The following is a 55,543-nucleotide window of genomic DNA, read 5'->3' on the forward strand; positions in this document are numbered from 1 at the left end:
AAGTACGCCGTTTTCATCTGATGAATCAGGGGCGTTCCGAATGGCCCTCGCCCGACGCTTGAGGTCGATGTGGCCAAAGCGCTTCGACGCCGACGAGTTACGGCAGATTCGCCAGGCCAGTAGAGCCTCCGTTCGGTCCGGCTGCCGCGACACGCGCCGACGAACGCGCGTTTCGCGGTGGATCTACACTCCTACGGGCGTGCGATTCAACGAATTGCGGCACCTGCAGACCGTCGACTTCTCCCGCAACCCGCACGCACCGGAGTTCGGCCGCTACGGCGTCGCGAAGGTCTGCTACGGCAAGGCCAAGAAGGCTCCCCACCCAAACGCCGCACCGTGCTCACGGTCTTCGACTGCACACCGGACATCATCAGCGACTGGCTCACCCACGGTCAGCCCTACTTCGGCAACGGCATCGACCGATTCCCCAGCGAGCGCGGCGCCCTGGTCGCCGAACGAACCCTGCTGCGCAGATTCCGGCGGTACTGCAACGACCTCGAACTCTCCGCGGGACTGGATCTGCACTCCTTCCGACGCTCCTACATCACCCCCCTCATCGAAGACGGTTGGGACGCCAAGTTCGTCCAAGACCAGGCCGGCCACGAATACGCCAGCACCACATCGCTCTACACCGGCGTCTCGAGCGACTTCCGCACCCGCACCCTGCGCCGCGTCCTGGACCGGACCATCAAAGACGCCCTCTCCTTCGACGAAGAGACCTCATGAAACGCGACGTCGACTACACCTGGCGCCTCGCCGAGCTGATGGCCGCCCACGGCATGCACAACAGCACCGATCTCATCCCCCGCCTCGCTGAACGCGGAATACAACTATCCCGGCCCCAGGTGTACCGCATCGTGCACCAACGCCCCGAACGCGTCGCCCTGCAGTTGATGGCAGCACTGTGCGACATCCTCGGCTGCGGCGTCGAAGACCTCGTCACAGTCACCGCCACTGACGTCCGCAAGAAGAAGACTGCTTCCGGCACCACTGCACCACCCAACGTGGTCGAACTCAACGAGTCCATCCGGCCCCGACGAGCACGCATCATCACCGATGGCAACGATTAACCCCACGCCGCGCTCCTCCACACGCGGGCGACCGCGAGTCACCAGCGGCGCCTTCGAATCAGCCGATGCCATCGCATGGCCAACACGCTGCGGGCCTACTGGCCGCAAGATCAGCTGTGCCACAGCTGCTTCTACACCGCGATGCGCACCCGCGGCATCTGCCCAGCCTGCGGACACGAGGGCGTCCTCCCCGGCCGAACTGACGACACCGACCCACGGGCGGTCTGTCTCACCTGCGCCGACATCCCCGGCAACTTCACCTGCAAGACCTGCGGACGAGAGGGCGAACTCCACCGCCACGGCGAATGCGCCCGCTGCGCCCTGCGCCATGACCTCTGCGCAATTCTGTTGCACCACCCCGCCGACCCGGCTGCCATGCAAGCACTCATCGAAGTGCTCTGCGCCGCCGATCGGTCCGAGAGCATCCTGACCTGAAAACGCAACCAGCAAGTGCTGGAGCTGCTCGGCGGAATCGCCTCAGGCGCAATACCACTGACCCACGACGGCATCACCGCGGCAGGATCCGGCCGCCACGTCGATCACCTGCGCAGCCTGCTGCAGCACCACGGACTGCTCCCCCAACGCGATGAACACTTGGCGCGCTTCGAAGTCTGGCTGGCCGCCAAACTCGACGCCATCGACTCGCCGACTGTCCGCACACCCGTCGAGCAATTCGCGACCTGGCACCACCTGAACGCCTGCGCAGTGAATCTAAACCCGGTCAATTCTCCGACGGGCCAAAGCGTTCGGCCAAACAGGGGACGATCGCCGTAGAGGGTGTCAGCGGCGGATCTCGGCCCGGATTCGATCCCAGGTACCGGTGGCGATCTTGTCGCGCACGTCATCGGTCAGCTCGGCCTGAGTCAGGAAATTTCGTGCCGCCCCGCTACTGGTTGGCACGTAGGGGAAGTCGGCGGCGAACATGACACGGTCATCGCCGACGACCTCCAACGCCCACTTCAGGTATCGATGGCTAAAGATGCCGCCGGGGGTCAGGAACGCGTTATGGCAGACATAGTCGGTGATAGTGCGTTCCAGACGAGCCACCGCGGCGATGCCATCGATCCGGTCCAGGTAGAACGGCAACATCTCTCCCCAATGACCCAAGATGATTTGCAAATCGGGGAAGCGATCGAACACTCCGGCCAGCACCAGACGAAGGAACTGCAACCCGGCGTCGTAATGCCAACCCATCCCGTAAGTGGCTAGTCCGGTACCGACATGGTCGCTCAAGCCCCCGTAGTAGGCCTGCCGAACCGGTGGCGGCGGGGTCTGCGGATGCAGGTATAGCGGCGCCCGCAACGCCTCAGCAGCCTCGAACAGAGGCCAGAATTGCTGATGATCAATGGATTGCCCCTGGATACGGCCAAAGATCAGGGCGCCCTCGAAACCTAGTTCCCGCACCGCACGGTCCAATTCGGCCGCAGCTTGTTCGGGACGTTGTGGCGCCAAGGTCGCAAACGCTTGAAATCGCTGCGGGTGGCGAGACACGGTGTCGGCAATCTCATCGTTAACCGCGGTTTGCAATGCGACGGCATCGACCGCCGGTAGGTCGAAGAGCCCCGGCGTGGTCAACGACAACACCTGCACGTCGATGCCGGCGTCATCCATGAGCGCCAGCCGCTGTTCGCCCAGGGATGCGAGATTGCGACCCAGGCCCGATGCAGGGTCGAACGATGCCATCGGATCGCGGCCTCGATCGGGCAGGCGCTGCCACGCCGAGGCGACTGACGGCAGGACGTAGTGCTCCTCGAGCGCGCTGATCTTCACGATCTGGTCGCCACTACCGTCGGACCGCTTGTTGCGAGGCTCCCCTGAACGGTACGGCGGTCTCGCGCCGCCGAATCGATACTCATGACGGGTAGGCTATGACTTCAAGTCCAGTTGAAGTCAAGGAAGGGAAGTCTTTGTCGTACAAACCAACCGACATGCTCACGGTCGGTGAGGTAGCCCAACGCGCCGGAATCGCCACTAGCGCAGTGCGTTTCTACGAAGACCAAGGCCTCATCACTTCAGTGCGCACACTCGGGAACCAACGCCGCTATCCCCGTCACGTATTGCGCCGCATCAGCATCATCCAAGCCGCCCGCCGGTTCGGCGTCACCTTGGCCGAGGTATCCGCCGTCTTCACCGACCTGCCCGACAACCGAATGCCAAGCAAGGCCGACTGGAACCGAATCTCGCGTCACTGGCACGCTCAACTCCAAGCGCGACGCCTCGAGATCGAACACCTCGAAGCAGAACTCACCGGATGCATCGGATGCGGCTGCCTGTCACTGGCAACCTGCCGCATCGTCAATCACGACGACGAACTCGCCCGACAAGGCCCCGGCCCACGACGACTCATCAGCGCCGCCGACTGACTCGCGCCAAGCTGCCAAAGGGCACGCGTCAACAACGTGTCGTGCCGCAACAGTTGTTGCGGGTCATGACGTTGTGGACGGCGGCGGGGCACGCTGGGTGAGCCTTGTTCTATGGCGTTCGCGTCGTGGCTCGGTGTCGGCGAACGGCGTCGCGGTTGGCGCAGTGGTAGGTGCAGTATCTCTGCGTTCCCGGTCGACTGCAGTCAACAAAAGCGTGTGCACAGTCTTCGGCTGCGCAGCGGTGGATGCGGTGCATTCCGCGTTCGGTGAGGTATTGGGCCGCAGCGGCGCTGGTCCACCGGCCAGGGTGGCGGCGAAGCCCGCGTGGGGATCGCGGTAGTGGAGGTGCCAGCCACTTCCGTCGTGATTGGTAATCGACGGACTGACCGTGAAGCGTGCCAGCATCTCGTTGAGAGCGTCGACTCGGTTGGTTTCGGTGGTGGCATCGATGACCCGCGCCCACTCCTGGAGGAAGGCCTGCACGTCACGCAGGTCGGCGCCGGTGGCGCGACGCTGGGCTGGCATCCCTAGCTGAGTCCACCGGTCCTCCAATTCCGCGGGTGTCGACGCGCAGTAGTTCCCTGGTCAGAGAAGTTGGTCCACACTCAAGATTATCTATCAAATGGAGCGCGGCGGCCCGACTGCTCGGGGTACGCCACCTGGGTGGACACTATGACGTGGCCCTTTCTGCAACAGTATTCAAAGTCGAACTCGGCGTCTCCGACGTCGATCACGGTTACTACGCCGATCACGCGCTGACCGTGGCCCGTCATCCCAGTGAGACCGATGAGCGGATGGTGGTGCGGTTGTTGGCGTTTGGGCTGCGCGCACACCGACTCAGCGCGGTCGACGGTGAGTTGGCGTTCGGGGCGGGCCTGTCCACCCCTGGCGTACCGGACTTGCGGCTCGCCGACTACACCGGCCGGATCCTGGAGTGGATCAACGTCGGCCAGCCCGACGAACGTGCCTTGGGCAAGGCGGCCAGCCAGGCCGACCAGGTGCTGCTGTTCCCGTTTGCCGCCGGCGTGCCCACCTGGTGGCGCACCGTCGGCCCTAAAGTGGCGGGGCTGCCGAATTTGTCGGTGGTGCAGATACCGCACGCAGCGGTGCAGCGACTGGCCCAGACTGTTGATCGGCGGGTCACGGCGCAGGTGATGGTGATCGAAGGTCAGGTGACGATGACCGTAGGCGGAGTCGACGTTACCTTCACGCCCGAGCCATTGAAGTGAACGTCTGAGCCCGAGACGCTAGTCGATGGCGTTAGCGCGTTTTGGCTTGAGTCGTCCGGTGGGGGCACGTCCCGGACGGTTCCCTTACGCTACGGCAACTCCGCCGGCAACCCGACGTCCGATCATCGGCAACCGGCAACAACTTGTTGCGATCTCGCACATCACAGGTGGCTCATACAACACTCGTTATCACGTTGTTCCCCAACGTATTTCGCCGCCGTCACCGGTCGCTCGTAGTTCGACCCAGCAGGTCGTGTTCCAGGAAATCTCGGAAGATTCGCGCGAGATTCTTCGCGGTTGCGTCGGAGTAATCACCGAGTCGGTTTCCGAGTTGAAAGGCCTCATTGATGACGGCCCGCCGTGGCAGTTCAGCACGGACGTCGTCGCCGAATTCCGTCTCTACCCGTTCCCTGATCGACTGGTCGATACCGTTTCTACGGTCGAAACCGGATAGAACTACACCACACCACTTGAGTGGATGTGTTCGTTGGATACGCTCAACTCTGTCACGCGCCTCGCGGGCTTTGCGTACCGCATCAAGGGTCGGAGTGATCGGCGCGTACGCAACATCACCTAGATGCATTGCCAGGGCTTCCAGCGAGCCAGTGCGGCCGCCGGTGTCGATCAAGACAACCTCATAACGGCCAAAGATGCCGGCAACGTCAAAGATGGCCCGCAGCAATCCGGAGTCCGGCACGCCGAAGCCCGCAACACGGCCTAAGGAAGCACCTGCAGGCAGCAAATCGATGCCGGGCCATCGAGTTTCAATGATCTCCTCATCGATTCGCTTCGCGCCCTTGTCGGGATTCCCCCAAAAACTGATATCGGCATCCTCAAGCACTGAACCCAAGCCGGTCGAATGCTGCGACACTCCGAAGTGGTTAGACAGATTTCGCTCTGGGTCTGCGTCGACTAACAACGCGGAGATCCCGGCCCGCGAGGCCTCCCCCGCCAGCATCATCTGCCATAGCGTTTTCGCTGTTCCGCCCTTACCCGAAAGCACCAGCGCCGAAACAGCTACCATTGCGAGCCTCTATGCAATGCCGGACTCACCTCGCTGTATTCCTCCATCGTGTTCGCGTGTTTGTCAGACACCGCGCGTTCTCAGCGTATATGTCGAATAGCGGATATCCCTTCGCCACCCGATGTGGACGGGCATCACGGCGGGCTGATCGGGGCCGTGATCCTATGTGGTGGACACGGGAGGAGCGCTTCCTCCCCCGTTGTCGTCAGATGAATCATCTTGAGCCCGAGCTCGTTACGAGTCATCTCCAAAACCAGCGCCCGCCGTGTCCGGTGTAGCGGAAGTTGGCCATTGCACGCGAGGAAGGCCTCCCCAGGCAGCAAATGTAAGGGTACCCTAACTAAGCATGACCACCACCAAAGCCGACGACCTGCTGCGGGTGCTGCGCGGGATTGTGGGCAACTTTCCGTATCCGCATCAAGCCGCCTTCTTCCTCGACAATCCGGTCCGCCGAATGCTCGAGAACCCGGCCGACGCCATCGAAGCGATCGGGTTGACCGGCAACGAGCGGGTCCTCGAGCTCGGTCCGGGCCCCGGATTTTTCAGCGTGGAGATCGCCCGGCGACTCACCGGCGGACATCTCGACTTGTTCGATCTGCAACCGGAGATGCTCGCTAAGGCGCGGCGGAAGCTGGAGCGGGCCGGCTACTCCGACATCGGTACCCACACCGGGGATGCCGGTGCACCACTACCCTTCGACGACGCCAGCTTCGACGTCGCATTTCTCGCCGAGGTGATCGGCGAGGTCCCCGATAAGGCAGCGTGCCTCGGCTCGCTCAAACGCATCATCAAACCCGGTGGGCTGCTGGTGTTCCACGAGGAATTTCCCGACCCAGACCGGCTCAGCGTCGCCGAGCTCCGCGACTTGGCCGAACCCGCCGGGTTCACCTTGGTCGACGTCACCGGCAACCGATGGCGAGACACTGTGCGCTTCCGCTCCTAGACTGCGCCCTGCACTAAACGCCGCCGCGGCGCAGCATCCGACCCTGTGCGATCTTGAAGTCAATCTTCTTGCCGCGCAACCAGGTACTCGTCACGACACCGGCGAGTGCACGTCCGTCGTACGGGCTGATCGGGTTCTTGTGGTGAAGCTTGTGCACGTCGACCACTTGCGCAGACTCGGGCTCGAAGATCGCGAAGTCGGCGTCGTAGCCGAGCGCGATCTTGCCCTTGTTGTTCAGGCCAGCGAGTGCTGCGGGTTTGGCCGCCATCCACTCGAGCACCTGGGTGAGTTCTATCCCGCGACGCTTGGCCTCGGTCCAGATCAACGACAGGCCGAGCTGAAGCGACGCGACGCCGCCCCATGCAACGCCGAAGTCACCGTTCTCGACGTCCTTCAGGTCGACCGTCGACGGTGAGTGGTCAGAGACGATGCAGTCGATCGTGCCATCGAGCAGGCCTTGCCACAGAAGTTCCCGATTCGACGCCTCACGGATCGGCGGACAGCACTTGAATGCGGTTGCGCCGTTCGGGATCTCCTCGGCCAGCAGAGTCAGATAGTGCGGGCACGTCTCGACAGAGATCCTGACGCCATCACGTTTGGCCGTCGCGAGCATCGGCAGGGCGTCCGAGGACGACAGGTGCAGGATGTGCGCGCGGGCTCCGGTCCACCGAGCGCGTTCGATGACCTCGGCGATCGCTACGTTCTCGGCACCGCGCGGCCGTGACGCCAGGAAGCGTTCATACCGGTCCCCCTCGGCTGAGGGTGCATGGTCGATGGCGCGAGAATCCTCGGCGTGCACGATCATCATGGAGTCGAAGCCGGCCAGTACGGCCATGTCCTTCTCCATCTCATCCGCGTCGAGATGCGGGAATTCGTCGACACCAGAATGCAGTAGGAAGCATTTGAAGCCGAACACGCCATCGTCGTGCAGACCGCGCAGATCGTCGGTGTTGCCAGGGATCGCGCCGCCCCAGAAACCGACGTCGATGTGTGTCTTGCCCGATGCCGCCGCGCGCTTGGCATTCAGTGCTTCGACGTTGACCGTCGGCGGAATCGAGTTGAGCGGCATGTCGATCAGCGTGGTCACACCGCCCGCTGCCGCTGCACGGGTAGCGGAGTCGAACCCCTCCCACTCGGTGCGGCCCGGCTCGTTGACATGCACGTGCGTATCGACCAACCCGGGGATCATGACCTGCTCGTCGGTGAGTTCGACGATCTCCACGCCGACGAGGGCGCTGCCCAGTGGCTCGATCGCGACGACGCGACCGTCGCGGATACCGATCTCGCGGGCGACGATTCCCGCGGTCGTCAGCGTGCGCTCGCCACGGACCACCAGGTCGAATTCGGGTTGGTTGGACCGCTCCCCTGCGTCGGCGGTCATCGGCAGCTCTCCATAGCTACGAGCATAATTCCTCATTGTGGAAATGAAACTCCATACTGTGGCCGACTCTAGATGTGAGCGCTGACACAGTCAATCGCGCCAAAAGCTTGACAGCCGGTATACGGATACGACTTACTTACTGAAACTGTGGAATATTACTTCCGCAGAGTGGAATGTTTGCGGCGGCGTTGAGCGTCGTCGCTCCGACCGTGACAGGCGTATCCATGACCACAGAGTCCACCGGGCTGATCGGCGACTCCGCCCGTACCGATGCAACCCCGTTCGCCCAGGTGAGTCCGCATCTGTACAACGCCGATCTCGCGCCCACCAAGCGCGAAGGTCGACGGTGGGGCGCGTACAACATCTTCACGCTGTGGGCCAACGACGTGCACAGCCTGGGCAACTATTCGTTCGCCATCGGACTGTTCGCCCTCGGCCTCGGTGGCTGGCAGATCCTGGTGGCGCTCGGACTCGGCGGCGCCTTCCTCTTCTTACTGCTCAGCCTGTCCGGGTTCATGGGAGAAAAGACCGGAGTCCCGTTCCCGGTGATGAGCCGCATCGCATTCGGCATCCGCGGCGCGCAGATCCCCGCCATCGTCCGCGGCGCGGTCGCGATCGCATGGTTCGGCATCCAGACCTACCTCGCGTCCGTCGTGCTGCGCATCTTGATCATCGCGCTCGCACCATCGGCGGCGACCCTCGACTCCAACAGCTTCCTGGGGTTGTCGACGCTCGGCTGGATCTCGTTCGTCGCGCTGTGGGTGATCCAGGTGGTCATCGTCAGCTACGGCATGGAAATGATCCGCAAGTACGAGGCGTTCGCCGGTCCGGTCATTCTGATCACGATGGTCGCGCTCGCGATCTGGATGCTCAACAGCGCCGACTGGGCCATCGCGTGGACTACGCCCGACTCGCTGACCGGCGCCGACATGTGGCTGAAGATCGTCGGCGGCGCCAGCTTGTGGGTGGCGATCTACGGCACGTTCGTCCTCAACTTCTGTGACTTCACCCGTAACGCGACGTCGAAGCGGGCGATCGTGAAAGGCAACTTCTGGGGCATCCCGCTCAACATGCTGGTGTTCGGCGGCATCGTCGTCACCCTGGCCGGCGCTCAGTTCCGCATCGACGGACGCATCATCGAGGCGCCCGCCGACATCGTCAAGGAAATCCCGAACACCCTGCTGCTGGTGCTCGCGGGACTCGCGCTGCTGATCCTGACTGTCGCGGTGAACATGATGGCCAACTTCGTCGCACCGATCTACGCGCTCAACAACCTGTTCCCAAAGCACCTGAACTTCCGTCGCGCAGCATTCATCTCGGCCGTCATCGGTCTGGTGATCCTGCCGTGGAACCTGTACAACTCCCCTGCCGTCATCAACTACTTCCTCGGTGGCCTCGGTGCCATCCTCGGGCCGCTGTTCGGCATCATCATGGCCGACTACTGGCTGGTGCGTCGTGCCAACATCAACGTTCTAGCCCTGTTCACGACCGACGCCACGGGTGAATACCACTACGCAAAGGGCATCAACGTGCGTGCCGTGGTCGCCCTCGTCATCACGGCGGTCGTAGCGCTGGCGCTGGCGTTCGTTCCGGCGTTCCAGGTCGTCTCGGAGTTCTCCTGGTTCATCGGCGCAGGACTCGGTGCGATCGTGTACCTGGTGATCGCGGACCGTCGGGGACCGTTCAACGATGTCTCCGGCGAGCCGATCGCCGTGGCCAGCACGCACTAGTAGGGACCGTCATGAGAATCCTCGTAGCCAACGTCAACACAACGGTTTCGATGACCGATGCGATTGCTGAGTCGGCGCGCGGTGTCGCGTCGCCGGGTACCGAGATCGTCGGAATCACGCCGCGTTTCGGCGCGGACTCGTGTGAAGGAAATTTCGAGAGTTATCTTGCGGCCATCGCTGTCATGGATGCGGTCACGTCCTACCCCGAGCCGTTTGACGCGGTGATTCAGGCCGGCTACGGCGAGCATGGTCGGGAAGGTTTGCAGGAGCTGCTCGACGTCCCGGTGGTGGACATCACCGAGGCGGCCGCGTCGACAGCGATGTACCTCGGACACAAGTACTCGGTGGTCACCACGCTCGACCGCACCGTCCCGCTGATCGAAGACCGGCTCAAGCTCGCCGGCCTCGACGCACGATGCGCGTCGGTGCGGGCGTCCGGTCTCGGTGTGCTCGAACTCGAGTCGGATCCGGATCGCGCCGTCGAGGCGATCGTCCGCCAGGCGCGTGAGGCAGTCGAGAACGATCACGCCGAAGTGATCTGTCTCGGCTGCGGCGGCATGGCCGAACTCGAAGAGAAGGTGACGGCCGCGACGGGCGTCCCGATCGTCGACGGAGTCCGCTCGGCGGTGACCATCGCCGAAGGTCTTGTGCGGATGGGTCTGTCCACGTCGAAGGTGCGTACCTACGCGACCCCGCGCGAGAAGAAGGTCATCGGCTGGCCCTTTCAGCCGTAGGCCAACCCCATAGAAGAAATGGACGAGACCGGGCGGCTCACCGAGGCGCCCGGTCTCGTCGTGCGTCAGAGCATGATCTGTCGGTTGACGTCCTTGTACAGCAGGTATCGGAAGTTGGACGGCCCGCCGGCGTAGCACGCCTGCGGGCAGAAGGCGCGCAGCGAGAGGAAGTCGCCTTCCTGCACTTCCACCCAGTCGCCGTTGAGGTGATAGACGGCCTTGCCCTCGAGCATCAGCAGACCGTGTTCCATGACGTGGGTCTCGGCGAACGGAATGGTCGCGCCGGGTTCGAAGGTGACGATGTTGACGTGCATGTCGTACCCGAGGTCCTGCGGGTCGAGCATGCGTGTCGTGCGCCATTTGCCGTCGGTCCCCGGCATGGCTGAGGGTGCGATGTCCTGTTCGTTGCCGAACTTGACCGATACCGGGTGGCCCTCGATGGCCTCATAGCGTTTGCGGATCCAGACGAACGTCGCGTCGGCGCCGCCGTTGTTGTGGGCCGACCAGTCGGTGCCTGCCGGAAGGTAGGCGAAGCCGCCCTCGGTGAGTGTCTGCGACTGGCCTGCCGCGTCGACCGTGAGCGCACCGGAGGTGACGAACAGGAAGCTCTGCACCTCGGGCTGCGGCTCGGGTCGCTGCGCCCCGCCGCCCGGCTTGACCTCGACGATCGCCTGGTAATACGTCGTCGCACCACCGGCGACCGGTCGGTTGATGATCCATGCGCGCGTATCGGTCCACTCCGGAAACACCGAGGTGACGATGTCCGAGAGGACGCCGCGCGGGATCACCGTGTAGGCCTCGGTGACGATGGCACGGTCGGTCAGCAGATCGGTCTGCGGGGGCAGGCCGCCGCGGGGCGTGTAGTACGACGCAGTGGTCACTGATTGCTCCTGGTTGTGTGGCCGAGCGCGATGTCGCGCACGGTGGAGGTGGGAAGATCGGTGGCGGTCTCGATCTCGTCGGCGGTGAGCGCGCCGCACACGCTGCCGCGATGGATCACGTTCGCGAGTGCGCGGGCCGTGGCCGGCTCGTCCATGACGGTCGAATCGAGCCGGTGGACGTAGTTGCGCAGGCGCTTCGCGGCCGGCGCGAAGGCACCGCGGTAGAACGCGTAGGTCGCCAGGTATCGGGTGACGAGTTGGGCGGGGTGCATATCCCAGCCCTGGTAGATGCCGCGTTCCAGGTGGCGCCGGACGAGGCGCGCGTGCAGTTTCCAGGCCATGGCGACGTTGTCGGGGTCGCCGACCGGCAGGATGTTGGTCGAGCCATCGGACAGGTGAACACCGGTGCCTGCCACGGCGAGTTGCATGACGTTCTTGGCGTGGTCTGCCGCCGGATGCTCCATCGACTGGTAGGCGGCGGCGATACCGAGGGACGCCGAGTAGTCGTAGGTCCCGTAGTGCAGCGAGCTGACGCGGCCCTGGCCGGCGTGGACAAACTGGGCAACGGGTGCGCGGCCATCGGCGCCGAGGATCGCCTGGGGTGTTTCGACCTGCACTTCGAAGCGGATGCGGCCGGCCAGCAGTCCGTTCGCACGCTCGAGGGCGCCCGCGACGACGACCATCGCCTCAACCTGGTCGACGGACGTCACCTTGGGGAGGGTGAGGGTGAGGCCGTCGGGCAGGCCGCCGGAGTCGACGAGTCCGCTGACGAACATGTCGAGCGTGCGCAGTCCGCGCGCACGGGTGCCTGATTCGAAGCACTTGAAGCGGGTGCCGACGAACGGCGTCGAGGTGCGTGCGTCGAGCGCGATCCGCAGTGCTGCAACCGCCTGTGCGACATCGGCGTCCTCCGTCGCATCGTCGAAGGTGCCGTAGCCGTCTTCGAAGTCGATCCGGAGGTCTTCGATCGGCTCGGTGGCCAGCTTGTTCTCGACGAGGGCTGCCAGCGTCTCGGGCGCACAGTCGGTTTCGCTGCTCGCACCGACGAGTGCGGCCACCGCGTCGAGCCCGCCTGCGTCTTTCGCGGCTGCAACAGCGGTGGAGCCCCAGTCAGCGGGCATCGTCGCCGAGTACCGGTTGCCCGGGATGTAGACGGTGTGGATCGGCTGCCGACGGCCGTCATCACCGGGGTATTGGTTCACCAGTTGTGCGTCGGCGGCCGAGAGGCGGCGGTCGACGTCGGCCAGCACCGCATCGTCGAGGCGTCGTGTCACAGATGTGCCTCCCCTGTCTGGAAGTTCCCGTAAGGACAGAATTCCACATTGTGGAGTTTAACGCGAGTGTAATCGTTGCACGGTGTACGTTTCTTCATCGAAACACTTTTTCCATATTGCGGAAATGATCTTGCGCATGTTGGATGGAACGACAATCGTCGGCCGGGAGTGGACTGAATGGCGGAGAAGACAGGCGGCGTGCAGTCGGTGGAGCGCGCGTTCGAGTTGATGGAGTTGATCGGGCGTGCTGGAGGAGAGTGCTCGCTGACCGAGTTGTCGGCGGAGTCGCCCTTGCCACCGCCGACCATTCACCGTTTCCTGCGCACACTGGTCGGAATCGGCTACGTGCGCCAGCTGCCCAATCGCCGCTACGCCCTCGGGCCGAGACTGATTCGGCTTGGTGAAGTGGCGAACCGCCAGTTGGGTGCGGTCGCAGCTCCGGTACTGCAGTCGTTGGTCGATGAATTGTCGGAGACGGCAAGTCTCGCGGTGCTCGACGGTGACATGGTGATCTACACCGGGCAGGTGCTGCCTTCGAAGCTGATGCGGCCGAACAACGAAGTCGGCAAGCGCGTCGGCCTGCACACGTCCGGCGTGGGCAAGGCCGTTCTGGGTGAGTTGGACGATGCGCGCATTCTGAAACTGGTCACGCAGTCCGGACTTCCCGCACCGACCGAGAACAGTGCGTCCACCCTTTCTGCGGTCTTCGCGAACGTCGAGCGCGTGCGCATCGACGGCTATGCGATCGACAACGAGGAGTTGGAGATCGGTGTTCGCGCCGTCGCGATGGCGGTGCCCGGCGCTCCGACGCCGATGGCAATCGGCATCTCCGGGCCCTCGGCTCATATCACTGAGGAATTGATCGCTCGAGCCGTTCCCGCACTGAAGAAGGCGACCGGCGTGATCTCGGAAGCCCTCATCGGGGCGAAGGAGCGGTAGACCTTCAAGCCTGTGCAGATCCATGCTTGGTTCCACGCCCGACGGTCGGATCAAGATCGTCATCCGCGGCCGCGATGCCTACGCCCTCGCAGGCGAACTCGCCGGGCTCAACGAGTGGCTCGAAGTCACCGGCCCGCAAGGCACCGTCGGCGAGTCTTGGCGTTAGCCGCTAGAGTATTTGCTGAGAAACGCCGAACCAATCACACACGCCTGCGAGTGTCAAGCGCTAGGCCCCCGGCGCGCAGCGCAGCGCATTGCCATTGAACGCTGCTCATTAGCCCGGCACACAGCGGCATTTCACCGTTCATCTGCCCGGTCCAGTGCTTCCGCTCACCCCGCCATCCACGTGGCAGAAGTGCCACGAACAGTTTGTTGTCGCTATTGAAGATTATTAACTGTCCGCTATCGGGGTAACTTGATTGAACCGTGCCGGGCGCAGGCCCGCAGCACATCGCCCTCGGCAGAAAGGACCAAAGGTGGCCGAGCAACGGCGTGGGCTCGACGAATTGGACCTTGCCGAGTCGACCGTGTGGGCTCAGATTGAACAGTGGGCTCAGCAAGGAACCAACCGCGTCCTGCCCATCACCGCCACCGAGGGCCAGGCCCAACTACTCAACTTGCAGATGACCACCCTGTCCACACCAGGTGCTGTCAGTTTGAACTGCGGTGGGATCCTCGCCGACCACGGCTGGCTGAAACTCTTCGGCGGGGGCACCGCTGACATGCCGGCTTTGGCCGATCTCATCAGCGGCATCGAGGGCATCGGTGGCGCGGGCTTGTGCGGCATCGACGTCCTCGGCGGAGTGTTCGCAATCAACTGGGGCGCGTTTCCCGGTGAGCACCACATGCTTTGGTACTGGGCTCCAGATGCGCTCGACTGGGAACCCTGTGGCGAGTGGAAACACGTCGACCTGTTGTATGCCGCATTGACCGGGCAGATGGACAAGTTCTACGCCGATCTGCGCTGGCCGGGCTGGCAGGACGACGTCGCCGCTCTCGCTGTCGACGAGGGATACACCCTCACGCCCGACCCGTATACCGTTGAGGGGCGCGACAAGTCGCAGGTGCACAAGGGTGTGGTGCCGATGGCCGAGATCTGTCGCGTCATGCAGATGTTGACCCGCCCCGGCGGCCTGTTCGCCACGACCTCACCCCGCTATCCCATGTACTGGACCAAGGGTCGCCACTACCGTCCCGACATCGACCGATTCATCACCCTCGACGATCTCCTCAACGTCGACAATCCCCTGTGGCCGCAGCTGCAACCGTTGATCGAAGCCGGTGCCCACCAGGTCGTCCCTGCCGACGCGGAGATCGCGAAACGACGCCTGGAATATCTCGAATACGGCGTCGACACCGGCATCGGCGCCATCGTGTATCACTGCGCCACCCTGCTCGTCGACCACGGCTGGCTGCGGCTGTACGGCTGCGGCACCAGCGACGACAACGAATCCCGCGATCTGATCGGCGGACTGGCCCGCGGTTTCATGTGGCTGGTCGGCGAAGACGTCCTCGGCGGCCTCTACGCCATAAACCTCGGCCACTTCAGCAGCACCGAGGTCGAGACGATGCTGCACTGGAGCCCAGCCACCGCACAATGGCAGCCCCTGGGATTCACCTACGAACAGTTCCTCACCTGGGCACTGTCCGGAGGACTCGACACCTACTATCGCGAATCACGTTGGCCCGGCTGGGAAACCACCGTCGAGGCACTACCGCTCGACCACGGCATCATCGACCGCACACCCACGCCCATGAGTGTCATCGTCCAACGATGCACCGCCGCCGCCAACCCCGATCACCCGTACCCGATGACCTGGCCCAGCCCCGAGTAGCCCGTTGCCGGCGGACCCGACGGTCACACCGCGACGATTCGCGGGTAGTGTCCGGGATCCACACTCGGCCAACACTAGAACGTGTTCTAATTCGGTCTATGTCCAGTCCAGCAGCGGGGCACGTTGACCCCGCGTTTGCGGAAGTGAAAGCCGTCTTTGAAGCAGGTTTGGCCAACGGCGACGACCTCGGTGCCGCGGTGGCGGTATTCGTCGACGGTCGTGCAGTGGTGGATCTGTGGGGAGGCATCGCCGACAGACGGACCGGACGTCCATGGACGCGCGACACCACCTGTCCGACCTTTTCCTGTACCAAGGGTGTGACGGCGACCGCGGCCCTCATGGTCGCCCAGCAATGCGGCCACGGCGCCGAGGAACCGGTGAGCGCCTGGTGGCCGGAATTCGCACAGCACGACAAGCACGAGACCACGCTGAGCGACCTGATGGCCCACCGGGCCGGGTTGCCCGTCTTGGAGCGCCCGGTTTCGGTGGCCCAAGCCGCGGATCCCGCGGCTATGGCCGACCTGTTGGCGGGCCAATGCCCGCTCTGGCAGCCCGGGACCGAACATGGCTATCACGCTCTGACTTTCGGGTGGCTGGTCGGCGAATTCGTGCGCCGCCACACTGGTATGACAGTCGGCGAGTTCACCCGGCGCCACTTGGGCGATCGGTTACTCATCGGCGCTTCCGGCGCGGCGGTGCGCGAGGCTGCCCGGGTCAGTTCGCCACCGCCCGAGCAGCGGGTCTGGAGCGCCGAGAACGCGCCGCCGATATCGGAGGACGCAGTCGCCGAGATGGTGGCCGCGATCGCCGATTCAGATTCGCTGTTCATCCGGGCATCATCGAATCCCGTTGCATCCTATAACGATCCAGAAGTATTGGCGGCCGGCTGGCCCGCGGCCGGCCTCGTCACCACCGCTCGTGATCTGGCCCAGTTCTATGGCGACCTGATCAGCGGAACGCTGGTAGCCCCGGGTCCTCTGCGGGAAGCGATCACAGAACGCGTACGCGGCCGCGACCGGGTGCTGCGCTTGGAAAGTGCATTCGGGCTCGGCTACATGCTGCCGTCGCAGAACTTCGTGGTGCCCGAACCAGCGCAATCGACCGTCTTCGGGCACCCGGGGGCCGGTGGCTCGGTGGGACTGGCAGATCTCGAACACAAGGTCGCTTTCGCCTTCGTGCCCAATCTGCGCCGTGACTGGCTGGCCGGAGATCGCCGTGCCTATCGGCTGATCGCCGCGGTGTACGACGCGCTGTGACATCGCGACTCAACTGACACGAGCGGTGCTCATCACACGCCACCCACCAGAACGGAATAGGACTGCTCACGATTCGCCGTCGCGCGGACGATGAACCCCTAGGCTATTGCGGGCTCATCGTCGGACGCTGCACTCTCGATGAACCAGAGATCGCCTTCGAACTATTCAGACGCTTCCACAATCAGGGTCACGGGACCGAGGCTGCCCGCGCGGTCATGGACGCGGCCTTCGCCACGGGTCGCCGCCGGATCTGGTCGACGGTGGGCGGGTGGAACAAACCCTCGCTGCGCGTCTTGGCGAAGATCGGATTTGAACACCACCACGAAACGACGGACGATCGTGGCCGTGCGCTGATCTATCTCCTACGACAAGCCTAGGTTGGCCAACCTGTCCGGCAGTCAGCCTTATCGGGCTGGTCGGATCTCGGCGCTACAACCGCCTGACATCGAGGGCTGTCTCTCTCACCTCGGCAGTGCCACGTCGTTCGACGAAGTACGCTCCCGCTGTGTCGTTCTCGGCGACGGCTTCCACGCACTGAGTACCGCGGTAAACAAGGCCGGCGCCGTCATCGGAGGCAAACGCTGATGGTAGGACTCCGGTGCCAACCAGCTCATGCAGCAGCGGCCGACGCTGATCCTCGGAATCGTAGTGCACGCCATTGGCGTAAGGCAGGAACCGCAGCCCGTTGGTAACAGGCCTTAGTTGCGGGCCGAACGAATCGGTGGTGCCGCCGGCATGCCAGCAGATAGAGCCGGCGGAGACGCCCGTCAACACCACACCGGCCTGCCACGCAGCCCGCAGCGCTTCATCCACGCCATGCAACCGCCACATCGCCAGCAGTCCTGCGACGCTGCCGCCGAACACCCACACCACATCCTGCTCCAGTAGATGCGCGGTGACATCGTCCACCGTTGGCATCGGGAACAACGCCACATGCGACGGGACGAAGCCACGGACCTGTGCCGCCTCGGTGAGGTAATGCAGCACCGCTTTATCGTCACCCATCGCCGTCGCCAACAGGCAAACCCGCGGAGGCCGTCCGGTGACGCCGGAAAGCTCGACCGCATAGTCGGTCATGGCCGTGAACTCGAACCGCGTGCGCTGTCCCGGACCTATCCCGCCGCTGGTCGCCAGAATGGTCGGCGTGTCAGCAGGCATAGCGCCGACGGTAAGCGCACTGGCCGCCGGCGGGCAATCCACTTTTCCCAACCTCGAGTGAGCGACGCCGCTGGACGTCACGACTGTAGTGAGCCGGTGTTGAGGGGGTTCCGCCTCCATCGCGTGCCGATCCGGAATAAACCCCGCACCCGATGAACTTGGCTCAAGAGTCGCCCGTCCCCGTCTCAGGAGCATCCATGACTCGTCAGATCCGCGTCGCCGTGCAGATCCAGCCCGGCGGTACGCCCGACTACGCCACGTGGCGCGAGGCCGTCCTGGCCGCCGACGACCTCGGCGTCGACGTAATCTTCGGCTACGACCACTTCCACCGCCCGGCGATGGAGGCCATCGTCGACGGCAAGCCCGTCCTGAACGATGAGCAGCCCGACGTCGCCAACTTCGAGGGCTGGACCGCGCTCGCGTCGTGGGGCGAGATCACCTCCCACGCCGAGATCGGGCTTCTCGTCACCGGCGTCGGCTACCGCAACGCGGACCTCCTCGCTGACATGGCACGCACCGTCGACCACATCAGCGGTGGCCGGCTCATCCTTGGTCTTGGCGCGGGGTGGTACGAAAAGGACTACACCACCTACGGTTACGACTTCGGCACCTTCGGCTCCCGCTTCGACCTGTTCGACGAGAGCCTGATCCGCATCGAGAACCGGCTGGCCGCGCTGATTCCGCCGCCCGTGCGCAAACTGCCAATCCTCATCGGCGGCACAGGGCCCAAACGCTCGCTGCCCGCCGTTGCCCGGCACGCCGACATCTGGCACGCGTTCCAGGACCTCGACGCTTTCCGCAGGTCCAGCGACCGCGTCGACGAGCTGGCAGCAACCTTCGGCCGCAACGGCGCCGACATCGAACGCTCGACACTCTGGGAGAACGCGCACAGTGCCGATGCCTTCCGCGAGGCAGGCGTCACGCTGTTCCAAACCGAACTCACCTCCGACAACGGTTACGACCTCACGTCTCTCAAGGAGGTGCTCACATGGCGGGACAACGGATGACCACGACCGACGCTTGAGCGTTCGGCCTTGGTGGTTTCTGTTGGGACGGAACGGCTTGCGCTGTACTGCCGTCGTCACCGGAGGTCTTTGATCATTACCAGACCAAGTGGGCCGTTTCCCTGGCCGACTTCGCGAAATCCCTTGCGCTCGTAGAGGCGCTTAGCGGGATTGCGTACGTGAACGTTGGTGCAGATCATTTCGACTTGTGGTGAAAGGTCTGCGAACAGCTCGTCCAGAAGCAAGCCGCCAACCCCACCGTCACGCCGTCCGGGTGCGACACCAATGCAGAGTTCGGGCAGCGGCGCGCCATCCGCACCGGAGCGCAGTGGCGGACTGCTGTAGTACGTCCACACCGCACCAATGGGCAACTCGCTCCGATCCTCGGCGATGATCGGTATGACCCCCGGCGGCGGGAGCATCGCGAGCACTTCGTCGTCATCCGGGTCGGGAAGAGGCCGGTCTTCAATAATGCAGGCGTGGCGGGCCATCTCAACGACGAAGGCGTGGTCGTCAGCGGTTGCTGCCCGAAGCCGCACAGTGGACCGATGGGCCATCTGCAGATTGTGGCAGATGGCCCATCGCGGCAAGTGCATCGTTTGCGGCGGTTGCGGCAGGGGGCCAGCACGGGAATGTGCACTTATCGGGCGGCCATCGGACAAACTAGGACACGCATCCGACGCCATGGAGGAACGATCCCGGAAATGACCCCCGTCGCCGAATTCGACTTCATCATTGTGGGAGCAGGCAGTGCCGGCTGCCTACTCGCCAATCGGCTCAGTGCCAACCCTGCCCACCGTGTGCTCTTGATAGAAGCGGGCGGCAACGACAACTGGTTCTGGATCAAGGTGCCGGTGGGCTATCTGTACACAATCGCCAACCCCCGCACCGACTGGTGCTTCACGACCGAGGCCGATCCGGGTCTGGCCGGCCGCAGCATTCACTACGCGCGGGGCCGCGTGATCGGCGGGTGCTCATCGATCAACGCCATGATCCACATGCGAGGACAGGCAAGCGATTACGACCTGTGGGCACAGGCCACCGGTGACGACCGATGGCGTTGGGGTGGCCCGGACTCCCCCGGCGAGACACTGACGATCTACAAGGAGTTAGAGCACTACTTCGGCGGAGCCGACGATTGGCACGGCGCCGGCGGGGAGATCCGCGTCGAACGGCCGCGGGTGCGCTGGAAGATCTTGGACGCCTGGCAGGCGGCCGCTGGCCAGCTGGGCATCGCCGCGATCGAGGAATTCAACCGCGGCGACAACGCCGGCAGCGCGTACTTTCATGTCAACCAACGGCGCGGCCGGCGCTGGTCGATGGCCGATGCTTTCCTGCATCCCATCGCCCACCGACCCAATCTCACCGTCTACACCCAGACCCAAGCCCTGCAGCTGCTGATGGATGATCAGGTCCACGAAGATCAGCGTCGCGGCGCCTGGACCACGGCTCAGCACCGCGCGACCGGCCTGCGGCTGCTCAAAGACGGCCAAATCGTCGACGTCCGTGCCCGCCGCGAGGTGATCCTGAGCGCTGGATCGATTGGCTCGCCGCACCTCATGCAGGTCTCGGGTCTGGGCCCAGCCCAGCTGCTCACGCAGCATCACGTGCCGGTGGCAGTCGACCTGCCTGGGGTGGGTGAAAACCTCCAGGACCACCTGCAGCTGCGAACGGTCTACCGGATCAAGGGAGCTCCGACCGTCAACACGCTGTACCGGAATTGGATCACCCGTGGAGGCATGGGGCTTCAGTACCTGATGCTGCGATCGGGACCCATGACCATGCCGCCCTCTACCTTGGGGGCTTTCGCCAAAAGCGATGCCGCGCTGGCCAGTCCCGATCTGGAGTGGCATGTGCAGCCCTTGTCCTTGCCCAAGTTCGGCGATCCACTACACCCTTTCGCAGCGATCACTCCCTCGGTCTGCAATCTGCGCCCGAGCTCGCGTGGCCATGTGCGGATAGCCGATGCAGACCCGCTGACCTACCCGAAGATTCTCTGCAACTACCTGTCCACTGACGCCGATCGTCAGGCCGCCGTGACCGGACTCCGGATGACCCGGCAGATCATGGCGGCGCCGGCGTTGGCACGCTACCAACCGCAAGAATTGCTTCCCGGCCCGCAATTGGTGAGCGACGAAGACCTGCAGCAGGCGGCTGGCGAACTGGGTACGACCATTTTCCACCCGGTGGGCACCTGCACGATGGGATCCTTTGATGCACAAGGCATCCCGAAGTCAGCCGCCTCGGTGCTCGACACTGACTGCCGCGTGTACCGCGTAGCCGGCCTTCGAGTAGTCGATGCTTCTGCGATGCCCACCATCACTTCCGGCAACACCAACGCGCCGGTCATGCTGATCGCAGAGCGCGCGGCGCGGGCGATCCTGGGATAAGGCGGCGAATTCTGAGAACTCCTCCAACGTGGCCTTCGCTATGGGTATACGTTTTCCCTTGAAGGGTCTCCGGCTTTCCTGAAGTGTTGGAAAGCATGAATCGCAACGTGCTCATCCGCATCTTTGCCGCCCTACGGTTCACTACCGGTATCGCCGCGTGGTTGGCTCCGAACACCACCGGTCGGCTCATCGGACTCAATTCCGGCCGCGATCAGCCCCTCACCACTCAACTTTTCGGCTCGCGTGAGCTGACGTTGGCAGTCGCGATCACCGATACCGCCTCACCACGATTGCAGACGCGAGCGCTGCAGCTAGGACTGCTCACCGATCTCCTGGACGTCATCGCCGCCGTGCGCGGGGTCCGAGCCCGCACCTTGTCGGCTACTGGCGCCATCCTCGCCGGAGGCGGCGCTGCATTTTTCGCCGGATTAGGAGTCGCGGCACTCAAAGGGCGAGCACAGTCGGCACTGAGTTCGGCCTAGCACTTAGGGCACCGTGCATTAACGACACCTCTGGCCGCCGAGTTTGCATAGTCGCTCAACATGATGGGCATTCGACTTGGAGGTGGTCAGAACGGGAAGGACGTGGGTGATGGGCTCTCACGACAAGGTTCGGGTTCGCGGCGCGCGCGAGCACAATCTGAGGAACGTCGATGTGGATGTGCCGCGCGACGCCCTCGTTGCGTTCACCGGTGTGTCGGGATCGGGCAAGTCCTCCCTGGCCTTCGGGACACTGTTCGCCGAATCCCAGCGTCGGTATCTGGAATCCGTTGCGCCATATGCCCGTCGTCTGATTGACCAGGTGGGCGTTCCGGATGTCGATTCGATCGAAGGCATGCCTCCCGCCGTCGCACTTCGACAGCAGCGCGGTGCGACCAGCACACGGTCATCGGTCGGTAGCGTCACAACACTGTCCAGCCTCATCCGCATGCTGTACTCACGGGCGGGTAACTATCCGGCGAATCAGCCGATGCTCTTCGCAGAAGACTTCTCCCCCAACACGCCTCAAGGCGCCTGCCCCAAGTGTCATGGCATGGGCCGCGTATACGAAGTGACCGAAGCACTGATGGTGCCGGACCCGAAGCTGACGATCCGTGAGCGCGCCATTGCCTCGTGGCCACCCGCCTGGTACGGCCAGAACCTGCGGGACATCCTGGTCTCGCTCGGCTACGACGTCGACACCCCGTGGGAAAAGCTGCCGCGCAAAGATCGCGAGTGGATCCTGTTCACCGAAGATCGCCCAACGGTGCCGGTCTACGCCGGCCTCACCCCGAAGGAAACCCGCCGCGCCATCAAGGACGACTGGGAACCCAGTTACCAGGGCACCTTCATCGGTGCGCGCCGATACGTTCTCGACACGTTCGCCACCACCAAGAGCGCCGGCGTCAAGAAGCGCGTCTCGCAGTTCGTCGGGAGCGGCCCATGCCCGGCGTGCCACGGAAAGCGCCTGAAACCCGAGGCGCTTTCGGTGACCTTCGAAGGTCTCGACATCGCCGCACTGTCGAGGCTCACGCTGGATCAACTCGCCGCGCTCTGCAGCACCGTGCTCAGCCCGCAGTGGGCGCCGGCCACCTCCGGTGAGGTACTCGACCAGAAAGCGCGCAAGTCAGCCGTCGAGGCCCGGGTCGCTGCGGGAGGGGCCGCACATACCGCCGCACCGGATGTTCGGCAGACGCCCAACATGTCGGCCGAAAAGCGCGCCGCGGCACAACGATTGGTGTCCGACCTTCAGGAGCGACTGCAACCGCTGATCGACCTGGGTCTGGGATACCTGTCACTGGCCCGGAGCACACCAACGTTGTCGGGAGGAGAGTTGCAGCGCGTCCGGCTCGCGACGCAGCTCTCATCTCAACTTTTCGGCGTCGTGTACGTCCTGGATGAGCCGTCGGCCGGTCTGCATCCTCGCGACCGGGACGCGTTGCGCGACATCCTGCAGGGACTCAAGCGCAGCGGGAACAGCGTCTTCGTGGTCGAGCACTCGCTCGATGTCATCGCCGCCGGAGACTGGCTGGTCGATATCGGGCCCGGTGCCGGCGTAGATGGCGGTCAGATTCTCTACAGCGGGCCGCCGGCGGGCCTGGCGAACGTCACTGAATCCGTCACGCGCCGTTATCTCTTCAGTACGGGTGCGCGGATCGATCCGCGCACACCACGGGACCGAAACGACTGGCTGGAACTCGCCGATGTGCGGCGTAACAACCTGCACGACATCTCCGTCTCGGTCCCCTTGCGCTGCCTCACCGCCGTGACAGGAGTGTCCGGGTCGGGGAAGTCGAGCCTCGTCGCGCACGCGCTCGCCGAGATCGTCGGTGACCACCTGGGCCGCCCCGTCCGCTTCGACGACTCGGGTGACGACGACCTACTCGCCGAGGCCGCGCCTCCCGCCTCGGGTGAAGTTGTAGGCGACCCCCGCGGCGTGCGCAGAGTCGTCTGCATCGACCAGAAACCGATCGGCCGCACCCCACGATCCAATGTCGCCACCTACACCGGGGTCTTCGACCACATCCGACGACGGTTCGCCGAGACCCCGGAGGCACAAGATCGCGGGTACAAACCCGGGCGGTTCTCCTTCAACGTCGCTGGCGGACGCTGTCCAACCTGCGAAGGCGAAGGGTGGGTGATGGTCGAGCTGCTGTTCCTGCCCAGCGTCTACAGCCCATGCCCGGACTGCCACGGAACCCGCTACAACGCCGAGACTCTCGCCATCCGATGGCGTGGACGCAACATCGCTGAGGTGCTGGAACTCAGCACCTCAGCGGCCCGAGAGTTCTTCGACGGCGAGGCCGACATTCTTCGAGCGCTGGAGGCCCTCTGCGATGTCGGACTCGGCTATCTCCAGCTCGGACAACCAGCCACTGAGCTGTCGGGCGGCGAGGCGCAGCGCGTCAAGCTCGCCGGCGAACTGCAACGCGCTCACCGTGGCGACACGCTCTATCTGCTGGACGAGCCCACTGCGGGACTACACCCCGCCGACACCGACCGGCTGCTCGCACATCTGCACCGACTCGTCGATGCAGGCAACACCGTGGTTGCCGCCGAACTGGACATGCGAGTGGTCGCACAGGCCGACTACGTCATCGACATGGGTCCCGGTGCCGGGGCGGCAGGTGGCCGCATCGTCGCCACGGGTACTCCTGCGGAGATTGCGGTGTGCCCGGACAGCGCCACCGCCCCCTATTTGGCTGCTGAGCTCGCCCACTGACCAATCCCTTTGGCACCGATCGTGATAACCGTGGCAACCTTCGAGTGTCCGTCCGCCGCGGTCGCGGCATTAGTCAGCGTGCAAGACGAAGAACAAGAAGCCCGCCCACTACAGCCCCGACGGTACGACCTTGCCGTTGATTGTCACCTCGACCTGGCTGGTCTTCGTGTTGTACGCGATCTGACCGTGCTCGAATGTCTCCACGAGCAGATCCCCGTCGGCGGTCTCGTCACTCGTGGGTGCACCCAACGGACCCACCGAGCCGTTGTCGCCGGTGACCGCGGGCACGCCGTCCGGATTGCGTGGGACATTCCAGGCCTCCCGGATCTTGCCCCGGGTGATATATGCAGGCGTGCCCGTCTCCTTGTTCTTGGCGGTGATCACCCCGCCCTGAAACTGCTGGAACACCACGCCGCTCTCACGTGCTCCCGCGTTGCGGTCACCCGTCAGTGGCTTGCCGAGAGCCTGCTTCTGCTCCTCAGTTGCCGACGCGTATTTGGCAGCGATCGGGCCGGTCAGCGTCACCTCGACGTCTCTCTCCCCGATGAGCTTCACTTCGGCAGGCGGGGCCGGGGCTACAGGCGTGGAAGTGGCGATCAACCCGACCTGAGGCGGCGCCGAGGTATCGACGCTCTGGCCATTGCTGCAGCCCACGATGATGAGAGCGACGGCGGACAGGCCGGCGAGTGCGGTATGGCGTGCGATCGTCCTCATGCAGTTCCCCTCACGTCTTTCATGTGGTGTGGGTCAAGTTACGGCCGAACCCTCGCCCGGCCGGGACTATAACCGAACCTCTTGAGTGGCGCAGGCGATCTATGGCCCGGTCGCCCCATGCGTGCTGCAGTCGATCGGCTTCAGAACGGTGCGAGCTTGGCCGGCCCAATCGCCTCTAGGTGCAGGGATATTGCCTGTTCAGCACGCAATTCGACGGTGGCGAGTAGAAGCCGGTCAGCACGCCTCGCATACCACCGGTGGCGGAACCGCCCGGCGGAATGATGCGATTCCAGTTCGCGGGTCCGACGACATAATGCGTGCCGTATTGCGCGAACGTGCTGCTCCACGTGTGTGAGATGGATTCGCCCGCCGGCAAGTCGAATTCGAGCCGCCAATCCGTCATCGGCACCGCGCTCGCATTGACGATGGTGAAGTGGGCGATGAAACCGGTCTGCCACGTCGATGACACCGACAACCTCGCGGCGGCCGCAGCCGCACGAGCTACCGGAGTGACCGCGAGTCCAGAGGCGGCAACTATCGACGCCGCCATCGTTATGTGAAGCGCTGTACTCCAGCGCTTCACATATTTGCCCAGTCCGGCCACAGCAGCCAACACTAAGGCCAAGCAATCGATATCGGCCCTCGCATCGCGGGTGCGCTGCGGGACCTTTGCTCAACTGAAACCATCGCGAAATTTTTGCCACCTACGCCGCACTCGTGGTTTGCCGAGGGTCGAATCGCCGGAAAGCTCCCTTCCCCCGCCGACGCGGCGGTGACACTGATGGACGTGACGATCGCCGAGGACGTCAAAGCCGAACGGGCGGCATTCGCGGAATCCCTTTTCAACGTGGGGCCGTCGGCTCCTACCGGGTGCGGTGAGTGGACTGCATTGGAGCTCGCGGCCCACCTGGCGGGTGAGGAGCGCAATGGTGGCGTGACGACCTTCATCGCTCGATCCCTGGTGGCACACGGTGTTTCGGTGCCGGCCCCACGAGCGTTGGTCGACACCACGCTGCGGTTGGAGCGCCGCCACGGGTTTACCGCACTGGTCAACCGGCTGCGGCGGCCTGTGCCGCGGCTACTGTTGCGGCCCCTGGTGGCGCCACTGGCCTTGTTCGAGTACTGGACGCATCACGACGATCTCATCCGGTCCAACAATGGAGTGCACACGGTGCCTGCGGCCCTGGTCGAGGTGATTCCCCTCGTACTGCGCTATCAGCTCAAGAAGCTCCCCAACGGTGTCCGGGTGACTGTGGGCACCCGCGACAGCCGCCACCAATGGTCGGTCGGGCCAAACTCGGGGCCAGAGGTAACTCTCGTGGGCGCTCCCCCGGACTTGGTGCGGTGGCTCTCAGGGCGTTCGGCGACAGGCGAAATCACCATGACCGGAGCCGATATCCCCGTGCAGGCACTCCGCGCGTTCACGGGCCAGGTATGACGGCCTCAAGGCCAGGTCAGAGGGCCCTCAGGCCACGCAGGGTCCTCTCGATCAGTTCACGCCGTTCGTCGATCGACGTCGAGTCACCAAGGGAGGCGTGCACCCGCAAGTGCCCCTGTGTCACCAAGTCGTCGACCAGGTATCGCGTCGCACCGAGCGGCAAGGACAGACGAGCGGCGATCTCTGCGACCGTACTGCCACGCGCGCACCACGTCAGGATCTGGCCCCGCACATCGTCTTTCGGCCACCGCGGCGAATTTCCCGTGACATTGAGCGCTTCCACCGGAGCCTCGAGTGCCAGTTCGACACCAGAGTCGATCCGGCCTGCCGTCGGTGTGTCGGGCGGCATCAGGGCTGACTCGTCCACGCTGGGCGATCCCTTGAACCAGTCGTCGGTCGGTTCGCCCTCCCCCTCCGATGGTTGAGGCGCGTCGGCATGCCTGTCCCGGACATCTGGTGAACGAGGCCGCACCTCTCGTTTCTCCAAGAACCGCAGGGCGTGGTCGGCGTGTACCGATGCGCGCAGTTCGCTGGAGACGACCTTGAGAATGGTGCGGTCGGTGTCTATGACAAAGGTGGCCCGTCTGACCGGCAGCAGCCGGGCCAGCAGGCCACGACGCCGAGCATGCCGGCCACGCCGGGCCTCCCCACCCGCCGCGACGGATCCACGCAACTTGGCGAACCTGCCTCGGCGCATCCCGAACAGCTCGGTTACAACGCCATCCGGATCCGAGAGCAGCGGATAGTCGAACGAGCGCTGTTGGGCGAAGTGGGCCTGTTTGTCGACGGTGTCCAGGCTGATGCCCACCCGTTGGGCGCCGACCTCGGCGAACTCGTTGCTCAGGTCCCGAAAATGACAGGCCTGGGCTGTACAGATCGGTGAGGACGCCAGCGGGTAGAAGAACAGCACAACCGGCCCCCCGGAAAGGAGCGCGGACAGTGACCGAGGCCGACCGGTGTGGTCACGCAAAGTGAAATCAGGCGCCCTCTCGCCCGCAATCATCGGCAAAGACTAACGCGGGGAGCCCTAGGCGACACGCGACTCCGAGAATTCCCTGCCGAGTCCGCAGGACCATGCGTGCGGACTGTCATTCCTGCTGGGCGAAAGCGCAATTGACGCGAGCGATGAAGCCGTAGCGCCCGGCGGTCAGGTGACCGGTTGCACGGTGGCGCCGGCAGCCTGGCTGTACAAGTCTGCAGCCGCGGTCATCGCGGTCTTGATGGTGTTGTAGTACTGCGTTCCGACCCCGCCGTGGTACTTGAGCAGTTGCGGGTTCTGCGCGAGGGTGGCCGCCAGCACGGTATCGCCGGTGATGCCGAACTTCTTGTACGCCTCGGTGAACCTGGCGATGAACCGGGCGATCGATTTGTTGGGGTCTTGGCGGTCGGCAACGGTGCCGAAACTGGCCTTCTCCTGGAACAAGCCGATGACCTCGTCAGCCGCGGTCCCACGGCCGCCATAAGCCTGCACACCGCCGGACGCGGTCGGGCGGAAACTGGACTCGATTTTCGCAGTGGCGATGATGGTCTTGATCTGGTCGTCGCTCAGCCTGGCCGCCCGGCCCTGACTCAGGATGGCCTTGACGATGTCCTGCGCGTTGGAGTCCTTGGTGACGACCACCGGGGCAGGAGGAGGAACGACGGCGACGGCCGGCCTGGGGACGGCGTCGCCCACCGGGCGCTCCTCAGTTGCAACCGCCCCATGCGGGTGCATCGGTGGAGAAACGAGCGTCGCACCACCGAGGCCAGTCGCAACGAGAAAAGCGCTGACGATCTTCTTGACGTGTTTCTGTTCTCCGAACGGACCTGTTGGTCTGTCGAATTTCGGCATGCTTTTGCTCTCTTCTGTGGGGGTGTGAACTTGTGTGGGTCCGCATGTCGGACACGGACACCCCCCTCCAACCCGTCTCTCTGCACCGAAAACAGGGTTGGACTGCGCACTGGTCACTCCGCGCCGATGGGCGACGATCCGACCAGATCCGCACCAGAAAAAGTTTGCCGCCTGCGTTTATTGCTGCGGCGACGCAAGAGTCAGCCGCGGCCAACACATCACACCTGCCGCAAAGATCCCCCCATTTGCGGCGATGTGGCGCGCATCACTCTGCCTGGTACTACTGCAGTGCGATAGTTAGCCACGGACTGTATTGGAACACCAGGGATATTGCAAAACCCCAGTACAGGACCGACACCGAGCGCCGTGTGCACACATGATCGACGATTGTCGCGCCGTTTGCCGATAGCCGCCGGAGAAGAATCTTTACCGGAAACCCCAGACGGCGAACGGCTGGCGGATGTCGTCAGTTGATGATCTCGCCTCGTTCGTCGGCGCGTATCGAGGCCAGTCGGTCCCGCCACATCTGTAACGCTTCCGGCGTCAGCCGCGTCCAGTCGGTCACTTCACGCACCACGCGAAGCGGTGCTGCGCTCCGGAACGACCGCGTGGGGTTGCCCGGAAACTTCTTGTCTGTGACGTTCGGATCATTCTCGAACGGCCCGGTGGGAACGACCTCGTAGATGTGCGGAGTCGCGCCGTCCATCGCTGCGACCTCTGCCGCGAGGCCGGCCCCGTCGCGCAAGGCAGTGAAGTAGATGTGATTCATGACGACCTCGGGCCGATAGTTCGAATTGAACCCGGCGGTCAGGTGCTCCCCGGGTTGCAGCTCCGCCTTCGTGCCGTGAAAGAACGGCCCCTCATCGAGTACTTCACCCACGAGCCGATTTTACGGTCCGCAGGGGCCCGGCCGACGCGCGTGGCGATCCGCGCCGAAAGTGACTGCGCTGTCGGCGAATCGATGACAATCTCCCGGCGGCTCCCACCCTATTGCGCTCGTAGGCTCTTGCCCTCGTGTACGAATCGGTGCACCGCGGCGATATCGGCGAACGGGCCGGCCGGAAGATTCTCGACGATATCCGTGGGCTGCGGATCCGCCTTCTCGGCGACCGATCACTGCAGGACCATGCATGGCGGACGGCAGCGTGACCACCGGCGACTAACCCGGCTGCCAACCATCGGGCGGATCCTCGCCCACCACACCGTCCACACTCTCGCGGATCAAATCCGCATGGCCGGCGTGCCGCCCGTATTCCTCGATCATGTCGCAGACGCTGCGCCGCAGGCTGGCTCGCCGACCATCCGGCCATTCCAGTTCCACGAGTTGGCCCAAACCATCTGCGGCAAGCGCCGTTTGGAGTCGGGCCCTGGATCGCGCCACGGTGTCATCCCACAACGCATAGAGCTGCTCTGGGGTGTCGTCTGCTGCCGAATTGAAGTCCCAGTCTGGATCGGTGTCCCAATCCGCGGTATCCCATGGTGAACCGATCGGCGACCCGTCGAGCACCGGGCCGAAGCGCTCCGCCTCGGCCCGCGCAAGATGCTTGGTCAACCCACCGAGGGTCAGCGAGGACGCACCAACTCGAGCCTGCAATCCCGACGAATCCAGGCCGCCCACCTTCCATCGGAAGGTGGCACGCAGCCGCTCCAGCGCGCCGATGAGGTGCTCTGCCTCTGTTCCCGCCAGCGGCGGCTCCCACGGACGATCATCGACCATCGCCCCACCATATCGACGCAAGTGGCTGGTGTTCAGCCGTCGACACCCAACAACTTTTCAGTTGCCGGCGACAGCCCGCTGTGAGGACGGCTACGGCGATCGCAGGATCACGACGGCATTGTCGATCTTCTTGAAGGAACTGAATGTGTCTGCCGGAACGCCGAATACCGCGGACAACACCCGAGGTGGAAGCCTGCTGAGGGACTCCCCTATACCGATGTTGTCTTTGTCTTCGGGCGCACTGGTGTTCTGGATGATGATGATGCTCATGTCGTCGGGGCCGCGGTTCTCGAAGTAGTGAAATGAACCCTGGGGCGCGAAAACGATGTCATTGACATGTTGGTCGAAGGCCTCGTAGTTGCCGTTGCCGTCGATGACGATCCAGGTCGCCACTCCACTGGTGACGATGTTGAGTTCCCACGCGCTGGGATGCCAGTGCGGCTCGCGGATACCACCGGGCTGCAACGTGAGCAGCAGGAGGCTGGCCTCCTGACCTTTCAGGATCGGAAAGTTGTCCTCGTTGGCTTGTTGGAACCAACCCCCGTCATGTGTGCTCTTGGGCGAAGCGCCGAGATGGAACAGGTGTGATTGCGATGTGATCGTCTCGGCGGGTAGGCGGGGGTCACCAAAGCGCGCAGCGTCATCGGACATTGGGATTTCCTTGTCAGGGCCATCGCCGGTGCCGGTGGAGATGATCAGGCGGTCAACGCCTACACCGGTTGCGGCCGCGGCGCCTGCCAGGCCCGCTCCGCCCAAGATTTTGCGACGATTAACCGTCACGCTCGGAGATTACCGTCGACGCTGACGGGCCGGGAGCGTGTTCGAGGAAGTGGCACGCAAGCGACGCGCCGGGCTCAGCAACCAGCGTGCTGCGGTATCGAGCGCAAACCCCAACAGACCGATGACGACGATGACCGCCACTACCTGGTCGTAGGCCAACTGATCGCGGGCGTTGAGGATCTGATACCCGAGGCCCGAGCGCACCCCGAGCATCTCGGCGGGCACGAGCACGATCCACGCGACGCCGAGCGCCAACCGTATCCCTGTCTGCACATGGGTGCGGATCGCGGGCAGGATCACCGCGATCAACAACTCCGACCGCGTGGCGTGGAATGAACGCGCCACATTGAGCAGCCCCGGGTCCACGGCGCGGACACCGGCCGCTGTGTTCAGCAGCACCGGCCAGACCGCGGCGACGGCGATGAGGAAGATCACCGGCTGATTGCCGATGCCGAACAGTGCCAGCGCAATCGGTGTCCAGGACAGCGGCGAGATCATCCGCAGAAAGGCGATGATCGGCCCACCGGCGCGTTCGGCGACGCCGGACAATCCGACCAACAGGCCCAGCGGTATCCCGATGACGGCCGCGACGGCCAAGCCGATCACCAACCGCCACAAGCTGACACCGAGATCGCTCAGCAGCACACCGCGGTCGATGAGACCTGACAGGGCCGGCACCACCCGCTGCGGCGCGGTCTGGCGCAGTAACGACTCCGGCCCGCTCAGTACCGATGTCGCCAGCCACCACAGCGCGATGGTGACCAGAATGGCGACGGACGGTGGTGTGAAGCGTCTCCACCAACGCGAAATGCCCTCGGATGCAGAGACTTTGTCGGCACTGACGATGGTCATAACGGTTGCACCTGTTCGGTTCGAGTGAGGTCGGCGGTCAGCCCGAACGCACTGGGCCCGCCATGGGAGGTCAGAGAACGGCGGACGAACCGATCCTCGACGAGTTCGGTGTGCACCGAGGCGGGGTCGAGCCGGTCCAGGAACCGGCGGTCGCCGTCGACAACAGTGTCGTGCATCGCCTCGGCGAGGCGACGGGTGAAGCTCGGGTACGGAAAGGGCTGGAAACCCAGACGTTGGGGCTGCCAGTCCGGATGCGTCAGCGGATAGGGCGGTTTCGGGTAGGTCAGCGCCAGCGTGATCGCCGGCGTCGGCTGCGGCAGATACTTGCCGCCCGTCAGCGCGGCTGCCGCGCCGGCCCGGTCGGCATCGATCCGCAGCTGCGCGCCCACCACCGCATCGGCCACGGCCTGCACGGCCCCCGGCCGGGATGCGATGACGTCGTCTCGCGTGACCAGCGCGCAGCAGGCGTGATCGCGCCAGACATCACCGAGGAAGGTGTGGATGTGGCCGATCTTCTTGATCTGAGCCACCGCATTGAAGGGGTCGGCCACCACGTATCCGCCCAGCGTGCCGTTCGCCAGCGCGGGCACCATGTCAGAGGGACTCATCACGATCAGTTCGACGGTTCGGTCCGTACGGGAAGCACTGCGCCGCACCACCGGTCGCAGGTCATGTGCCCGGAGCAGCTCCTGCAGCACGATGTTGTGGATCGACCACCAGAACGGGATGGCCACCTGGGCGCCGGCCAGGTCGCTCAGATCGCGGATGTGCGGTGCCACCGTCAGCGCCGAACCGTTGGTGTGGTTCCAGCCCAGCACGCGGACCCCGGCGCCCAGCGTGTAGCGCAGCTGGACGGCCATCGGCATCAGTAGGTGCACGACGTCGACCTGGCGCGTGATGAAGGCCTCGGCCAGCGCCGCCCAGCTGCGGAACAGCACAGGCCGTGCCGAGCTCACCACCCCGGCCGGGTACAACCCGGCGCTGTGGGCGATCAGGAGCGGTGCGGCATCGGTGATGGGCAGATAGCCGACCCGCAGGGCACCCTCGGCACCCGGCGGGCTGCTGACCGCGCTGTGCGCCAGCCCGCCGATACCGAAGAGACCTCCGGCCGCGGTCAGTCCGGCCGCTCCTGTCAGCAGGGAGCGCCGGGTCAAACGCGTCACCGCACCTCCACCGCGGTATCGGTGCGGTACTCGTCGAGAATCTCACTGCGGGTGGGGGTTCCGTCGCTGCCGACTGCCCAGTCGGCGCGAATGCGTCCCCCGTCGAGCAGCACGATGCGCTGTGCCAGCGACAGGGCCTCGTCCACGTCGTGGGTGACGAGCACAACGGTGATGTCGAGTTCGCGGGCCAGCCCGCCCAGCCACCCGACCAGATCCGCACGGGTGGCCGGGTCCAGTGCGCTGAACGGCTCGTCGAGAAGCAGCAGCTGTGGCCGGGTGGCGACTGCCCGCAAGATCGCGACCCGCTGAGCCTGCCCGCCGGACAACTCATCGGGATAACGCGCGGCGAGGTGATCCAGCCCGAACCTGGTGATGAGCTTCGCGGCGTCGCCGGCGTCGAACCCGCTCCGTTGCGCCGCGAACCGACGAGCGAAGGCCACATTCCCGGCGACGGTCAACCACGGCATGAGCAGGGGCTGCTGGAAGACCACCCCGGTGCGCGGCCGGGTACCGGCCCCGGACCAGGTGAGGGTGCCGGTGCTCAGGGCGTCCAGTCCGGCGCAGATCCGCAGCAGGGTGGATTTGCCACTGCCGCTCGGGCCCAGTACGGCGAGGAATTCACCCGTGCGGATCTGCAGATCGATATCGGTCAGTGCCGGTGTCTCTCCGAAGTATCTGGCGCCGTTGGCTATTCGTAGCGCGTGAGTTCCCACCGCAGTTGTCCTTCCGAAGGTGATTGCACGGGCAGGAAGGCGGTTTCCCGGAACCGCCGGTTGGTGGCGCTGCCCAGGGTGTAGCCGGCGCCGCCGGTCAGCGAGAGCTCCAAGCGGGTGACATCGACGGCCAGGCCCGCGGCATCCAGTCGCAGCCGGATCAGCTGGGCGATCGTTGCGCCATCCGGGTCAGCGGCCCAGCGGTAGAGCCGTGATCTGACGTCGGTGGCACGGGTGACCGCATCGTCGAGTTCGGCGCCGAACCGGGCCAGCGGGCCCGTGTGTGCCTGGGTGGCCGAGGCGACCGCCGCACGAGTGACGCCGGCGCAGAATGCGGTCTGCAACAACAGGAATGCGGGCCGGATTCCGGCCACGAACGCGTCCAGGTTCGGGGCCAGCACCTGGTGCGGTGAAACCCGAACGCGATCCAGCTGTAGTGAGGTGGACGCCGTGGCCCCGAGCGCCGTCAGCGATGGCGCGGGGTTGACTGTCACACCGTCGGCGCCGGCGTCCACGGTGACGACCAGGGTCCGCTCCCCGACGCGCACCGGCAGGACGATCAACGCGTCGGGAAACACGTTGGAGGCCCAACGAATCGGGCCACTGATCACCAGATCGGCACCATCGGCCGCGCCGGTGACCGGAACCTGGCCCAGGCCGGCCACCTGTTTGAGACCAGCCGCCATCGCGGTGACGCCTATCCGTTCCGCCGCGGCGAGGGCGCCGATCTGCTCGCCGAATTCGCCTTCTGACGCGGCGCGCAGGTACCGAATGGTCATGTGGTGCGCCCAGGTGGAGAACCCGACGGCCAGGCTTTGCACCGACACCTCGTCGACGACGCGGACGATGTCGCACAGTTCGAGGTCGAGCAGCCCGGCCCGGCCGAGGTCGGCCAGATCGATGCGGACATCGCTCCGCTGTTCGTCGAGATCAGCAGCCCGGGCAGCCACGGAGTGCGCCACCCGGTCCAGGGCGGACGCTGCGAGCGTGGCCGTCACAGGAGCGGTCCGTCTAATCCGTACAGACGGTCGATCGGGGTGCTCACCGCATCGCGAGCCCGCCGCACCGCGGCCTCGTCCGGCGCGTCGTAGAAACACAGGCATTTGTCCATGTCCTCGCGCACGTAGGTGCGCAGGAACTGGACCTCGGGCACGTCGGCGTACTTGGGAGCATTGGCCTTCTTGCGGGCCAGGTAGGACTCCATGTCCAGTTCGGCGGGCAGATCCCACTCGACCAGATAGCCTGCCCGCGGCCGGGCCGCCTTCAGCGCCGACAGATCGGCACCGACCAGCCGGACCTGATGCGGGCCTGCGATGGCGGCGGCCAGCTGTGCGGCGTCCAGCGTGGCCGCGTCGGCGGCGAACTCTGCGATGGCGAACACCCGCCGGCGGTGCGCAGTCACCTGGGCCTCGATCAATTCCCCACCACCGCGGGCGATCTCGGTATCGAGCGTCTTGAGCAGCTGTCCCACCCCGGCGTCATCGGTGGCGTCAGGGGTGAGTTCGTAGAGATACAGAGTCACGATGAAAGTCCTCGGCGTCGCAGGGGTGGAACGACACGAGATTCACATAGACAGACAGGTCTGTCTATCCGGTGTTCCGGGTTAGGCTGACGTCATGAGCACGCTCCAGGCAGGCACCACGGCGACGGCCGCGCCCGCGACGGGCACCGTCCCGCCGGCACAGCGATTGCTCGCCACCGCGGCTGAACTGTTCGCCAACCAGGGCATTCGCGCCGTCGGCATCGACCAGATCCTGCGCGAGGCCGGGGTCGCCAAGGCGAGCCTCTACAGCACCTACGGATCCAAAGACGCCTTGGTGATCGCCTACCTCGCCGATTTGGATCACGCTGATCGCAACCGCTGGGAACGCGCGGTCGCCGAGATCGATGATCCCGTGGATCGAATCCTGACCTTCTTCGACCTCGCCTCAGGTGCCGCGACGCGGCGCGACTACCGCGGATGTCTCTACGCCAATGCCGCTACCGAATACCCCGGCGTGGAGCTCGAACCCGTACGGGCACACCGCCAGTGGTTACGGGACACGATCGCCGCACTGCTGGATCAGGCCGGCGTCAGCTCCTCCGCGCTGCTGGCCCGGCGCATCCAGTTGCTCTACGACGGCGCTCTGCTGGGCTCCAAGCTGGACCGGTCGACCGAGCCGATCGTCGCAGCGCGGACGCTGGCCGAGGAACTGATCGGCCGGCCGCGGCACTGACGGACGGGCGGGACTGCCCGACATCTGTCACTTACCGGCAAACCAAGCCGTGACCACGCTGTGGGCGGCGGGCGGTTGCGCCGGTTGCCCAAATCCCGGCAGATCGCCAAGTTCGACGGTCCACGATGATGTGGACCGGTCTATCGGCTCGGAGTCCACCCTGGTAAGCGCAACCTGATTGGCGTCGCAGCGGTAGGCGCCGACGTAGCCGTCGTCACGACCACCCCACGAGCCGCCATTTCGGAGCCTGCAGTGAGTGCCGTCATCGAGAAGCAACGCGACAGGTTGGGGCGCAACGGGTGCGGTCACGGGGGCCAGTGGAGCGGCAACGTGAATGCGGTGCACTTCCTTTGCCCAGGGATCGTTCATGCAGAGCAGATCCAAGTCCGCGGCGGGCCAGCACACATCAGCGGCGTAGGCCGATGGCGCGCACCCGTAAATGTTGTCGCTGACAGCCGCGGGTGACGGTTCATCGCACTCAGCCGCACGGTCCGGGACGGCATCGGCCGATTCGCGGTAGCCGTTGGCGGGCCGACCACTGGAGTCCACGGCGATTTCGTTGACGATCCGAGTGGGCGTCATCCCCGCGGTGGTGGTCGCGTTGCCTTGACTCCGGTCACCATCGTGATCTCCTGCGCCACACGAGGTCAGTGCAAGAGCCATCGCGGCCGCCCCAGCACACGCGGCGAGGACAGCCAGGATGCGAGTCGCGCCGATCGGTCGCCGGCGGCCGCAGGTGTCGTCGTTCATCGGTCTCTCCCACATGTGCAATCGGCCTGCAGTGGGCATCTCCGATCAGCATCAGCCACGCCTCGTCTATCCGAACGCGTTTCGACCGAGATTTCGGTGCGCTCTCGCAATACTTAGCCCTTGCGCTAAGTGTTGTGGCGATGAATACTTAGCCTTGTGGCACAGTATTCAGCCGAACTCGACGAGGTCTTCCTGGCTCTTGCAGACCCCACCAGACGGGCGGTGATCCACCACCTCGGTCGCGGACCGGCGAGCGTCGGCGATCTGGCCCGCGAGGCCACGATGACACTCCCCTCGTTCATGAAGCACGTGCGGATGCTCGAGTCGACCGGGCTGATCCACACGGCGAAGGTCGGCCGCGTGCGCACCTGCAAGCTCAACCGGGCACGGCTCACGGTCGTCGAAGACTGGCTGGCCCAGCAGCGACGCATCTGGGAGGAACGCACCGACCGGCTCGAGCAATTCGTCACCCACCTCAAGGAGAAGGACCCGACATGAACCCCGATCTCGACCTCAGCATCGAACGGATCATTCGCGCGCCACGCAAGACCGTATGGCAGGCATGGACCGATCCGACCAGCCTGGCGCAGTGGTGGATACCGGCGCCGACGCTGTGTCGCGTCGAGCGTCTGGAGGTCCGCCCGGGAGGCGCGTTCGTGACGCGGATGAGCGATGACGGCCTCGCATTCATGCCGCATCTGGATGCGTGTTTCCTACTGGTGGACGAGTTCGAGCGGTTGGTGTTCACCAACGCCGTCGACAGCAGGTGGCGCCCCGCGAACCCCGCTCCCGTCGCAATGACGGCCGAGGTCACCATGTGCGACCACGCAGACGGCACCGACTACCGCATCGTCGCGCGGCACGGCGACCCCGCCGCCAGGCACCGCCACGCCCAGTTGGGCTTCGCCGACGGTTGGGGCACCGTCGCCGACCAGCTAGCGCGATTCACCGAAGGTGCGCAGTGACGCTGAAAGCGTCTTGGTGTCAACAGATTTGAGTGCATCCCATCCCGGGAGCCCCACCTCCTGGCTCTTGCCGCACCGCCACCGGTACCGTCACAACTTGTGGCTGCTGAATCGTTCCGTGAGGCCCCGGTCGATGACGAGGGTTTGCTCGATGTCGGTGACGGCAACCGGATGTATTGGCAGTGCAGGGGTAACCCGGACGGTCGCCCGGTGTTGATCGTTCATGGCGGGCCGGGGTCAGGACGATCGCGCAACGCTCACAAGTCATTCGATCCCGAACAGTTTCGCGTCATCTCGTTCGACCAGCGAGGATGCGGCGACAGCGTCCCCAGCGCTGCCGATCCCACTACCGACATGGGATTCAACACCACCGAACATCTCCTTGCCGATATCGAACTCCTCCGTGAGCATGTCGGGATCGATCAGTGGCTGCTCTACGGCGGGTCGTGGGCGTCGACGCTGATCCTTGCCTACGCTCAGCGTCACCCTGAACACGTTACCGGCATCATCCTGGTCGGAGTCACGATGAGCCGGCCACAAGAGATCGGCTGGCTCTACCACGGGCTCCGTCTGCTGTTGCCCGCCGAATGGGAACGATTCCGCTCCGGCGTGCCTGTCGAAGCGCGCGACAGCAACCTCGTCGAGGCGTATCGACGGCTGATGGAAAGTCCTGATCGCGCTACCCGCGAGCAGGCCGCGCACGATTGGTGCGCCTGGGAAGACGCAGTGATCGCACACGAAAACCTCGGCAAGCCAGGACAATACAGCGACAAGCCGGACACGGCGAAGTTGGCGTTTGTCCGTATCTGCACGCACTACTTCGCTCACAACGCGTGGCTCGACGACGGACAACTGTTGCGAGATGCCGATCGTCTGGCCGAGATTCCGGGAGTGCTGATTCACGGACGTCTCGACCTGTCCGGACCGTTGCTCACCGCGTGGGAACTCGCCCAGGCTTGGCCCGCCGCGAAGCTGAAGATCATCGACGACGCGGGGCACACCGGCAGCCCCGCCATGGCCGCGGCGATCGCCGACGCAATCGCGGGCCTGACCGCAGCCGGTCCGCCGAGCGACGAGAAAAACCGTTGGACGGGTCCACCTTCACGTTGATACCGTGCGCCTGAACCGTGAGATACCGCGAGGAGGTGAGACCCATGTACGCAGCAACCATGTGGGTGCTCCCCACTCGTGTTCACGGTTGAGGGATCGACGAAGGTGTCGCCGGGAGCGCCTGACACACGGCAATCCCGAAAGGCAACACCATGCATTTCACCTCGCATACAACCTCGAACGGCGTCGTTGAACGCACTTTCGCCCTGAACGGCATCACCGGTGTGCTCTGGTCCCCGGACTCCGATTCTCAGGGCGCTCCCCTGATCCTGGCCGGCCATCCCGGCGGCATGGACAAGAAAGCCCCGCAGCACGTGGCCCGGGCTCATTCCGCGGTGACCGCTGACGGTTGCCATGTCGCCTCCATCGACCTGCCCGGACACGGTGATCGGCCGCGGAGCTCACAAGACCAGCGCCGGATCGACGGTTTTCGCAAGGCGCGCGACGAAGGCAGTCCCGCGTTCGGTCGGATCCTCTCCGATTACTGCCAATCGGTGGCCGAGCGCGCTGTCCCAGAGTGGCAGGTAGCCATCGACGCCTTGCAGGCGCTGCCCGACGTCGGCGTGCACGCACCGATCGGCTACTCCGGGGCGTCACTGTCCGGCGCGGTCGGGATAACGCTGGCCGCGATCGAGCCTCGGATCACCGCCGCGGTCTTCGGTTGGGTGTCGGCGCACGACACTCTGCTCGACGCCGCAGAACGGCTGACCATCCCGATCGAGTACCTGCTCCCGTTGGACGACAAGGAAATCCCGCGCGAATTCGGTCTCAAGTTGTTCGACGCGTTCGCCTCGCAGGACAAGGTGCTGCACGCCTTCCCGGGTGGGCATCACCAGGTACCCACAGATGGCCGGATCGACACGCGGTTCTTCCCACGACACCTCGGAGCATTGCCAGGACGCCGTCGGACCCACATACTGACCTAGGCGGCAGGTCTTCCTGACAGGCTGAACCTGCCATATCGATGCAGTACGCATCTTCCATGCTCGGTCCGCAATCCACGCGGCGAGCGCGCCCTTGGGCCATTCCCCCGGCGCGGGCACCTCATCCCTCTCCGACGCAGATCGCGGCACCCGCGGTCTGTGTCGTTCAGCCTGACCGATCCAGACCACCCAACAGGTAGCAGAATGGAGTGAATTCACTTGATTACCAAACGAATTACCGATGGAGGAGAACGAGCGATCATCGAGAACATGCTCGACCGCAATCGCGAGGCGCTCATCGAAACCGTACGCGGTCTGTCCGACGCGGACGCCCGCCGACGACTCGTTACGTCGTTGACGACACCGATCTCGTTGATCAAGCATGCGGCCGCCGCGGAACGGATCTGGTTCCAACGATTCTGGGCGGGACTCAGCGAAACTGAATGCGACGGATACTCGAACCGCGACGAGGGCACCTTCGCCGTGGCCGACGACGAGTCGCTCGCCGACGTGATCGCCGAGTTCGAACGTGCCAGCCGCCGATCACGCGAGATCGCATCCCGTTTCGACCTCGATGACACCAAGGACAATCCCCGTGAGGGCAGGGTCAGCATGCGATGGACCGTGCTTGCCATGAGCGAGGAATTCGCGCGGCACGCAGGTCACGGCGACATCCTGCGCGAACAGATCGATGAGGCCACCGGGCGGTAGCCGAGCCGGGAAACTCCTTGACCTCAAGTGCGCTTGGGATTCTACGGTTGAGCCATGACGACGCAGCGTCCATCCCTGAATGCCCCGACCGCCGACGGCGATCAGGCGGTGCGGGAACTGATCGACCATCTCCAGCGCGGTGGTGAAACCGGGGACGCCGACGTATACGACGGGATGTTCGCGGCCGACATCCTATGGGGAACACCAAAAGGCATGGTGCTCAAGGACTATTCGAATCTCAACCCGATCCATCGTCGGATGATGAGCGGTCCCCCGGTTGTGCCTGCTTCGCGCTTCGAGCCGGCGCAGGTCAGCCATCCCGCACCGGGCGTAGTGGTTGCCCAGATTCGCCGCAGTGCGCTGGACGGTGGTTTCAGCGAGATGGCGATGTACGTCTTGGTTCAGCACGGCGGGAAATGGTGGGTCGCCGCGGCGCAGAACACGCCCGTCGTCGATACTCTCCCGCCGGTGTCGGCTCCGCTGTGAGTTGGTGGAGGGTCAGTCGAGACAGAACTCGTTGCCCTCGACGTCCTGCATCACGATGCACGACTCGTTGATGCCATCGGCAGCCAACAGTCGCACGCGCACCGCGCCCAACTCGACCAACCGCCAGCACTCGGCCTCAAGCGTCTCCAGACGCTCCTGACCGACCAGTCCGGTGCCCACGCGCACGTCAAGATGCACGCGGTTCTTCACGACCTTGCCTTCGGGAACGCGTTGGAAGAACAGTCTCGGACCGATGCCCGAGGGATCCACGCAGGCGTACATCGAACCCTGACGCTCCGGGGGCAGCGTTCGATCGAAATCCGCCCATGCGTCGAACCCCGGTGGTGGCGGAGGGACGACGTACCCCAGGACGGAACACCAGAACCGAGCGACACGCTCCGGATCTGCGCAGTCGAAGGTGACTTGGAACTGCCTGACCGAGGCCATCGGTCGACCATATCGGCGCCTGCCGACTCTGCCGTTGCCCGACACGTTCTGTTCGATCGACGGATGAATCTCGTGTCCGGAGGGCGTTCCCCGGGAAAGACAGGTCATTTCACCATGTCTTCCGGTACAGCCCCCAGGAGGAGAACGCATGAGCTTGGACAACATTTCACGCCTCGGAAGTCCCGTCGACGAGCTGGTGCCGTCGCGCTATGCGGTCCAGGTCGGCGACATCGAGGTGCTGGTGATCAGCGACGGGGTTCTGCCGATCACCGCGTCGACGTTGGCCACCAACGTGGAGCCGGCCGAGCTGTCGGGCTGGCTGGGCGACAACTTCCTGCCGCCCGAGGTGGTCGACTGGCCACTGAACGTGGTGGTGGTGCGTAGCGGCGATCGGACCATCCTCGTCGACGCCGGGCTGGGGCTGGAGTTCCCCGACTTCCCGCGGGCCGGCAACACGGTCCAGCGACTCGAGGCCGCTGGTGTCGATCTCGGTTCTGTGACCGATGTGGTCCTCACCCACATGCACATGGACCACGTCGGCGGGCTGGTCACCAAGGGACTCAAGGAGCGACTGCGTCCCGACCTGCAGGTCCACGCCGCGACCGCCGAAGCGGAGTTCTGGGAGGCGCCCGACTTCTCCCACACCGTCATGCCCCAGCCGATCCCCGACGTGCTCCGCCGGGTCGCGACGCAGTTCCTGGACGAATACCGGGGCCAGCTGCGGACGTTCGAGACGGAGTACGAGGTGGCACCGGGCGTGCTCATCTCGCGCACCGGCGGTCACACCCCCGGGCACAGCGTGGTCCGCCTGGAATCCCGCGGCGACAAGCTCACGTTCGCCGGTGACGCCGTGTTCGCACCCGGGTTCGATAATCCCGAGTGGCAGAACGGATTCGAGCATGACCCCGAGGAGGCCGCCCGCGTCCGGGTCCAGCTTCTGCGCGAGTTGGCGGCGACCGGAGAATCTCTGGTGGCCACACACCTGCCGTTCCCGTCCGTCTGCCACGTGGCGACCGCCGGTGACGTCTTCCGGTGTGTGCCGGCCACCTGGGATTACTGATCGCTTGCTGCGGTCGGCCGGCGCCTCTGCGGAGGGCGCCGGCCGACTCGCACCTTGATTTTTGACATCTACGTCAAACTTCAAGCGGCGTTGCAGTTTTTGCCAGCGAAGTTCGGATTTCCACCCGCAACCCCTGCGGAGCTGCGAGCATGGCGATGACGGTGCGGCAACGGCAAACGTCACGCCGGCCCGTTTGAGTCCCAGGCGAAGGAGCGGCAGATGAGTTGGATGATGGCTTCTGAGGCGCGAAACGCACTGACGAGAGCAGCCGTGGCGGCGATCGCGGGAGTGTTCGTGCTGGGCGCGGTCCCGGCGAACATGATGTCCGTCGCTTCAGCAGCACCCCGCATACCCGCCGCTCCCGAATCCCCCATCAGCCCGGACGATCCGGCGTGCGCGACAGAGGGGTGGAATCCGGACTGCTTCGGCGGCATGTACGACCAAGTGCCAGACGACGGAATACCCGGTGACAACGCTGCCGAAGGCGGCATACCCGCTCCGGCAATGGTGCCGAATGTCGACGGGTCGATGAGCCCGCCTGGGACGCCTGGGGCCATCTAGCCGCAACGCGTCCATCTCGGCCAACCCCGAAGACCGGTTCTGCCGGCCCTCAAGAGGCTCTTGCCGCTCGCCAGGCGGAGGTAGGCTATGACTAAACTCTAGAAAGAGTCATAGATATGGCGACGGCGTTCACACAGGACGAGAAACAACGAATCAGCGACGCCTTGCTCGACGTCGGCGAGCAGCGGTTCATCGCGCACGGTTTGAAGAAGACATCGCTCGACGAACTCGTCGCGGCGGTGGGCATCGCCAAAGGCAGTTTCTACGCCTTCTTCGACTCGAAGGAGTCGCTGTACCTCGAGGTGATGCTGAAGCGGGCACCGAGTGTGGCCGCCCGCGTCGCCGCCACGCTCGAGGCCCCGGTGAGCGAGGACGGACTCGTCGCGGTCCTGCGGGGCGTCACCGACGCACTGGCCGACGATCCCATGTACCGGCGGCTGATCACGCGCCCCGAAGAACTCGACGCCGTAACCCACCGCCTCGGCAGCGAGCAGATCGCCCGCGTCACACCACATCTGGTGACACCACTGCTCGACTATCTGACGACGGGCCAGAACGAAGGCACACTCGTCGACGACATCGAGCCCGCGGTCCTGCTCCAAGTCATCCGCACCATCGGCCTGGTGGTCATGCACCGCGACCGCTTCGAACCCGGCTACGACTCCGTACTCGATGCCACCATCCGCACGCTGGCGAGAGGAATGCTTCGATGAGCCTTCTGGACAGGTACGCCCGCATGGCCGGGATGAGCGACGAAGCGTGGCGCCGCCATGCCAATCCGTGGAGCGTGTGGACCAGATTCGCCGCCATTCCGCCGGCGATCCTGGCGATCTGGAGCCGCACATGGATCGGCTGGTGGGCACTGGTCCCGCTGGCGGTGGTCGCACTGTGGCTGTGGTGGAATCCGCACGCGTTCGCGCCGATCGACAAGCCGACGGCGTGGTCGTCGAAGGGCATCTACGGCGAACGGATGTGGATGCGTGATCGGACCCGGATTCCGCAGGGATTCAGCGTGGTCCAACGGATTTGGACACTGAACGCGGTCGCCGGATTCGCCATGCTCGTCTACGGCTTGATCGCGCTCCACGCGTGGCCGACAGTATCGGGTGCCGCGCTGATCGTCCTCGGTCAGCTATGGCGCATCGATCGGCTCGGGATTCTGTACGAGCAGTCAGGCGAGGAACCGTAGAGTCCTCGCGTCTACCCTCTCGTCGCAATGGCTACGAGCCCGTAGGCCACCGCAAAGCGATGACCAAGCCGTCCACCCACATTGCCCCGGCCCACGCTGACCTGATGGCCGAGTTGTTCACTGACCGCTCGGACGAGCTCGTCGTCACTGGCTCCCCCACCGACCAGGAGCACTCCGGTTGCACCAGGTGCCACCTGTTCCAGTCCCCTCATCACGTTACCGCCGATGACCAGCCTTTTCGCCGCGAGTCGCCAACTGCGCCATTCCGTTCCGGACATCCGCGACGTGAACGGCAGTAGGCCGCTGGGAGCCGAGGTCAGTAGCCACCCCGTACACCGGCCGCTGATCGGCTTGTCGAGAAACTGGCGACGGCCATGCTCATCCTCGACGAGTTGAACAGTGACCGCCGTGACCGCCTCCGCGCGTTTCGCGTACTCCGCGGCGCTTCTGGAGATGTCGAGGGCGCTGGAGGTGGCGGTGGTGAGCAGTTGCCCCGCCCCAGGCAGGACCACGCGGGATCCGTTCGTGACGACGTCCACGGTGCCACCGCCGATGTCCACCACCACGACGTCGTCGGTGACGCCGGGCGTGGTCACGGCCCCGACCCGCGCCGCAGCGGCCTCCGAATCGATTCGGGTGACGTCGACCCCGAGCGCTTCCCCGAGCTCATCGGCGCCGGCCGGCGGGGCCTCGGCACCGCCCATGGTGGCCATCACCACACTGTCGACGGTGACCGATCCCCGTCGTGAATTTGCTTGTGCCGCAATATCTGCCAAATGTATGGAATGAACCAGTCCGGTCGGTCCACCGGCTTCGGAGGCTGAATCGGACGTCCGCAGGGGTGGCGTGTCGCGCGCCGGCGCAGAGCTGTCGAGCGAGACGACGGCGCACGCGCTGTCGAAGAGCCGATCCGCTACGACGCGGGCGTCAACCCGTTCGTCGTCCCGCAAGCTGAACACATCGGCCAGCCAGAACGGGTCGGTGAGGTGCTGCAGTGGCGCCACACCCTGGCGCACCTCGACGGCGATCAGCGTCGCCGAAAGCAGCTGCCGCACATCGACATCGTCGACCACCGGCAGAGCGGTACCGAGCCGGTTCGACACCAGCACCGCCTCGTCGTTCTCCGTCAGCACCGCGACGACGTTCCGGCCATCCTCGATGGCCGCGTTCACCGCGCCGGCCACCTCGCGGTATCCCCGATCCCGGGTCGCGCAGGCGACGACCGGGCGACCGTCGACCTGGCCGAGACGGTCGACCGGTACAGGAACACCGACGCCGACGGCATCGCCCGCCGTGGTTGCCGCCGACCGGGTGGCGATGGTGAGGCGCCCGGTGCGCCGGGTCTCCAGCTTGACCCGTTCGACAGATGAGCGGACGGGACCGGTTGGGGCGAATGCCGCCCGCTCGATTGCCAGCCCATGCGCATCAGCCAGGCGTCGTGCCAGCTGAGCGGCGCCCTGGACGGCCCTCGGCGACCCCTTGCCGCCGCGCGTCGGTGTGCGCGCGCTGGCCAATACGTCGAGTTCGGCGCCCGCACTGCAGAGGACCACCTCGGTGGTGGAATTGCCGATGTCGACGCCGGCCCAAATGGTCATCGCAGCAGGCCGCGCCGTTGGTAGACCTCCGCGGCCTCACGGACGAACTCGGCGCAGATGTGCGCCTGCTGTCCGGCCAACCTCTGTGCAAGATCCTGCAACTCGGCGAAACTGGAGCGACCCGGTCGAAGGGCCTCGTATGCCGACAGCATGTCATCCGAGCTCAGCGCGGTCATCTCGGCCGCTCGCCGCAGATTCATGGCCAGCTGCGCCGATCCGGTGCGCTCGGCAGTCGCCGCCTGAACGAGCAGGGTCTCTCGGCTGATCCGGATGTCGTCAAGGACAAGATCCCCGTTGCGGGCAGCCTCGACGGTCACCTCGGCAACGCTCCGGCCGGAGTGTGAGGAGACGGTCATTGCGTGAACTCCAGTTCGATGTGGGGGTTGCGGTTCTCGTCGCGGTGTTCGGACTGCTCCCGCTCGATGGCGACCATCGACACCACCCTGGTGTGGTATCTCGCGGTGATCGCCTCCTCCGTGTAGGCGTTGCGCATCGGGGCCGGCGTAGCGCCCTTTGCGTGCCGACCGGCGTTGATCCCGATGAGCCGGTACATCTCCGGTGTGATGAGCGGTGCGACGCTGAGCAATTCGAGGTTGGCCAGTGGTGTGAGGTCACGCCGGTGGATGATCGTCGTGCCCTTGGCCTGGAGCCCGACCGCGATGCCGGATCCGGACAACCGAGCCGCGGACTTACCGATGGCCCCCAGGTCGATGCTGTCGGTGATCCGGACCAGGCGCGGTACGCACTGTTCCTCCTCGAGCCCAGCCAGAATCTGCTCCAGCGCGTCATAGATGGTCAGACCCGAAAGAGTCTGAAACAGCTTGGTACCGAACGCGGGTGAGACGCCGATGACGACCTCGCGGGGGTCGTCGCCGACCCCGGCGGCGCCGATTGCAACGAGCCGCTCCGGCTGGGCGAAGGTGGCCTGCTCCTTGACCAGATCGGCTACCGACCTCGCCTGCCGTACCGCGTCGATCTGGGCTTGGCGCTCCGCTGACGGTCGGTAGCCCGTCCCGGGTCCGCGGTAGTCGTTCGGATCTTGCAGCGCCGACAGTACATTCATCTCCTCGTCGAAGATGGCGGCGGTCTGAAGATAGTCGCCGGTGACTCTGGCCTTGGCCATGCCCAGCACGCGGTCGGCGAGGTCGGTGAAACCGGTCTCGGCGAGCGCGGTGACGACATCGAGCACGGTAAGCCCCGACTGGTCGATCATCCTGGCCGCGCTGAGCACCTTGACCCCGTCGGTCTGCGGAAGATCCTTGGAACCTTGCGCTCCCACAACGGCTTCCACGTGATCGTCGTCGAAGTCGGCGAGGCCGAGATACTCGAAAACCGCACGGGTGGCCTCGGCGGCCAGCCGCCGCATCGCCTCCAGCGTGGTCGGGTCGACCGACCGCAATCCCCCGTCGACGCCCCAGTCCCGCTGCAGCACCAGGTAGTCGTCGAGATCGTCGGCATTGAAGTTCGAAGGCCCGAACATGTTGTCGTAGGCGGATACGGACCCAAACCCGGAGAAGATGAAATCCGACCCGGACAACAGCACCGGCAACGTCCGGCTGGTTCGGCGCATCGTCGACTCGGACATCAAACTGTCGTTGCCGCTGCACGACTCCAGCCCGCGCAGCATGACCATCAGGTTCTCGGCGATCAGTTCGCGAACACCTCCGGGCACCGAGGCCGTGATGCCGGCACCGTCGATACCGCCGTTCTGCACACCCTGCGCTCCAATGCCCTTGGCCAGCGCCACGCACCGAGACTCCAAGTAGTTCATGGACTTTCGCTCGGCCTGGCCCATGAGTACCTCGGAGCCGGCCCCACTGGACAACCGCATCTTGATCCCGCGCGAAGCGTACGACGAGGTCAGGAACGCCTTGGACCACGGAGTGTCGTCGCCGTCGGTGAAGACCTGCTCGGTGCCGTACACCGACACCGTCTCCGCGTAGGACACCAGCCCGCGCACACCCAGCTCCAGCTCGCGCGCCTCCTCGACAGAGCACTGGGTCAGGGCACCGGGCGCGGGCACCTGGGAACCGATCAGCAGCCCCACCGCAACAGCCGGGGCATCGTCGAGCACCGGCACCGTCGCCTCCAGTTCCCGGAACCCGTAGACCACGGCGGTAGCCGCATCGGCGGCGATCAGCAACGGATCGTCGAGCCGATTGGTGACGTGGGCCTGATTCGCCGGCGTCCGGCGCGCACGCATCTTCATCATGGCCATCTGGATCTCGACCGGTTGCAGCATCGAGACGACGCGAGCCATCTTGGCGGGGGTCAGCCCCGCACAGACCCGCAGCACCCGCTCACGAGGCACGCTCGAATCCACGATCATCCGCGCCAGATCGGTCTCGTCCATCGCCATCGACCGGGGCGCCTCGGTGTGGTCGATGGCGTACCGCACGATGAACTCGTCGATCGTGTCGAAGCTCGCGGCCGGGGTCGAGTCCATCTCGAGCACGCTGCCGTCGTCGGCCACGACCCAGGACGGTGCCGGGTCGTGGGGCGAAAGGTGCGAGATCATCCCCAGGTCCGGGTCGGGCTCGGCGAACCCGTCGAGGTTGACGCGCTGCTCGTCCAACAGCCGAATGCGTCCCAGCCGGTGATCCTGCTCGATGTCGGTGCTGTTCAGGTGCATGCCCCTCGCCGTGCCTCTCTATTGCGTGACGAGGCTCAGCATTGACGCAACGGTGTCGGGGGAACAACGACCCGCGCGGAGCTTCCAACAACCTGTTTGACGCGGACGCCACCTCCGGCACCCGATGTGACCTGGCCTACAACAAGGTGTTGGAAAGAGCCGCCCCACTACTGGCCGACGCCACGTCCTTCTCGCAGACTTCATCCCCGGAACTCGACGAGCGGCGCGTCTGCCGCTCCCGTGCCAGAGGTCAGAGAGGATCGCCCATGTCCCAGGTTGTCGACGCGGACAACACAAGGAGTCGCGACACGTCACCCGACGGCCGCCCCGCCAAGCTGCGCGGGAACCTCGGTGTGCCCGCCATCGTGCTGATGGTGGTGGCCGCCGCGGCGCCACTGTCGACCATCGGCGGCAACGTGCCGATCGCGATGGTGCTCGGAAAGACGACGGGTATTCCGGTCGCCTTCCTGGTGGCCGGAGCGGTCTTCCTGCTCTTCGCGGCCAGCTTCGTCGCGATGTCGAAGTACGTCACCAAGCCAGGCGCCTTCTACGCCTACATCCAGATGGCACTCGGCCGTGCAGCCGGGGCCGGGGCCGCGGTGCTCGCCCTGCCGGCATACATGGCGACGCTGCTGGGCGTGGCGGCCTACGACGGCGTCATCCTTGCCGGCCTCATCGAGCGCTTCGGCGGGCCAGAGATTCCGTGGTGGCTGCTGACCGCGCTGGTACTCGCGGCCGTCGCATGGCTGGGCTACCGCGACATCGATCTCAGCGCCAAGGTGCTGGGGATCTTCCTGGTCTCCGAGGTGGCCATCCTGGTTGTCCTCGACCTGGTCATCGTGCTGCGGGGCGGTGAGCACGGAATCACCGGTGACTCCTTCACCCCGCAGGGCCTGGCCGGCGGAGTGGGAATCGCTCTGTTGTACGCGCTGTGGGGCTTCGTCGGCGTCGAGGCGACCGCGGTCTTCCGCGACGAGGCCAAGGACCCCGACCGAACGGTTCCGCGGGCGACCTACTGGGCTGTCGGCATCGTGGCGAGCTTCTACGCCTTCTCCAGCTGGGCCCTGATCGAGGGCAACGGTGGCCCGGACGCCATCGCGGCAGCCGAAGCCGATCCAGACAACTTCATGGTGAACACCGCCCAGCAATACCTCGGCATGCTGGGGCGCGACCTCACCACCGGCTTCTGGTTCATCAGCGTCTTCGCCTGCGCCCTGGCCTTCCACAACATCGCCTCGCGATACGCCTTCGCGCTGGGACAGAGCGGCGTCTTCTCGAAGCGCCTGGGCGAGGTCCACGGCCGCCACGGTGCCCCGTCGAACGCGTCGCTCGCCATCACCGTCGCCTCGTTCGTGGCCATGGGCATCTTCGCCGCGCTCCAGCTGGACCCGGTACTGCAGATTTTCGGCCCCCTGGGAGGCCTCGGCATCTACGCACTGGCGATCCTGTGGTTGCTGACGACGATCTCCGTGGTGATCTTCTTCCGCCGCCGCGGCGACTCGACCCGCAACGTGGTGTTGGGCTCGGCCGCCACGCTCGCCCTGGCCGGGGCACTGGTGCTGGTCGTGTCCAATCTGACCCTGATCGTCGGTGGTAGCTCAACCCTCGCAGCGATCTTCGGTGTGATGCCGCTGGTGCTCTTCGGAGGGGGCATGCTGCTGAGTCGGCGATCGACCGCAGACCTGGCCGAGGTCTGATCGACGAGGGCATGCTCGCGGACTCTCCGGTCCGCGAGCATGCCCCTCACGTGCTGCGAGAACGCCCGCGATTTGCTGGTACCGTCGAGCTCGGGGGTGTGGGTGTGCCGCCGCGGTCTCGCCGACAAGAACGACGAACAAGCGGACCGCAACGGTAGATCAGGAGAAGGCGCGACATGTCCCAGGACTCGCCGCTGAGCGTGGCGGCGGCCTTGACCGTGGCGCCGTTGGACCGGGGTTCCGTGGTCGCCGGTCATCGCGGCCTGACCCGTGAAGTCACCTGGGTGGACATCATCCACGCGCCTGCGGAGTCCTTCATCCGCCCCGGCGACCTGGTGTTGTGCACCGGCGCCGACATCCGGCAGCCCGGCAACCGGGAGTTCCTCGCTTATCTCGTGTCCTCCCATGCGGCGGGGCTCATATTGAGCCCTCCCCCCGAGGTCACCGTCCGCGAACTCCTCAGCTCGCTGGTTCCGCTCGCCGATCGTCATGAGTTCCCGGTGGTACTTCTGCCATGGGAGATCGCCTTCGCCGATGTTCAGAAACGCCTGCTCCCACTGTTGAGTCCCGCAATTCCCGGCGCCCAGGTCGAGATGGCCATCGGACGGCGCCAACATGACGACGCCGGCTGGAACGACCTTGCCTCGGCCTTCGGCGAAGCCCTCGACGAGTTGGCGCTCTCCGCCGGTGTCTCGGTGCATTCCTCGGTCACCGATGACCTCGTGATGTGCCACTTCTCCTCGGCCCCGTCGGCCTCCACCGTCTCCGTGTTGGTCGCGTCCGCTCAGCGGCTGAGCGCGCTTCCCGACAATCTCGTGAGTTGGGCACTGCTCCCTCCTGTCCACGGACAGTCGGTCCCGGTGACGGCACCGGTACCGCCGGCCCTGCCCGGCCGGCCGGCCGGCTCGCGTCAATTCGCTGAGGTGCTGCGCCAGGACCCACAGTCCATGGCGACCATCCTCGAGACCTTGCAGCCGCTCATCGACTACGACAAGACGCGCAGAGGTCAACTCGTCCACACGTTGGAAATCCTCCTCAACGAGGCCACCAACATCAGCGCCGCAGCCAGAGCGCTCTACCTCAACCGGCACTCCCTGATCTATCGGATCAAGCTCATCGAGGAACTCACGGGCTTGTCACTCAAGGACCCCGCCGACCGCTTCCAGTTGGAGGTCAGCGTTCGCGTGCACCAGATCAATGAGGCACGCATCGACGGTCAACATCCTGGGCCTGTGACGACTGCTTGCTTTCCCTGACGGGTCGCGGAGCGTTCCACTCCCCTTTTTGCCGTCCCACGCCCGGCAATGATTCATCCTTCTCTGAATACATCAGAAGATGTACAGTCAGGTCGTGGAGACGCTGACCCAGGTGGCGGTATTGGCTCGGTTCGGGCATGCCCTGTCAGATCCGACCCGGTCCAAGGTCCTGCTGGCGCTCAAAGATTCACCCGCCTATCCGGCCGACCTCGCCGAAGCGGCGGGAGTATCCAGGCAGAGCATGTCCAATCACCTTGCCTGCCTTCGTGGTTGCGGCCTGGTGGTGACTGTTCCGGAGGGCCGCCGCACCCGCTACGAACTCGCCGACCCCAAACTGGCCCACGCGTTGAACGATCTGCTTCATGTGGTGCTGGCCGCCGACTCGGAGCACTGCCCGAATGCCGCGTCGGACGGGTGTTGCTGATGGCGTCTGACCTTCAGCAACCACCCGCTGACCTGGGCCCGGCGCGACGGGCGTTGCTGCACCGGCGGATCCGATGGTTCGTCGGGGCGACCATCACCTACAACGTGATCGAGGCGATTGTGGCCATCGCCGAAGGCGCCAGGGTGTCCTCGACCGCGTTGATCGGTTTCGGACTCGATTCGGTGATCGAAGTGTCCTCGGCTGCTGCGGTGGCATGGCAGTTTTCGGGCTCCGACCCGGAAGCCCGAGAAAAGACCGCACTGCGGATCATCGCCGTGTCGTTCTTTGCGCTGGCCGGCTACGTCACGGTCGAATCGATCCGCTCGCTCACCGGAGCGGCCGAGGCCCGGCACTCGGCAATCGGCATCGCACTGACCGCGGCCAGCCTGATCGTCATGCCGGTGCTGTCCTGGGCTCAACGCCGGGCAGGCCGTGAGCTGGGCTCTCGATCGGCGGTCGCCGATTCCAAGCAGACGCTGCTCTGCACCTACCTGTCCGCCGTGGTGCTCGCCGGGCTGGTCGTCAACAGCCTGTTCGGCTGGAGTTGGGCCGACCCGATCGCCGCACTCATCCTCGCCGGTGTCGCCGTCCACGAAGGGCGCGAAGCGTGGCGCGGCCAAACCTGCTGCAACACAGCCATTCCCGACACCACCGCCGGAGAAGACTGCTGCCTGGACTGCGGTGACTGACGGAGCAAGGAGATGATGGTCATAGCCGTCTCGGCACTGATTCTCTACCTGGTTTTCGCGGTGCTGGGGTTCGGGTGGCGCAGTTGGGTCCAATACCGACAAACCGGGTCGACCGGGTTCCGGGGCATTCACGGACAACCCGGCTCGCTCGAATGGCTGGCCGGGGTCGGGTTCATCGTCGCGATCGCCGTGGGCGTGGGCGCTCCGGTCGCGCAAATCCTCGGAGTCCTCACCCCGGTCCCCGTCCTGCAGGCTCCGTGGATTCAGGCGCTCGGGACAGTGTTGGCCGTCGTCGGAATCGTCGCCACCGTCTACGCCCAACTGGATATGGGCGAATCCTGGCGAATCGGCGTCGATCCCGACGAGACAACGACGTTGGTGCGTACCGGTGTATTCGGAACTGTGCGCAACCCGATCTTCACCGCCATGCTCGTGTTCGCCGCCGGCATCACCCTGATGACGCCCAATCCGGTCGCGCTCTCGGCCTTCGTCGTGCTGTTGGCCGCGATCGAACTGCAAGTCCGGGTTGTCGAGGAGCCCTACCTTCTCAGCGCCCATGGTCAGGCGTATCGCGACTACCGCAGCGTCGTCGGACGTTTCCTGCCCGGTATCGGACGGGACGAGAACTCCGATCGATAGCGCTCGGCCCGATCACACGTTGACGTCGAAACCCAGGCTGACGTCGCAGGCGGCCTGTCCGCCACGAACGCCCCAGTTCTCCAGCGCGCTCTCCCGCAGCACGATCGTGATGTGGTCGGCTGGGATGCCGACAGCCTCCAGGCGAGTGACGATCTCCCGGTAGAGATTTCGTTTGGCCGGTACCGATCGGCCGGCAAAGCAGTCGATGGTCACAAGCGTGTACAGCTCAGGCTTTGCCAGGCCCGGCGAATACGAGAGCCGGTGTGGTTCATGGGATACCAACCGGACATGCTTGTCGCCGGGAGGTATCTGGAATGCGGCCACCAGCGCATCGTGCACCGCGTCGATGATCGCGACCTCTTCCGATTCGGTGTACCGCCGTCTGACCTCGATGAGCGTGCTGGGCATCCGGGAATCGTCACACATCCGCCGTCTGCCCGTCATGCCATTTTCGCCGGACGAGCCCCAGCCCTGAAATACCGTGCTGGGGCTCATGTTCCGATCGTTATGCCTGCAACTGCCCCAAGGTGACGTCCACAGTGCTCGATGCCCCCGACTGGTCCTCGTAGGTCAGCGTCACGGTGTCGCCCGGCGCCTTGGAGCGCACTGCGGCGACCAGGGCATCTGGACCGTCGATCACCTGGTCGTCGAGTTTGGTGATGACCGCGCCGTCGGGCAGGCCGGCGGCGGCGGCGGGGCCGCCTTCGACGACACCGGCGACGGCTGCGCCCCGGGCGCCTTTGCCGGAGAGCTGGACACCCAGCGAGGCGTGCTGGACCGTTCCGGTCGAAACCAGTTCGTCGGCAATGCGTTTGGCCTGGTCGACCGGGATGGCGAAGCCGAGACCGATCGATCCGGCCTGCCCGCCGCCCTGCGAACCTTGGCCGCCGCCCAACGATGCGATCGCCGAGTTCACCCCGATGAGGTCACCATTCATATCGACCAGCGCACCGCCGGAGTTGCCCGGATTGATCGCCGCGTCGGTCTGAATCGCGCTCATCACCGACTGCTGGCCGCTCTGGCCGTCACCGGTCGCCACCGGGCGATCCAGCGCGCTGATGATGCCGGTGGTGACCGTCCCCTGCAGGCCGAGCGGTGAACCGACCGCAACGACGTTCTGCCCCACCTTCAGGTCCTTAGACGAGCCGATCGAGATCGGGGTGAGCCCGGAAACGTTCTGCGCCTTGACCACCGCGATGTCATCGTCAGGGTCGGTGCCGACGACGGTGAACGGCACTGTGCGCCCGTCGGACATCGTCACGGTCGCCTGCATGGCGCCGCTGGTCCGGCCGGAGCTGTTGGTCGAAGGCCCGCCGGGCGAATACTGGTCGTCACCGGGGAACTGGCCACCGGGAAACAGGCCCCGCGGGAAGCCGGGGTACTGGCCGTCGGGTGACGCCTCGGCGGCCATCGGGCCCTGACCTCCGGCGCCTCTGGCGGCGGAGGCGACGACGTGGTTGTTGGTGAGGATCAGGCCGTCTTCGCTGAGGACGATGCCGGAGCCTTCCTCGCTTCCCTGTCCGGTTTCGATCTGCAGCTTCACCACGCTGGGCAACACCTTGGCCGAGACCTGTTCGACCGACCCGGCCGGTGCTGACCCCTTCGGCTGCGCCGGAGCGGATCCGGTGATGGGCGAAGGCTTGCCGACGCGGTCAGCGACCGGCGCCTGGGCCACGGGTGCCGACTGTCCGGAATGATCCACCACCGCTACCGCCGCGACCGCGCCCGTAGCCATGGCCACCGCGGCCGTGCCGGCGACCAGAACACCGACGCGGGACTTCTTCTTCGGCTGTGCGGCTTCCTGTCCCCGCGGTGCGTCGACGAGCGGCGCGTCGAATTTCTGGGTCATCTCGGGGTGCAGCCCGTAGTGCGGGTACGGCTGCTGATAGCCCTTGCGGCTCCAGGGACTTGGATTCCGTTGATCCGCCTCCCGTTTCGCCTCCCATTCGCGGTTGCTGTTGTCCGACGGCATCCCCGACCATTGATTCATTCCGTTTGCTTCTTCCTTGCGACACCGACTCATATGCGCCGCGCCGGCGCCTACGTAGATGGTGCAGCCTCGCACTGAGGGTTTGCTGAGAGTGAGTTCAGCGCCGCCCAAGACTTTTTCACGCCGAGGGAGGAAATGTGCGGTATCCGTCACCCGTGCGCTCCGTCACACGCTGCGGAGGCGACCGGAGTGAAAGCCCTACTGCGGCAGGAACGTCCCCAGCCGCGCCGATGCCAGTACCTGTTCGGCATCGAACTGCTCGAAGGTGCCCAGCTGAGCAAAACCGAGCCGGTCAGCCAGTCGAAGCGCCGCCAGGTTTGCCGTCTGGGTGACGATCACGATCGGTTGGTCGGCGAGTTGCTCTGCGGCGCAGCGTAGTAACGCGCGACAAGCCTCGGTCGCATAGCCCTTGCCCCATGCACGTGCCCGAAAGACATAGCTGAGCTCCAGCTCGCCGCCGCCTTCGCTCACGTGACCGGGCAATTCCGGATCACGTGGACTGAGCGTCACCACGCCGAGCATGTCGTCGGATTCCCGGTCGGCCGCGATGTAACAGCCGTCGGCCGCCAACAAGGTTGCCGCG

Annotated in this window: 62 protein-coding genes and 2 pseudogenes (1 of these 64 running past the window's edge); 35 read left to right on the top strand and 29 right to left on the bottom strand. The window is 65.1% G+C overall.

The genetic code is table 11. The features are described 5' to 3' along the window. Positions 1-196 precede the first annotated feature (196 nt). The 4 genes and pseudogenes from EH231_RS30990 to EH231_RS34740 form a co-directional block, all read left to right on the top strand. A pseudogene (locus tag EH231_RS30990) lies at positions 197-726 on the top strand (tyrosine-type recombinase/integrase); the annotation flags it as partial. Further along, the gene (locus tag EH231_RS30995; RefSeq protein ID WP_124713973.1) at positions 723-1,070 is read left to right on the top strand and encodes a helix-turn-helix domain-containing protein; all 348 of its coding nucleotides are present in this window, start codon (positions 723-725) and stop codon (positions 1,068-1,070) included. The pseudogene EH231_RS30990 and the gene EH231_RS30995, both read left to right, overlap by 4 nt. A gap of 75 nt (positions 1,071-1,145) precedes the next feature. Further along, a complete protein-coding gene (locus EH231_RS34735; protein ID WP_321201567.1) occupies positions 1,146-1,505 on the top strand; it encodes a hypothetical protein in 360 nt (119 codons plus the stop codon). A gap of 15 nt (positions 1,506-1,520) precedes the next feature. After that, positions 1,521-1,844 (top strand): hypothetical protein, encoded by a 324-nt coding sequence (locus EH231_RS34740; protein WP_321201568.1) that lies wholly within the window; start codon positions 1,521-1,523, stop codon positions 1,842-1,844. A 6-nt stretch (positions 1,845-1,850) separates the two neighbouring features. On the opposite strand, the gene EH231_RS31005 is transcribed toward EH231_RS34740, so the two are convergent. Next, positions 1,851-2,840: an amidohydrolase family protein gene (locus EH231_RS31005; RefSeq protein ID WP_124713974.1), complete on the bottom strand. Its 990-nt coding sequence runs from the start codon at positions 2,838-2,840 to the stop codon at positions 1,851-1,853. A gap of 137 nt (positions 2,841-2,977) precedes the next feature. On the opposite strand from EH231_RS31005, the gene soxR reads away from it, so the two are divergent. Continuing rightward, positions 2,978-3,433 carry a redox-sensitive transcriptional activator SoxR gene (gene soxR, locus EH231_RS31010; RefSeq protein ID WP_124713975.1) on the top strand — a complete coding sequence of 152 codons (456 nt, stop codon included), beginning with the start codon at positions 2,978-2,980 and terminating at the stop codon, positions 3,431-3,433. Positions 3,434-3,496: 63 nt separating this feature from the next. Here soxR and EH231_RS34925 read toward each other — a convergent pair whose 3' ends face one another. Continuing rightward, positions 3,497-3,958 carry a hypothetical protein gene (locus EH231_RS34925; RefSeq protein ID WP_234939923.1) on the bottom strand — a complete coding sequence of 154 codons (462 nt, stop codon included), beginning with the start codon at positions 3,956-3,958 and terminating at the stop codon, positions 3,497-3,499. Positions 3,959-4,110: 152 nt separating this feature from the next. On the opposite strand from EH231_RS34925, the gene EH231_RS31020 reads away from it, so the two are divergent. Then, entirely contained in the window at positions 4,111-4,662 is a 552-nt protein-coding gene (locus tag EH231_RS31020) for a YaeQ family protein (RefSeq protein WP_124713976.1), read from the top strand. Between the two features lie 220 nt (positions 4,663-4,882). Here the strand turns inward: EH231_RS31020 and EH231_RS31025 are convergent, their stop codons facing one another. Further along, entirely contained in the window at positions 4,883-5,686 is an 804-nt protein-coding gene (locus tag EH231_RS31025) for a ParA family protein (RefSeq protein WP_124713977.1), read from the bottom strand. A 346-nt stretch (positions 5,687-6,032) separates the two neighbouring features. Here EH231_RS31025 and EH231_RS31030 point away from each other — a divergent pair, with 346 nt between their 5' ends. Further along, positions 6,033-6,629, top strand: coding sequence for a class I SAM-dependent methyltransferase (locus tag EH231_RS31030; protein ID WP_124713978.1), 597 nt, complete (start codon positions 6,033-6,035; stop codon positions 6,627-6,629). A 13-nt stretch (positions 6,630-6,642) separates the two neighbouring features. On the opposite strand, the gene allB is transcribed toward EH231_RS31030, so the two are convergent. Next, entirely contained in the window at positions 6,643-8,010 is a 1,368-nt protein-coding gene (allB, locus tag EH231_RS31035) for an allantoinase AllB (RefSeq protein WP_090434486.1), read from the bottom strand. Positions 8,011-8,234: 224 nt separating this feature from the next. Here allB and EH231_RS31040 point away from each other — a divergent pair, with 224 nt between their 5' ends. Both EH231_RS31040 and EH231_RS31045 read left to right on the top strand, forming a co-directional pair. After that, on the top strand, positions 8,235-9,740 hold the full coding sequence (locus EH231_RS31040) for an NCS1 family nucleobase:cation symporter-1 (protein ID WP_090434808.1): 1,506 nt from the start codon (positions 8,235-8,237) through the stop codon (positions 9,738-9,740). 11 nt (positions 9,741-9,751) lie between these two features. Further along, positions 9,752-10,474, top strand: a complete 723-nt coding sequence (locus EH231_RS31045) for an aspartate/glutamate racemase family protein (protein ID WP_090434489.1) — start codon at positions 9,752-9,754, stop codon at positions 10,472-10,474. Positions 10,475-10,539: 65 nt separating this feature from the next. Here EH231_RS31045 and EH231_RS31050 read toward each other — a convergent pair whose 3' ends face one another. Then, entirely contained in the window at positions 10,540-11,355 is an 816-nt protein-coding gene (locus EH231_RS31050; RefSeq protein WP_090434491.1) for a bifunctional allantoicase/(S)-ureidoglycine aminohydrolase, read from the bottom strand. Continuing rightward, on the bottom strand, positions 11,352-12,629 hold the full coding sequence (locus EH231_RS31055; RefSeq protein WP_090434494.1) for a DUF6986 family protein: 1,278 nt from the start codon (positions 12,627-12,629) through the stop codon (positions 11,352-11,354). The genes EH231_RS31050 and EH231_RS31055 overlap by 4 nt, the downstream gene beginning before the upstream one ends. A gap of 177 nt (positions 12,630-12,806) precedes the next feature. Here EH231_RS31055 and EH231_RS31060 point away from each other — a divergent pair, with 177 nt between their 5' ends. The 5 genes from EH231_RS31060 (at position 12,807) to EH231_RS31075 (ending at position 17,036) form a co-directional block, all read left to right on the top strand. Then, the gene (locus EH231_RS31060; protein WP_124713979.1) at positions 12,807-13,568 is read left to right on the top strand and encodes an IclR family transcriptional regulator; all 762 of its coding nucleotides are present in this window, start codon (positions 12,807-12,809) and stop codon (positions 13,566-13,568) included. Between the two features lie 22 nt (positions 13,569-13,590). Continuing rightward, on the top strand, positions 13,591-13,734 hold the full coding sequence (locus EH231_RS34040) for a hypothetical protein (protein ID WP_164480709.1): 144 nt from the start codon (positions 13,591-13,593) through the stop codon (positions 13,732-13,734). A gap of 310 nt (positions 13,735-14,044) precedes the next feature. Further along, positions 14,045-15,403 carry a DUF2625 family protein gene (locus tag EH231_RS31065; RefSeq protein ID WP_164481093.1) on the top strand — a complete coding sequence of 453 codons (1,359 nt, stop codon included), beginning with the start codon at positions 14,045-14,047 and terminating at the stop codon, positions 15,401-15,403. Between the two features lie 98 nt (positions 15,404-15,501). Further along, on the top strand, positions 15,502-16,659 hold the full coding sequence (locus EH231_RS31070; RefSeq protein ID WP_124713981.1) for a serine hydrolase domain-containing protein: 1,158 nt from the start codon (positions 15,502-15,504) through the stop codon (positions 16,657-16,659). Positions 16,660-16,730: 71 nt separating this feature from the next. Beyond that, positions 16,731-17,036, top strand: coding sequence for a GNAT family N-acetyltransferase (locus EH231_RS31075; RefSeq protein WP_241178213.1), 306 nt, complete (start codon positions 16,731-16,733; stop codon positions 17,034-17,036). Between the two features lie 52 nt (positions 17,037-17,088). On the opposite strand, the gene EH231_RS31080 is transcribed toward EH231_RS31075, so the two are convergent. Further along, the gene (locus EH231_RS31080; protein WP_090434513.1) at positions 17,089-17,817 is read right to left on the bottom strand and encodes a Type 1 glutamine amidotransferase-like domain-containing protein; all 729 of its coding nucleotides are present in this window, start codon (positions 17,815-17,817) and stop codon (positions 17,089-17,091) included. A gap of 197 nt (positions 17,818-18,014) precedes the next feature. Between EH231_RS31080 and EH231_RS31085 the strand changes: the two genes are divergently transcribed. Next, on the top strand, positions 18,015-18,824 hold the full coding sequence (locus EH231_RS31085; protein ID WP_090434515.1) for an LLM class F420-dependent oxidoreductase: 810 nt from the start codon (positions 18,015-18,017) through the stop codon (positions 18,822-18,824). 74 nt (positions 18,825-18,898) lie between these two features. Here the strand turns inward: EH231_RS31085 and EH231_RS31090 are convergent, their stop codons facing one another. After that, a complete protein-coding gene (locus EH231_RS31090) occupies positions 18,899-19,378 on the bottom strand; it encodes a GNAT family N-acetyltransferase (RefSeq protein WP_124713982.1) in 480 nt (159 codons plus the stop codon). 147 nt (positions 19,379-19,525) lie between these two features. Between EH231_RS31090 and EH231_RS31095 the strand changes: the two genes are divergently transcribed. The 3 genes from EH231_RS31095 to EH231_RS31105 all read left to right on the top strand — a co-directional run bounded on the left by EH231_RS31095 (position 19,526) and on the right by EH231_RS31105 (position 24,412). After that, entirely contained in the window at positions 19,526-21,211 is a 1,686-nt protein-coding gene (locus tag EH231_RS31095) for a GMC family oxidoreductase (RefSeq protein ID WP_124713983.1), read from the top strand. A 95-nt stretch (positions 21,212-21,306) separates the two neighbouring features. Beyond that, entirely contained in the window at positions 21,307-21,693 is a 387-nt protein-coding gene (locus EH231_RS31100) for a hypothetical protein (protein WP_090434524.1), read from the top strand. Between the two features lie 109 nt (positions 21,694-21,802). After that, entirely contained in the window at positions 21,803-24,412 is a 2,610-nt protein-coding gene (locus EH231_RS31105; RefSeq protein ID WP_124713984.1) for an excinuclease ABC subunit UvrA, read from the top strand. A gap of 108 nt (positions 24,413-24,520) precedes the next feature. On the opposite strand, the gene EH231_RS31110 is transcribed toward EH231_RS31105, so the two are convergent. Next, positions 24,521-25,126, bottom strand: coding sequence for an LGFP repeat-containing protein (locus EH231_RS31110; protein ID WP_124713985.1), 606 nt, complete (start codon positions 25,124-25,126; stop codon positions 24,521-24,523). 175 nt (positions 25,127-25,301) lie between these two features. Further along, positions 25,302-25,730 (bottom strand): cellulose-binding domain-containing protein, encoded by a 429-nt coding sequence (locus tag EH231_RS31115; protein WP_164481094.1) that lies wholly within the window; start codon positions 25,728-25,730, stop codon positions 25,302-25,304. Between the two features lie 177 nt (positions 25,731-25,907). Here EH231_RS31115 and EH231_RS31120 point away from each other — a divergent pair, with 177 nt between their 5' ends. Further along, positions 25,908-26,564, top strand: coding sequence for a maleylpyruvate isomerase family mycothiol-dependent enzyme (locus EH231_RS31120; protein ID WP_124713986.1), 657 nt, complete (start codon positions 25,908-25,910; stop codon positions 26,562-26,564). Positions 26,565-26,580: 16 nt separating this feature from the next. Here EH231_RS31120 and EH231_RS34745 read toward each other — a convergent pair whose 3' ends face one another. The 11 genes and pseudogenes from EH231_RS34745 to EH231_RS31170 all read right to left on the bottom strand — a co-directional run bounded on the left by EH231_RS34745 (position 26,581) and on the right by EH231_RS31170 (position 35,142). After that, positions 26,581-26,913, bottom strand: coding sequence for a DUF742 domain-containing protein (locus EH231_RS34745; protein ID WP_234940346.1), 333 nt, complete (start codon positions 26,911-26,913; stop codon positions 26,581-26,583). Positions 26,914-27,036: 123 nt separating this feature from the next. Beyond that, positions 27,037-27,567: pseudogene (locus tag EH231_RS34750) on the bottom strand (peroxiredoxin); the annotation flags it as partial. A 144-nt stretch (positions 27,568-27,711) separates the two neighbouring features. Continuing rightward, positions 27,712-28,239, bottom strand: coding sequence for a hypothetical protein (locus tag EH231_RS31130; protein WP_234939925.1), 528 nt, complete (start codon positions 28,237-28,239; stop codon positions 27,712-27,714). Between the two features lie 622 nt (positions 28,240-28,861). After that, positions 28,862-29,275, bottom strand: a complete 414-nt coding sequence (gene arr, locus EH231_RS31135) for an NAD(+)--rifampin ADP-ribosyltransferase (RefSeq protein ID WP_124713988.1) — start codon at positions 29,273-29,275, stop codon at positions 28,862-28,864. A gap of 279 nt (positions 29,276-29,554) precedes the next feature. Further along, positions 29,555-30,112, bottom strand: a complete 558-nt coding sequence (locus tag EH231_RS31140) for a DinB family protein (RefSeq protein ID WP_090434551.1) — start codon at positions 30,110-30,112, stop codon at positions 29,555-29,557. Between the two features lie 90 nt (positions 30,113-30,202). After that, positions 30,203-30,892: a cupin domain-containing protein gene (locus tag EH231_RS31145; RefSeq protein ID WP_090434554.1), complete on the bottom strand. Its 690-nt coding sequence runs from the start codon at positions 30,890-30,892 to the stop codon at positions 30,203-30,205. A 9-nt stretch (positions 30,893-30,901) separates the two neighbouring features. Then, positions 30,902-31,744 carry an ABC transporter permease gene (locus EH231_RS31150; RefSeq protein WP_124713989.1) on the bottom strand — a complete coding sequence of 281 codons (843 nt, stop codon included), beginning with the start codon at positions 31,742-31,744 and terminating at the stop codon, positions 30,902-30,904. Beyond that, positions 31,741-32,907 carry an ABC transporter substrate-binding protein gene (locus tag EH231_RS31155; RefSeq protein WP_124713990.1) on the bottom strand — a complete coding sequence of 389 codons (1,167 nt, stop codon included), beginning with the start codon at positions 32,905-32,907 and terminating at the stop codon, positions 31,741-31,743. The genes EH231_RS31150 and EH231_RS31155 overlap by 4 nt, the downstream gene beginning before the upstream one ends. Further along, on the bottom strand, positions 32,904-33,620 hold the full coding sequence (locus tag EH231_RS31160; RefSeq protein ID WP_124713991.1) for an ABC transporter ATP-binding protein: 717 nt from the start codon (positions 33,618-33,620) through the stop codon (positions 32,904-32,906). The genes EH231_RS31155 and EH231_RS31160 overlap by 4 nt, the downstream gene beginning before the upstream one ends. Then, complete coding sequence (locus EH231_RS31165; RefSeq protein WP_090434567.1) at positions 33,596-34,618, bottom strand: acyl-CoA dehydrogenase family protein; 1,023 nt, start codon at positions 34,616-34,618, stop codon at positions 33,596-33,598. Before EH231_RS31165 ends, EH231_RS31160 begins: the two co-directional genes overlap by 25 nt. Then, entirely contained in the window at positions 34,615-35,142 is a 528-nt protein-coding gene (locus EH231_RS31170; protein ID WP_090434570.1) for a DUF4242 domain-containing protein, read from the bottom strand. Before EH231_RS31170 ends, EH231_RS31165 begins: the two co-directional genes overlap by 4 nt. Before the next feature lie 94 nt (positions 35,143-35,236). Here EH231_RS31170 and EH231_RS31175 point away from each other — a divergent pair, with 94 nt between their 5' ends. Then, positions 35,237-35,836 carry a TetR/AcrR family transcriptional regulator gene (locus EH231_RS31175; RefSeq protein WP_124713992.1) on the top strand — a complete coding sequence of 200 codons (600 nt, stop codon included), beginning with the start codon at positions 35,237-35,239 and terminating at the stop codon, positions 35,834-35,836. A 27-nt stretch (positions 35,837-35,863) separates the two neighbouring features. Here the strand turns inward: EH231_RS31175 and EH231_RS31180 are convergent, their stop codons facing one another. Further along, positions 35,864-36,586 carry a hypothetical protein gene (locus EH231_RS31180; protein WP_124713993.1) on the bottom strand — a complete coding sequence of 241 codons (723 nt, stop codon included), beginning with the start codon at positions 36,584-36,586 and terminating at the stop codon, positions 35,864-35,866. Positions 36,587-36,742: 156 nt separating this feature from the next. On the opposite strand from EH231_RS31180, the gene EH231_RS31185 reads away from it, so the two are divergent. The 6 genes from EH231_RS31185 to EH231_RS31210 all read left to right on the top strand — a co-directional run bounded on the left by EH231_RS31185 (position 36,743) and on the right by EH231_RS31210 (position 40,781). Further along, complete coding sequence (locus EH231_RS31185) at positions 36,743-37,084, top strand: ArsR/SmtB family transcription factor (RefSeq protein ID WP_090434578.1); 342 nt, start codon at positions 36,743-36,745, stop codon at positions 37,082-37,084. Further along, on the top strand, positions 37,081-37,551 hold the full coding sequence (locus EH231_RS31190; RefSeq protein ID WP_124713994.1) for an SRPBCC domain-containing protein: 471 nt from the start codon (positions 37,081-37,083) through the stop codon (positions 37,549-37,551). Before EH231_RS31185 ends, EH231_RS31190 begins: the two co-directional genes overlap by 4 nt. Before the next feature lie 171 nt (positions 37,552-37,722). Beyond that, on the top strand, positions 37,723-38,661 hold the full coding sequence (pip, locus tag EH231_RS31195) for a prolyl aminopeptidase (RefSeq protein ID WP_124714435.1): 939 nt from the start codon (positions 37,723-37,725) through the stop codon (positions 38,659-38,661). A gap of 152 nt (positions 38,662-38,813) precedes the next feature. Further along, on the top strand, positions 38,814-39,587 hold the full coding sequence (locus EH231_RS31200; protein ID WP_124713995.1) for an alpha/beta hydrolase: 774 nt from the start codon (positions 38,814-38,816) through the stop codon (positions 39,585-39,587). Positions 39,588-39,854: 267 nt separating this feature from the next. Next, positions 39,855-40,295: a DinB family protein gene (locus EH231_RS31205; protein ID WP_206429622.1), complete on the top strand. Its 441-nt coding sequence runs from the start codon at positions 39,855-39,857 to the stop codon at positions 40,293-40,295. Positions 40,296-40,349: 54 nt separating this feature from the next. Beyond that, positions 40,350-40,781 (top strand): nuclear transport factor 2 family protein, encoded by a 432-nt coding sequence (locus tag EH231_RS31210; protein ID WP_124713997.1) that lies wholly within the window; start codon positions 40,350-40,352, stop codon positions 40,779-40,781. A 12-nt stretch (positions 40,782-40,793) separates the two neighbouring features. On the opposite strand, the gene EH231_RS31215 is transcribed toward EH231_RS31210, so the two are convergent. Further along, positions 40,794-41,228, bottom strand: a complete 435-nt coding sequence (locus EH231_RS31215) for a VOC family protein (protein ID WP_124713998.1) — start codon at positions 41,226-41,228, stop codon at positions 40,794-40,796. Between the two features lie 148 nt (positions 41,229-41,376). On the opposite strand from EH231_RS31215, the gene EH231_RS31220 reads away from it, so the two are divergent. The 4 genes from EH231_RS31220 to EH231_RS31235 all read left to right on the top strand — a co-directional run bounded on the left by EH231_RS31220 (position 41,377) and on the right by EH231_RS31235 (position 44,038). Next, a complete protein-coding gene (locus tag EH231_RS31220; protein WP_090434595.1) occupies positions 41,377-42,288 on the top strand; it encodes an MBL fold metallo-hydrolase in 912 nt (303 codons plus the stop codon). Between the two features lie 219 nt (positions 42,289-42,507). Beyond that, positions 42,508-42,849 (top strand): hypothetical protein, encoded by a 342-nt coding sequence (locus tag EH231_RS31225; RefSeq protein ID WP_124713999.1) that lies wholly within the window; start codon positions 42,508-42,510, stop codon positions 42,847-42,849. Between the two features lie 116 nt (positions 42,850-42,965). After that, positions 42,966-43,562 carry a TetR/AcrR family transcriptional regulator gene (locus EH231_RS31230; protein ID WP_124714000.1) on the top strand — a complete coding sequence of 199 codons (597 nt, stop codon included), beginning with the start codon at positions 42,966-42,968 and terminating at the stop codon, positions 43,560-43,562. Beyond that, a complete protein-coding gene (locus EH231_RS31235; protein ID WP_124714001.1) occupies positions 43,559-44,038 on the top strand; it encodes a DUF6653 family protein in 480 nt (159 codons plus the stop codon). The genes EH231_RS31230 and EH231_RS31235 overlap by 4 nt, the downstream gene beginning before the upstream one ends. Before the next feature lie 11 nt (positions 44,039-44,049). Here the strand turns inward: EH231_RS31235 and EH231_RS31240 are convergent, their stop codons facing one another. The 3 genes from EH231_RS31240 to EH231_RS31250 are packed head-to-tail and all read right to left on the bottom strand — an operon-like array spanning position 44,050 to position 48,265. Further along, positions 44,050-45,633 carry a diol dehydratase reactivase ATPase-like domain-containing protein gene (locus tag EH231_RS31240; protein WP_090434602.1) on the bottom strand — a complete coding sequence of 528 codons (1,584 nt, stop codon included), beginning with the start codon at positions 45,631-45,633 and terminating at the stop codon, positions 44,050-44,052. Beyond that, on the bottom strand, positions 45,630-45,989 hold the full coding sequence (locus EH231_RS31245) for a diol dehydratase small subunit (protein WP_090434605.1): 360 nt from the start codon (positions 45,987-45,989) through the stop codon (positions 45,630-45,632). Before EH231_RS31245 ends, EH231_RS31240 begins: the two co-directional genes overlap by 4 nt. After that, positions 45,986-48,265 carry a propanediol/glycerol family dehydratase large subunit gene (locus tag EH231_RS31250; protein ID WP_090434609.1) on the bottom strand — a complete coding sequence of 760 codons (2,280 nt, stop codon included), beginning with the start codon at positions 48,263-48,265 and terminating at the stop codon, positions 45,986-45,988. Before EH231_RS31250 ends, EH231_RS31245 begins: the two co-directional genes overlap by 4 nt. A gap of 266 nt (positions 48,266-48,531) precedes the next feature. On the opposite strand from EH231_RS31250, the gene EH231_RS31255 reads away from it, so the two are divergent. From EH231_RS31255 to EH231_RS31275, 5 genes are all read left to right on the top strand, one after another. Continuing rightward, positions 48,532-49,962, top strand: a complete 1,431-nt coding sequence (locus EH231_RS31255) for an APC family permease (RefSeq protein ID WP_090434612.1) — start codon at positions 48,532-48,534, stop codon at positions 49,960-49,962. A gap of 176 nt (positions 49,963-50,138) precedes the next feature. Beyond that, positions 50,139-51,218, top strand: coding sequence for a PucR family transcriptional regulator (locus tag EH231_RS31260; protein ID WP_090434615.1), 1,080 nt, complete (start codon positions 50,139-50,141; stop codon positions 51,216-51,218). 79 nt (positions 51,219-51,297) lie between these two features. Next, positions 51,298-51,642 carry an ArsR/SmtB family transcription factor gene (locus tag EH231_RS31265; RefSeq protein ID WP_124714002.1) on the top strand — a complete coding sequence of 115 codons (345 nt, stop codon included), beginning with the start codon at positions 51,298-51,300 and terminating at the stop codon, positions 51,640-51,642. Continuing rightward, positions 51,642-52,331 (top strand): cation efflux transmembrane domain-containing protein, encoded by a 690-nt coding sequence (locus EH231_RS31270; RefSeq protein ID WP_090434816.1) that lies wholly within the window; start codon positions 51,642-51,644, stop codon positions 52,329-52,331. Before EH231_RS31265 ends, EH231_RS31270 begins: the two co-directional genes overlap by 1 nt. 15 nt (positions 52,332-52,346) lie before the next feature. Next, positions 52,347-52,970: a methyltransferase family protein gene (locus EH231_RS31275; protein ID WP_206429687.1), complete on the top strand. Its 624-nt coding sequence runs from the start codon at positions 52,347-52,349 to the stop codon at positions 52,968-52,970. A gap of 12 nt (positions 52,971-52,982) precedes the next feature. Here EH231_RS31275 and EH231_RS31280 read toward each other — a convergent pair whose 3' ends face one another. The 3 genes from EH231_RS31280 to EH231_RS31290 all read right to left on the bottom strand — a co-directional run. Beyond that, the gene (locus tag EH231_RS31280; RefSeq protein WP_124714003.1) at positions 52,983-53,378 is read right to left on the bottom strand and encodes a tautomerase family protein; all 396 of its coding nucleotides are present in this window, start codon (positions 53,376-53,378) and stop codon (positions 52,983-52,985) included. Positions 53,379-53,475: 97 nt separating this feature from the next. After that, positions 53,476-54,705: a S1C family serine protease gene (locus EH231_RS31285; protein WP_234940353.1), complete on the bottom strand. Its 1,230-nt coding sequence runs from the start codon at positions 54,703-54,705 to the stop codon at positions 53,476-53,478. A gap of 453 nt (positions 54,706-55,158) precedes the next feature. Beyond that, positions 55,159-55,543 carry the 3' portion of a GNAT family N-acetyltransferase gene (locus tag EH231_RS31290; protein ID WP_124714004.1) on the bottom strand. 179 nt of this gene lie beyond the right edge of the window, so 385 of the gene's 564 nt are visible here — the last part of the coding sequence; its start codon lies off the right edge, out of view; it ends in the stop codon at positions 55,159-55,161.

It is taken from the genome of Mycolicibacterium nivoides (assembly GCF_003855255.1).
GTDB classification, from domain to species: Bacteria; Actinomycetota; Actinomycetes; order Mycobacteriales; family Mycobacteriaceae; genus Mycobacterium; species Mycobacterium nivoides.

Bases quoted from the DNA above. Each gene is read 5' to 3' on its own strand.
- EH231_RS31280 (WP_124714003.1), bottom strand. From the start codon at position 53,378: ATGCCCAGCACGCTCATCGAGGTCAGACGGCGGTACACCGAATCGGAA.
- EH231_RS31110 (WP_124713985.1), bottom strand. From the start codon at position 25,126: ATGAGGACGATCGCACGCCATACCGCACTCGCCGGCCTGTCCGCCGTC.
- EH231_RS34735 (WP_321201567.1), top strand. From the start codon at position 1,146: ATGGCCAACACGCTGCGGGCCTACTGGCCGCAAGATCAGCTGTGCCAC.
- EH231_RS31205 (WP_206429622.1), top strand. From the start codon at position 39,855: ATGCTCGACCGCAATCGCGAGGCGCTCATCGAAACCGTACGCGGTCTG.
- EH231_RS31150 (WP_124713989.1), bottom strand. From the start codon at position 31,744: ATGACCATCGTCAGTGCCGACAAAGTCTCTGCATCCGAGGGCATTTCG.
- EH231_RS31250 (WP_090434609.1), bottom strand. From the start codon at position 48,265: ATGCACCTGAACAGCACCGACATCGAGCAGGATCACCGGCTGGGACGC.
- EH231_RS31285 (WP_234940353.1), bottom strand. From the start codon at position 54,705: ATGGCTACGGGCGCGGTCGCGGCGGTAGCGGTGGTGGATCATTCCGGA.
- EH231_RS31085 (WP_090434515.1), top strand. From the start codon at position 18,015: ATGACTCGTCAGATCCGCGTCGCCGTGCAGATCCAGCCCGGCGGTACG.
- EH231_RS31240 (WP_090434602.1), bottom strand. From the start codon at position 45,633: ATGACCATTTGGGCCGGCGTCGACATCGGCAATTCCACCACCGAGGTG.
- EH231_RS31210 (WP_124713997.1), top strand. From the start codon at position 40,350: ATGACGACGCAGCGTCCATCCCTGAATGCCCCGACCGCCGACGGCGAT.
- EH231_RS31040 (WP_090434808.1), top strand. From the start codon at position 8,235: ATGACCACAGAGTCCACCGGGCTGATCGGCGACTCCGCCCGTACCGAT.
- EH231_RS31175 (WP_124713992.1), top strand. From the start codon at position 35,237: ATGAGCACGCTCCAGGCAGGCACCACGGCGACGGCCGCGCCCGCGACG.
- EH231_RS31140 (WP_090434551.1), bottom strand. From the start codon at position 30,112: ATGGTCGATGATCGTCCGTGGGAGCCGCCGCTGGCGGGAACAGAGGCA.
- EH231_RS31105 (WP_124713984.1), top strand. From the start codon at position 21,803: ATGGGCTCTCACGACAAGGTTCGGGTTCGCGGCGCGCGCGAGCACAAT.
- EH231_RS31220 (WP_090434595.1), top strand. From the start codon at position 41,377: ATGAGCTTGGACAACATTTCACGCCTCGGAAGTCCCGTCGACGAGCTG.
- EH231_RS31045 (WP_090434489.1), top strand. From the start codon at position 9,752: ATGAGAATCCTCGTAGCCAACGTCAACACAACGGTTTCGATGACCGAT.
- pip (WP_124714435.1), top strand. From the start codon at position 37,723: ATGTATTGGCAGTGCAGGGGTAACCCGGACGGTCGCCCGGTGTTGATC.
- EH231_RS31245 (WP_090434605.1), bottom strand. From the start codon at position 45,989: ATGACCGTCTCCTCACACTCCGGCCGGAGCGTTGCCGAGGTGACCGTC.
- EH231_RS34925 (WP_234939923.1), bottom strand. From the start codon at position 3,958: ATGCCAGCCCAGCGTCGCGCCACCGGCGCCGACCTGCGTGACGTGCAG.
- EH231_RS31200 (WP_124713995.1), top strand. From the start codon at position 38,814: ATGCATTTCACCTCGCATACAACCTCGAACGGCGTCGTTGAACGCACT.
- EH231_RS31275 (WP_206429687.1), top strand. From the start codon at position 52,347: ATGGTCATAGCCGTCTCGGCACTGATTCTCTACCTGGTTTTCGCGGTG.
- EH231_RS31070 (WP_124713981.1), top strand. From the start codon at position 15,502: ATGTCCAGTCCAGCAGCGGGGCACGTTGACCCCGCGTTTGCGGAAGTG.
- EH231_RS31265 (WP_124714002.1), top strand. From the start codon at position 51,298: ATGTACAGTCAGGTCGTGGAGACGCTGACCCAGGTGGCGGTATTGGCT.
- allB (WP_090434486.1), bottom strand. From the start codon at position 8,010: ATGACCGCCGACGCAGGGGAGCGGTCCAACCAACCCGAATTCGACCTG.
- EH231_RS31100 (WP_090434524.1), top strand. From the start codon at position 21,307: ATGAATCGCAACGTGCTCATCCGCATCTTTGCCGCCCTACGGTTCACT.
- EH231_RS31095 (WP_124713983.1), top strand. From the start codon at position 19,526: ATGACCCCCGTCGCCGAATTCGACTTCATCATTGTGGGAGCAGGCAGT.
- EH231_RS34040 (WP_164480709.1), top strand. From the start codon at position 13,591: ATGCTTGGTTCCACGCCCGACGGTCGGATCAAGATCGTCATCCGCGGC.
- EH231_RS30995 (WP_124713973.1), top strand. From the start codon at position 723: ATGAAACGCGACGTCGACTACACCTGGCGCCTCGCCGAGCTGATGGCC.
- EH231_RS31230 (WP_124714000.1), top strand. From the start codon at position 42,966: ATGGCGACGGCGTTCACACAGGACGAGAAACAACGAATCAGCGACGCC.
- EH231_RS31030 (WP_124713978.1), top strand. From the start codon at position 6,033: ATGACCACCACCAAAGCCGACGACCTGCTGCGGGTGCTGCGCGGGATT.
- EH231_RS31255 (WP_090434612.1), top strand. From the start codon at position 48,532: ATGTCCCAGGTTGTCGACGCGGACAACACAAGGAGTCGCGACACGTCA.
- EH231_RS31190 (WP_124713994.1), top strand. From the start codon at position 37,081: ATGAACCCCGATCTCGACCTCAGCATCGAACGGATCATTCGCGCGCCA.
- EH231_RS31260 (WP_090434615.1), top strand. From the start codon at position 50,139: ATGTCCCAGGACTCGCCGCTGAGCGTGGCGGCGGCCTTGACCGTGGCG.
- EH231_RS34745 (WP_234940346.1), bottom strand. From the start codon at position 26,913: ATGCCGCCCGACACACCGACGGCAGGCCGGATCGACTCTGGTGTCGAA.
- EH231_RS31270 (WP_090434816.1), top strand. From the start codon at position 51,642: ATGGCGTCTGACCTTCAGCAACCACCCGCTGACCTGGGCCCGGCGCGA.
- EH231_RS31235 (WP_124714001.1), top strand. From the start codon at position 43,559: ATGAGCCTTCTGGACAGGTACGCCCGCATGGCCGGGATGAGCGACGAA.
- EH231_RS31025 (WP_124713977.1), bottom strand. From the start codon at position 5,686: ATGGTAGCTGTTTCGGCGCTGGTGCTTTCGGGTAAGGGCGGAACAGCG.
- EH231_RS31120 (WP_124713986.1), top strand. From the start codon at position 25,908: ATGGACGTGACGATCGCCGAGGACGTCAAAGCCGAACGGGCGGCATTC.
- EH231_RS31060 (WP_124713979.1), top strand. From the start codon at position 12,807: ATGGCGGAGAAGACAGGCGGCGTGCAGTCGGTGGAGCGCGCGTTCGAG.
- EH231_RS31090 (WP_124713982.1), bottom strand. From the start codon at position 19,378: ATGGCCCATCGGTCCACTGTGCGGCTTCGGGCAGCAACCGCTGACGAC.
- EH231_RS31180 (WP_124713993.1), bottom strand. From the start codon at position 36,586: ATGAACGACGACACCTGCGGCCGCCGGCGACCGATCGGCGCGACTCGC.
- EH231_RS31225 (WP_124713999.1), top strand. From the start codon at position 42,508: ATGAGTTGGATGATGGCTTCTGAGGCGCGAAACGCACTGACGAGAGCA.
- EH231_RS31080 (WP_090434513.1), bottom strand. From the start codon at position 17,817: ATGCCTGCTGACACGCCGACCATTCTGGCGACCAGCGGCGGGATAGGT.
- EH231_RS31215 (WP_124713998.1), bottom strand. From the start codon at position 41,228: ATGGCCTCGGTCAGGCAGTTCCAAGTCACCTTCGACTGCGCAGATCCG.